49 protein-coding genes (1 of these 49 running past the window's edge) are annotated in these 57,671 nt (G+C 30.9%); 28 read left to right on the top strand and 21 right to left on the bottom strand.

The window, feature by feature from the left end; all coding sequences use genetic code 11:
* From ACE193_RS12875 to ACE193_RS12865, 3 genes are all read right to left on the bottom strand, one after another.
* On the bottom strand, positions 1–7 hold the 5' end (the start) of the coding sequence (locus ACE193_RS12875) for a cytochrome-c peroxidase (protein WP_375558639.1). 1,061 nt of this gene lie to the left of the window's left edge; the window shows 7 of its 1,068 coding nt (coding positions 1–7); its start codon is at positions 5–7; the stop codon falls past the left edge of the window.
* Between the two features lie 63 nt (positions 8–70).
* A complete protein-coding gene (locus ACE193_RS12870; RefSeq protein ID WP_375558638.1) occupies positions 71–922 on the bottom strand; it encodes an MbnP family protein in 852 nt (283 codons plus the stop codon).
* A gap of 318 nt (positions 923–1,240) precedes the next feature.
* A complete protein-coding gene (locus ACE193_RS12865; protein WP_375558637.1) occupies positions 1,241–1,654 on the bottom strand; it encodes a hypothetical protein in 414 nt (137 codons plus the stop codon).
* Between the two features lie 373 nt (positions 1,655–2,027).
* Here ACE193_RS12865 and ACE193_RS12860 point away from each other — a divergent pair, with 373 nt between their 5' ends.
* The 3 genes from ACE193_RS12860 to sppA all read left to right on the top strand — a co-directional run bounded on the left by ACE193_RS12860 (position 2,028) and on the right by sppA (position 7,061).
* Positions 2,028–4,667, top strand: a complete 2,640-nt coding sequence (locus ACE193_RS12860) for an AAA family ATPase (RefSeq protein ID WP_375558636.1) — start codon at positions 2,028–2,030, stop codon at positions 4,665–4,667.
* Between the two features lie 8 nt (positions 4,668–4,675).
* Entirely contained in the window at positions 4,676–4,918 is a 243-nt protein-coding gene (locus ACE193_RS12855) for a hypothetical protein (protein WP_375558635.1), read from the top strand.
* A 205-nt stretch (positions 4,919–5,123) separates the two neighbouring features.
* Positions 5,124–7,061: a signal peptide peptidase SppA gene (gene sppA / locus ACE193_RS12850; protein WP_375558634.1), complete on the top strand. Its 1,938-nt coding sequence runs from the start codon at positions 5,124–5,126 to the stop codon at positions 7,059–7,061.
* A 69-nt stretch (positions 7,062–7,130) separates the two neighbouring features.
* On the opposite strand, the gene ACE193_RS12845 is transcribed toward sppA, so the two are convergent.
* The 7 genes from ACE193_RS12845 to ACE193_RS12815 all read right to left on the bottom strand — a co-directional run bounded on the left by ACE193_RS12845 (position 7,131) and on the right by ACE193_RS12815 (position 12,484).
* A complete protein-coding gene (locus ACE193_RS12845; protein ID WP_375558633.1) occupies positions 7,131–7,910 on the bottom strand; it encodes a hypothetical protein in 780 nt (259 codons plus the stop codon).
* 15 nt (positions 7,911–7,925) lie between these two features.
* On the bottom strand, positions 7,926–8,717 hold the full coding sequence (locus tag ACE193_RS12840; protein WP_375558632.1) for a hypothetical protein: 792 nt from the start codon (positions 8,715–8,717) through the stop codon (positions 7,926–7,928).
* 15 nt (positions 8,718–8,732) lie between these two features.
* Complete coding sequence (locus tag ACE193_RS12835; protein ID WP_375558631.1) at positions 8,733–9,515, bottom strand: hypothetical protein; 783 nt, start codon at positions 9,513–9,515, stop codon at positions 8,733–8,735.
* A gap of 85 nt (positions 9,516–9,600) precedes the next feature.
* Positions 9,601–10,413 carry a heavy metal-associated domain-containing protein gene (locus ACE193_RS12830; RefSeq protein WP_375558630.1) on the bottom strand — a complete coding sequence of 271 codons (813 nt, stop codon included), beginning with the start codon at positions 10,411–10,413 and terminating at the stop codon, positions 9,601–9,603.
* Between the two features lie 102 nt (positions 10,414–10,515).
* The gene (locus ACE193_RS12825; protein WP_375558629.1) at positions 10,516–11,091 is read right to left on the bottom strand and encodes a helix-turn-helix domain-containing protein; all 576 of its coding nucleotides are present in this window, start codon (positions 11,089–11,091) and stop codon (positions 10,516–10,518) included.
* Between the two features lie 125 nt (positions 11,092–11,216).
* Entirely contained in the window at positions 11,217–11,678 is a 462-nt protein-coding gene (locus ACE193_RS12820; RefSeq protein ID WP_375558628.1) for a GyrI-like domain-containing protein, read from the bottom strand.
* Positions 11,679–11,749: 71 nt separating this feature from the next.
* Positions 11,750–12,484 carry a helix-turn-helix transcriptional regulator gene (locus tag ACE193_RS12815; RefSeq protein ID WP_375558627.1) on the bottom strand — a complete coding sequence of 245 codons (735 nt, stop codon included), beginning with the start codon at positions 12,482–12,484 and terminating at the stop codon, positions 11,750–11,752.
* A gap of 229 nt (positions 12,485–12,713) precedes the next feature.
* On the opposite strand from ACE193_RS12815, the gene ACE193_RS12810 reads away from it, so the two are divergent.
* Complete coding sequence (locus ACE193_RS12810; protein ID WP_375558626.1) at positions 12,714–13,523, top strand: exonuclease domain-containing protein; 810 nt, start codon at positions 12,714–12,716, stop codon at positions 13,521–13,523.
* A 124-nt stretch (positions 13,524–13,647) separates the two neighbouring features.
* Positions 13,648–14,454, top strand: coding sequence for a sulfite exporter TauE/SafE family protein (locus ACE193_RS12805; protein ID WP_375558625.1), 807 nt, complete (start codon positions 13,648–13,650; stop codon positions 14,452–14,454).
* Position 14,455: 1 nt separating this feature from the next.
* Here ACE193_RS12805 and ACE193_RS12800 read toward each other — a convergent pair whose 3' ends face one another.
* On the bottom strand, positions 14,456–15,457 hold the full coding sequence (locus ACE193_RS12800) for an endonuclease/exonuclease/phosphatase family protein (protein WP_375558624.1): 1,002 nt from the start codon (positions 15,455–15,457) through the stop codon (positions 14,456–14,458).
* 90 nt (positions 15,458–15,547) lie between these two features.
* Here ACE193_RS12800 and ACE193_RS12795 point away from each other — a divergent pair, with 90 nt between their 5' ends.
* Entirely contained in the window at positions 15,548–16,186 is a 639-nt protein-coding gene (locus tag ACE193_RS12795; RefSeq protein WP_375558623.1) for a CatB-related O-acetyltransferase, read from the top strand.
* Between the two features lie 99 nt (positions 16,187–16,285).
* Here ACE193_RS12795 and ACE193_RS12790 read toward each other — a convergent pair whose 3' ends face one another.
* Entirely contained in the window at positions 16,286–17,536 is a 1,251-nt protein-coding gene (locus ACE193_RS12790) for a tetratricopeptide repeat protein (RefSeq protein WP_375558622.1), read from the bottom strand.
* 1,019 nt (positions 17,537–18,555) lie between these two features.
* Here ACE193_RS12790 and rpmB point away from each other — a divergent pair.
* The 6 genes from rpmB to ACE193_RS12760 all read left to right on the top strand — a co-directional run bounded on the left by rpmB (position 18,556) and on the right by ACE193_RS12760 (position 22,498).
* A complete protein-coding gene (rpmB, locus tag ACE193_RS12785) occupies positions 18,556–18,822 on the top strand; it encodes a 50S ribosomal protein L28 (RefSeq protein ID WP_338793717.1) in 267 nt (88 codons plus the stop codon).
* A 199-nt stretch (positions 18,823–19,021) separates the two neighbouring features.
* Positions 19,022–19,204, top strand: a complete 183-nt coding sequence (gene rpmG / locus ACE193_RS12780; RefSeq protein ID WP_338760108.1) for a 50S ribosomal protein L33 — start codon at positions 19,022–19,024, stop codon at positions 19,202–19,204.
* 83 nt (positions 19,205–19,287) lie between these two features.
* Positions 19,288–19,446, top strand: coding sequence for a DUF4295 domain-containing protein (locus ACE193_RS12775; protein ID WP_338793718.1), 159 nt, complete (start codon positions 19,288–19,290; stop codon positions 19,444–19,446).
* 312 nt (positions 19,447–19,758) lie between these two features.
* Positions 19,759–20,718 (top strand): signal recognition particle-docking protein FtsY, encoded by a 960-nt coding sequence (gene ftsY / locus ACE193_RS12770; protein ID WP_375558621.1) that lies wholly within the window; start codon positions 19,759–19,761, stop codon positions 20,716–20,718.
* Positions 20,719–21,561: 843 nt separating this feature from the next.
* Positions 21,562–22,104 (top strand): transposase family protein, encoded by a 543-nt coding sequence (locus tag ACE193_RS12765; RefSeq protein ID WP_375558620.1) that lies wholly within the window; start codon positions 21,562–21,564, stop codon positions 22,102–22,104.
* The gene (locus ACE193_RS12760) at positions 22,058–22,498 is read left to right on the top strand and encodes a transposase family protein (protein WP_375558619.1); all 441 of its coding nucleotides are present in this window, start codon (positions 22,058–22,060) and stop codon (positions 22,496–22,498) included. Before ACE193_RS12765 ends, ACE193_RS12760 begins: the two co-directional genes overlap by 47 nt.
* A 173-nt stretch (positions 22,499–22,671) precedes the next feature.
* Here the strand turns inward: ACE193_RS12760 and ACE193_RS12755 are convergent, their stop codons facing one another.
* Both ACE193_RS12755 and ACE193_RS12750 read right to left on the bottom strand, forming a co-directional pair.
* Positions 22,672–23,466, bottom strand: coding sequence for a (Fe-S)-binding protein (locus ACE193_RS12755; RefSeq protein WP_375558618.1), 795 nt, complete (start codon positions 23,464–23,466; stop codon positions 22,672–22,674).
* 156 nt (positions 23,467–23,622) lie between these two features.
* Complete coding sequence (locus tag ACE193_RS12750; protein ID WP_375558617.1) at positions 23,623–25,029, bottom strand: 4Fe-4S dicluster domain-containing protein; 1,407 nt, start codon at positions 25,027–25,029, stop codon at positions 23,623–23,625.
* Positions 25,030–25,479: 450 nt separating this feature from the next.
* On the opposite strand from ACE193_RS12750, the gene accD reads away from it, so the two are divergent.
* The 5 genes from accD to ACE193_RS12725 all read left to right on the top strand — a co-directional run bounded on the left by accD (position 25,480) and on the right by ACE193_RS12725 (position 29,784).
* Complete coding sequence (accD, locus tag ACE193_RS12745) at positions 25,480–26,334, top strand: acetyl-CoA carboxylase, carboxyltransferase subunit beta (protein ID WP_375558616.1); 855 nt, start codon at positions 25,480–25,482, stop codon at positions 26,332–26,334.
* A gap of 153 nt (positions 26,335–26,487) precedes the next feature.
* Positions 26,488–27,381: a bifunctional 5,10-methylenetetrahydrofolate dehydrogenase/5,10-methenyltetrahydrofolate cyclohydrolase gene (locus ACE193_RS12740; protein ID WP_375558615.1), complete on the top strand. Its 894-nt coding sequence runs from the start codon at positions 26,488–26,490 to the stop codon at positions 27,379–27,381.
* Between the two features lie 82 nt (positions 27,382–27,463).
* A complete protein-coding gene (locus tag ACE193_RS12735) occupies positions 27,464–27,733 on the top strand; it encodes a DUF3098 domain-containing protein (protein ID WP_375558614.1) in 270 nt (89 codons plus the stop codon).
* Positions 27,734–28,963, top strand: a complete 1,230-nt coding sequence (locus ACE193_RS12730; protein ID WP_375558613.1) for a CapA family protein — start codon at positions 27,734–27,736, stop codon at positions 28,961–28,963. It begins immediately after the preceding gene.
* Between the two features lie 53 nt (positions 28,964–29,016).
* Complete coding sequence (locus ACE193_RS12725) at positions 29,017–29,784, top strand: tetratricopeptide repeat protein (protein WP_375558612.1); 768 nt, start codon at positions 29,017–29,019, stop codon at positions 29,782–29,784.
* Positions 29,785–29,825: 41 nt separating this feature from the next.
* Here the strand turns inward: ACE193_RS12725 and ACE193_RS12720 are convergent, their stop codons facing one another.
* Positions 29,826–31,013: an ISL3 family transposase gene (locus tag ACE193_RS12720; protein WP_375558606.1), complete on the bottom strand. Its 1,188-nt coding sequence runs from the start codon at positions 31,011–31,013 to the stop codon at positions 29,826–29,828.
* A 60-nt stretch (positions 31,014–31,073) separates the two neighbouring features.
* Between ACE193_RS12720 and ACE193_RS12715 the strand changes: the two genes are divergently transcribed.
* Positions 31,074–32,834, top strand: a complete 1,761-nt coding sequence (locus ACE193_RS12715; RefSeq protein ID WP_375558611.1) for a hypothetical protein — start codon at positions 31,074–31,076, stop codon at positions 32,832–32,834.
* Between the two features lie 80 nt (positions 32,835–32,914).
* Here ACE193_RS12715 and ACE193_RS12710 read toward each other — a convergent pair whose 3' ends face one another.
* Positions 32,915–33,388 carry a hypothetical protein gene (locus ACE193_RS12710; RefSeq protein ID WP_375558610.1) on the bottom strand — a complete coding sequence of 158 codons (474 nt, stop codon included), beginning with the start codon at positions 33,386–33,388 and terminating at the stop codon, positions 32,915–32,917.
* Between the two features lie 993 nt (positions 33,389–34,381).
* Positions 34,382–35,818 carry a Glu/Leu/Phe/Val dehydrogenase gene (locus ACE193_RS12705; RefSeq protein ID WP_375558609.1) on the bottom strand — a complete coding sequence of 479 codons (1,437 nt, stop codon included), beginning with the start codon at positions 35,816–35,818 and terminating at the stop codon, positions 34,382–34,384.
* Positions 35,819–36,085: 267 nt separating this feature from the next.
* On the opposite strand from ACE193_RS12705, the gene ACE193_RS12700 reads away from it, so the two are divergent.
* A complete protein-coding gene (locus tag ACE193_RS12700) occupies positions 36,086–36,508 on the top strand; it encodes a hypothetical protein (RefSeq protein ID WP_375558608.1) in 423 nt (140 codons plus the stop codon).
* A gap of 151 nt (positions 36,509–36,659) precedes the next feature.
* Here the strand turns inward: ACE193_RS12700 and ACE193_RS12695 are convergent, their stop codons facing one another.
* Together ACE193_RS12695 and ACE193_RS12690 are read right to left on the bottom strand one after the other, a co-directional pair.
* A complete protein-coding gene (locus ACE193_RS12695; RefSeq protein WP_375558607.1) occupies positions 36,660–37,010 on the bottom strand; it encodes a hypothetical protein in 351 nt (116 codons plus the stop codon).
* Positions 37,011–37,245: 235 nt separating this feature from the next.
* Positions 37,246–38,433, bottom strand: a complete 1,188-nt coding sequence (locus ACE193_RS12690; protein ID WP_375558606.1) for an ISL3 family transposase — start codon at positions 38,431–38,433, stop codon at positions 37,246–37,248.
* Positions 38,434–38,853: 420 nt separating this feature from the next.
* On the opposite strand from ACE193_RS12690, the gene ACE193_RS12685 reads away from it, so the two are divergent.
* From ACE193_RS12685 to ACE193_RS12665, 5 genes are all read left to right on the top strand, one after another.
* Complete coding sequence (locus ACE193_RS12685; protein WP_375558605.1) at positions 38,854–39,228, top strand: TraR/DksA family transcriptional regulator; 375 nt, start codon at positions 38,854–38,856, stop codon at positions 39,226–39,228.
* A 202-nt stretch (positions 39,229–39,430) separates the two neighbouring features.
* Complete coding sequence (gene prmA, locus ACE193_RS12680) at positions 39,431–40,342, top strand: 50S ribosomal protein L11 methyltransferase (protein WP_375558604.1); 912 nt, start codon at positions 39,431–39,433, stop codon at positions 40,340–40,342.
* Positions 40,343–40,502: 160 nt separating this feature from the next.
* Positions 40,503–40,997 carry a hypothetical protein gene (locus tag ACE193_RS12675; protein WP_375558603.1) on the top strand — a complete coding sequence of 165 codons (495 nt, stop codon included), beginning with the start codon at positions 40,503–40,505 and terminating at the stop codon, positions 40,995–40,997.
* 150 nt (positions 40,998–41,147) lie between these two features.
* Positions 41,148–42,284, top strand: coding sequence for a PDZ domain-containing protein (locus tag ACE193_RS12670; protein WP_375558602.1), 1,137 nt, complete (start codon positions 41,148–41,150; stop codon positions 42,282–42,284).
* Positions 42,285–42,532: 248 nt separating this feature from the next.
* On the top strand, positions 42,533–43,156 hold the full coding sequence (locus ACE193_RS12665) for an LON peptidase substrate-binding domain-containing protein (protein ID WP_375558601.1): 624 nt from the start codon (positions 42,533–42,535) through the stop codon (positions 43,154–43,156).
* Positions 43,157–43,190: 34 nt separating this feature from the next.
* Here the strand turns inward: ACE193_RS12665 and ACE193_RS12660 are convergent, their stop codons facing one another.
* Together ACE193_RS12660 and ACE193_RS12655 are read right to left on the bottom strand one after the other, a co-directional pair.
* Positions 43,191–43,802 (bottom strand): hypothetical protein, encoded by a 612-nt coding sequence (locus ACE193_RS12660; protein WP_375558600.1) that lies wholly within the window; start codon positions 43,800–43,802, stop codon positions 43,191–43,193.
* A gap of 933 nt (positions 43,803–44,735) precedes the next feature.
* Positions 44,736–47,264: a ribonucleoside-diphosphate reductase subunit alpha gene (locus ACE193_RS12655; RefSeq protein WP_375558599.1), complete on the bottom strand. Its 2,529-nt coding sequence runs from the start codon at positions 47,262–47,264 to the stop codon at positions 44,736–44,738.
* 738 nt (positions 47,265–48,002) lie between these two features.
* Between ACE193_RS12655 and ACE193_RS12650 the strand changes: the two genes are divergently transcribed.
* From ACE193_RS12650 to ACE193_RS12635, 4 genes are all read left to right on the top strand, one after another.
* A complete protein-coding gene (locus ACE193_RS12650) occupies positions 48,003–49,301 on the top strand; it encodes a sulfatase-like hydrolase/transferase (RefSeq protein ID WP_375558598.1) in 1,299 nt (432 codons plus the stop codon).
* Positions 49,302–50,021: 720 nt separating this feature from the next.
* Complete coding sequence (gene aceB / locus ACE193_RS12645) at positions 50,022–51,653, top strand: malate synthase A (protein ID WP_375558597.1); 1,632 nt, start codon at positions 50,022–50,024, stop codon at positions 51,651–51,653.
* A gap of 200 nt (positions 51,654–51,853) precedes the next feature.
* Positions 51,854–53,173, top strand: coding sequence for an isocitrate lyase (gene aceA, locus ACE193_RS12640; RefSeq protein ID WP_375558596.1), 1,320 nt, complete (start codon positions 51,854–51,856; stop codon positions 53,171–53,173).
* A 180-nt stretch (positions 53,174–53,353) separates the two neighbouring features.
* Positions 53,354–57,625: a sacsin N-terminal ATP-binding-like domain-containing protein gene (locus tag ACE193_RS12635; RefSeq protein WP_375558595.1), complete on the top strand. Its 4,272-nt coding sequence runs from the start codon at positions 53,354–53,356 to the stop codon at positions 57,623–57,625.
* Positions 57,626–57,671 lie beyond the last annotated feature (46 nt).

The following is a 57,671-nucleotide window of genomic DNA, read 5'->3' as shown; positions in this document are numbered from 1 at the left end:
TTTTCATAATTGGTTGATTTTTATAAAACCCTAAGGGTCTTCAAAGACCCTTAGGGTTTAAAATTAGAATTTACTCATGTTTTTCATTATGAACATGATGATATTCAAATGCTTTCATGTAGTTTTCAGAAACTTTCAATGAAAAAGGATTTCCCATAACAGTAGGATATTCTCTTAGGCTCACTTGTGTAGTTCCTTCAAGAACCTTTAAAATATCTACTACAAAATGAATGGATGGCATTGCTTCTTCTCTTGCTTGTGCAGCATCTCTTCCTAAAGAAAGTGTAACTGTTCTGACATTATTAAAAGTGGGTGTGTCATAACCTCCGAAACCTCCAATGTGATAACGGAATTTTCCAGTAGGATTAGTATCAGTAGGTTCAACAGCAGTTGATGTTCCTTCCATTTTGAAGAAAATATAACCCGAGTTCCAAGACCAATACATTTCTTGTCCTGCACCTTCTACACCAATATCCAAAACACCTGTACGCTCTGAAACTGGTTTGGTATTACGAAGACTATCTACTCCAATAGTAAAAGTAACTTCATTATAATTACCTTCAGGAACATTAGGAATTTGTACTTTTTGTGTTGTTTCATCATGTTCTTTTATCAAAAAATAGGATTCTTCTTGTGGAACTATAAATTCACTACCGTCTTCAGATTTCAAAACAATATTACTGATATAATACTGTAACATATCTACTTTGAAAGTTTCGCCTGCTGCATTTGTATAGTTTTCTCCTAAAGCAAAATCATCTTGACCTGCAATATTATCAAATTTGATTTCGACCATCCCTTTTTTATTTGGGTCAATTTCTGGCTCTTTGTCCTCATCTTTTTTACACGAAAATAAGGTAAGAGAAAATGCCATAAACAGGGCAAAATAAGCTGTTTTTGAAAAATTAAATTTAATATTCATTTTTGTTGTTTTTGTATATAAAATAATAAATAAAAGACAATAAATTAGAGGGCGATTTTGGAACAAAAATATTGTCAAAATCGAATGTAGTTTACTCTTAGAGTGAGAAAATAAAATTATGAAATAATAGAAATGAGATTACTGTATAATCAAACCGTCATTGAAACTTTGTCATCAATGAAGTTTATATTTTGATACAGATATTTGTAGGTCAAAGGCTTGCCTTTGACATTTCAGATTGTATATCTAAACATATACAATACAGTTAAAGGCAAGCCTTTAACCTACAAAAGTCATAAAATAACAATGCGTGAGATTTTAAACTACTGGAGGACGGAAGATTCCGTATAAATCAGATGTAGAAACAAAACGATGATAAAAACCATTTTGAACAGGGTTTTCAAAGTTAATTATCTGACTATCAAAAGAAAAAAGAGTGATTTTCTCTAAAAAAAGAAGGTCTAATGTGTATTTTATAGACGAAACAGGAGCATTATCTTGTTGATTTTCAGCTTCTGCAAGTTGCTTTTTGAGCTGACAAGAACCTGCACAGCGAAGTCCAAACTGTTCTGCAAATTTGTTTGCTCGTTTGAGCTGAGCTAATTTTTCTAATTTTTTATCTTCTTGTTTTTTATTCTCACACAGATTTTGAGCAATATACTCTCTGTTCATTTCGAAAGACAAAACAATCCAAAGTTTTTGGAAAGGTTGTATCAAGATAATGACTATCATGAGAGTGGAGAATATGGAAAGAATTTTTGTCAAGAAAATAGATTTGACTTTGTGAGTAAAATTTGAGCAAGGAGCAAAAACAGGCTCTTTTTATTTTCCACAAAGATAATACAAAAAGAATATAAAAACAAAAGAAAATTTTGATTAGATTTTTATCTATTTTCTAGTATTGATGAACGTGTAAAAGTTTGAGAGTAGATTATTGACTTCTTATTAAATTATTCACTATTTTAATTGCCTTTCCCTATATTTTTCGTATTTTAATTCTTCAAACGTTATTTTACATCTTAAAAGAAAACTATTTTCTATAAAAAGTAGTTTTCACAGACCTATTTAAAATTTCCCTACATAATTTCTCTACATTTCTACGATGATGTTTCGCAACAAAAAAAGTGAAGAAAAACTCTATAAATTTAAAGACCTCAAAATCTATTCTTCTCCTGAATGGCTCGCTAATGGAATGCGAAAATACCAAACCGTTTTTGAGAGTATCGAAACGAGTTATTTGTATGTAGAATTATCTTTTTACAATAAATTATTTGATGTAGAAGAATGGGAAGCTGAGATTTTATTGAAATGTTATCGTTTGAGTAGCCGAAAAGAACGAGAAATTGTCTGTGAAATAAATGTAAATCAAATTATTTTGCCTCAAAATAATATCGTAAATATTAGAGAAGGTTGGGGAAATGACGAAGTGGGAACATTTTGGACACGAGGAGATTACGTTTGGGAAGCCTATATCGATGGCGAAATTTTTGGAACAAAACCTTTTTATATAGAAAGTGGAGGTCCTGTAACTTCTCAAAACAACCCCTATTTTGAGATGCAAACCATAAAACTCTATGAAGGAACACAAGACGGAGTAGAAGAAGAAAATAGAGTCTATCACAAACAGTTTTCGGCAGCCGAAGCAAGATATATTTGGGTAGAGTTCAGCTTTGAGAATCTTCAAGAAGATGATTTTTATTGTGAACTAACTTTTAATATTTACAATGAAACTCGCCAACTCAAAGGACAAACTATCGAACTAAAAAAAATAGAACAGGATGAAGATTTTATAGAAATAATTTCAGGTTATGGTTCAGATGTAAAAGGTTCGTGGATGCGTGGGCATTATACATTGGAAGTTATCTTTATGGATAGACTTATTGCGATTGTTCCGTTTGAAGTAGGAAAGAAATTTGTAAATGGAAATACGGTCATTTATCCTCCCTCTTCATTTTTGACAGGAAGAGCATATTCAAATCCAGCCAAAGAAAGTGAAGAAGACGAGGAAGAAACTTATCAGCAAGTTGTAGAAAGATTAAATAATTTAATCGGACTTCAAGACCTCAAAAAACGTATTCACGATTATACTTCTTATCTTCAATTTACTCAAATCCGTCAAGAAAAAGGATTAAAGGAAGACAAAAACCTAAATTTACATTTAGTTTTTAAAGGAAACCCTGGAACTGGAAAAACTACGATAGCACAAATGATGGGCAAAATTTATCATCATTTAGGCTTACTTTCGACAGGAGAATTACACGAAGTAGGAAGAGCCGAACTTATTGGACAATATATCGGACAGACTGCCCCAAAGGTAAAAGATATTATCGATAAAGCTAGAGGAGGTGTTTTGTTTATTGATGAAGCCTATTCGCTTGTTCGCTCTGGTGAAGACAGTAAAGATTATGGACAAGAAGTAATTGAGATTTTGGTAAAAGAAATTTCGGATGGAAAGGGCGATATTGCTATTGTTTTGGCAGGTTATACGCAGCCCATGGAAATGCTTTTAGAATCAAACCCTGGATTAAAATCTCGTTTTCCTGTTCAATTTGAGTTTCCAGATTATACACCTCATGAGCTTTTAGAGATTGCTACATTGACTGAAAAAGAAAGTGATTTGCAATTTACTCCTGAAGCCTTGCATATTTTGAGTAAAAAAATTACAGAAGAATACCGTAAAAGAGATACTACTTTTGGAAATGCTCGTTTTGTAAAAACGACAATTAGAGAAGCAAAAATGAATTTGGGAGTTCGCATTATGAAAATCGAAAATCCTAAAGATTTATCCAAAACAGAACTTTCAACTGTTCATGTAGCTGATGTGGCGCATCTTACAGCAGGAAAAACAGTTACTCCTCTTTTGCTCTCTATTGATGAGGAAGAGTTACAGCGTTCGATGGCAGAACTTCATGCTCTTGTTGGATTGTCCGAAGTAAAAAAACGCATTGATGAGTTGATTGCACTCGTTCGTTTTTATCAACAAACAGGTCGTAATGTTTTGAATCAGTTTTCGCTACACATGCTTTTTAAAGGAAACCCAGGGACTGGAAAAACTACTGTTGCTCGTATTCTCTCAACAATTTATAGAGCCTTGGGAATTTTGGAACGTGGACATTTGGTAGAATGTGATAGACAAAGTTTGGTAGCTGGTTTTGTAGGACAAACAGCTATCAAAACACAAGAAAAAATAAATAGTGCCATTGGTGGAATTTTATTTATTGATGAAGCATATTCCTTGACTTCAGATTTGAAAACACAAAATGATTTTGGAAAAGAAGCCTTAGAAACTATTTTGAAACAAATGGAAGACAAACGAGGTGAGTTTATTGTCATTGCAGCAGGTTATACCCAAAATATGGAACAATTTGTAGAAATGAATCCTGGATTAAAATCTCGTTTTGATAGAACAATTATTTTTAAAGACTTGACAGTAGAAGAGCTTTTAGAAGTTGCGACGATATATTTTGAGAAAGAAAAACTGACTTTGACAGAAGAAACAAAGGAATATCTCAACAATCAAGTTGCCGTTTTACATGCACAAAGAGATAAATATTTTGGAAATGCTCGTACAATTCGAACTATTGCACAGGAAGCTGTTAGACAACAACATTTGCGTATGGCATCACTTTCAGAAGCCGAAAGAACAGAAGAAATAATGCAGACTTTAGAAAAAGAAGACTTAGAAAAAGTCAATTTTAGCTATGAAGATTTGACTGGAAAACGTAAAATGGGTTTTAGAATATAATACAAAATATGGATACTGACAAAGTAAAAGCTCCCTTTACAAATTGGCAAGTAGAAAGAATAAATAGATTTCAAGAATCTAATGCTTTTCATTCTTATACTTGCATGGGCGCATATTGTGATAGAAGTAAAGTAGCTTATGGAGGAAGGTTAATTGCTACAAATGAAGGCTTTGTTTGTCCTTGTGGAAAATATACACAAGGTGAATGTAATCCTTTTATGATTGATTATGAAGATGATATGTTGGAATAATATAAGATTTAAGAATTCCATTTATAAAGTAAAATACTGCTTTTTCTAAACATATTCTGTAATCTGCAAATTTCAGCAATTTAGATTTTTTGTAATAAAAGTTTGTTATCAGATACTAACCTGTAAAACAGAATAATTTATCCAAAATTCAGAATAAATCTATTCTTTATAAATCAATCAAAATAACGCTAACAAAAATAATTTTATGAGTGAGCCAAAAGACCCACTAGAAAATTCAAACTCTGAAAATACTAACTCTTCCCAACAACAAAGAACTAGACAGTCCCAAAGAAGACAAGTTATACAAAATAGTCCTTCTTTTGGACAAAAACTACTCGGTTTTATCAAAATTATTTTTGCTACATCTTTTGGTGTAGGACTTTTCTTTTCTGTAATGGGATTATTACTTCTTATTATAGGAGCTAGTTCTAGTTCAGAAGTAGAAATTGCTGAAAAAAGTGTTTTGAAAATTTCTTTAGGACAAACGATTGCAGAATATAGCAAAGACGACCCTTTTGCTGATTTGATGGCAGAATTACAAGGAAGTTCTACTCCACTAAGTTTGGTTAATATAAAAGCTGCTCTCAAAAAAGCCAAAACAGATGATAATATCAAAGGAATTTATTTAGATGTAACAGATGTTCCTGTTGGTTTTGCGATGTTGGAAGAGATTCATGCTGCACTTTTAGACTTCAAAACTTCTGATAAATTTATCTATGCGTACAGTAAATATTATGGTGAAAAAGGATATTATTTAGCTACAACGGCTGACCAAATTTATCTTTATCCACAAGGTGCTTTAGAAATGAATGGTTTTTTCTCTCAAATTCCATTCTTCAAAAAAATGCTTGAAAAACTAGATATTGAGCCAAGAATCTATAAAGTAGGAACATTCAAATCTGCTGTTGAGCCATTTATTTTGGAAGAAATGAGTGAAGCAAACCGTGAACAAACAAGTGTTTATTTAAATTCTTTGTATGATACTTATTTGAATCATGTAGCTGCCACAAATACAAAAAGTGGACGAAAAGTCACAGCAGCAGAACTACGAGAAATTAGTGATAAAATGTTAATCAGAGAAGCTGGAGATGCTATTACCTACAAACTTGTCAATGATACACTTTATTACGACCAAGTAGAAAGCAAAATAAAGACTGCTTTGGGAATAGAAGAAAGTAGTGATGAGAGTACTGACGAGAACACAACAACTAGCAAAAAGAAAATTTCTTTTGTTTCACTTCCTAAATATATCAAAACACTAAAAACTGAACGTGAAGGTAGTTCAGACAAGAGAATTGCTATTATTGTAGGAGAAGGAAATATTGTTGATGGACAAGGAGAAACAGGACAAATTGGAGGAGATGCTATCGCAGCAGCTATCCGAAAAGCTCGTAAAGACAAGCGAGTAAAAGCGATTGTTTTGCGTATCAATTCGGGTGGTGGAAGTGCGCTGGCTTCGGATATTATGTGGCGTGAAGTAATGCTTGCCAAACAAGAAAAACCAATTATTGCTTCTATGTCGGATGTAGCTGCTTCGGGTGGTTATTATATGGCAATGGCATGTGATACGATTGTGGCACATCCAAATACAATCACAGGTTCGATAGGAATTTTTGGAATGCTTTTCGGAATAGATAAATTTGCAGAAAACAAAATCGGAGTTACATTTGATGGAGTAAAAACAGCAGAGTTTGCAGATATGGGTTATCCTACTCGTCAGCCTTCAGCAGCAGAAGATTCTATTATTCAAAATTCTGTAAATCGTGGATATATTGATTTTACTTCAAAAGCTGCACAAGGACGAAAAATGCCAGTAGAAAAACTAAGAGAGTATGCAGAAGGGCGAGTTTGGACAGGTATTGATGCAAAAGAGCGTGGGTTGGTGGATGTTTTGGGAGATTTGGATGATGCTATTGCTATTGCAGCAAACAGTGCAGGGTTAGGAGATGATTATCAAGTGCGTTATTATCCTGAGCCTGAAACACTTATTAATCAAATCTTGAATCAAGGAAATCAAGCCAAACAAAAAGCTATTCAAGAAGAAATGGGCGAGTTTTATAAATTCTATAAATATTATAATGAATTAAAACTGATGCAAGGAATGCAAGCTCGTTTGATTTTGGATGCTCAAAATATTGAGTAATCATCAATAAATTATTTTATCAACAAAAATCCAATTCAGATACATTTGAATTGGATTTTTTGTTGTTTTTTACTTCACATTCATCACCTTCAAACTATAAGGTAATTGTTCCAAAAACTCACTCCACTTTGGTATTTCCTCTATTGGTAAAAGTGTATAATAGGTTGTTCCTTTACGCCAAGGCGTTTCTATTCTTATTGATAATGCACATTGATTGTTTGAATCACTATTAGAAACATATTCTACATAATAATTTAACTGTGCTATTTGATCAAATTTAATAGTTTCTTTTTGTGTTTTTTTCTTAATCGTAATTCCTTGTGCTTTCATATCAAAAGCGATATGTGTGGCTCTATTTGGATTAATTTCTCGTTTTAAGAATGTCTTAGAAGTTTTTTTATTGAGAAAATAAGTTATTGAACCTATAGATGCAATGACAAAAAACAGACCTACGAGAGGATGTGTCATCTTACCAATAAATATAGTAAGCACAGTTAATACAGTCATAAAAGCTAATACAAGACCTAATATGATGGCATTTTCAGAAAGAGAATGAATAGTATTATCTACATCTTGATTTCCTTTCTTAAACAAAAAAGGCAAATATTCCAACGGTTTGGCTTTCAAAAACATATTCTTAGGCTTCGGAATTTCGGCAAGTGTTTCGGTTTGATTGCAGTGCGTTTGTCCCAAATATTCCCAACTTTCAATAAAAAAAGCAGATTTGCAAGCAGAACAAATTACGATAGTATGTCCCTCTTCAATTTCTTCTCCTGTGATAGGGTCTATTCTTCCTTGTTTCAAAAACTCTGAATGTAATTCAGTTTCTAAATGATGTGTATTTGTCATTCTAAAAATTAGTAGTTATAATTGATTTTCTTCTCTCAAAACCTGTAATACCTTTAAATTATAAGGTAGTTCTTCTAAAAACTCACTCCATTTAGAAAGCTCATCTGTTTTTAGAAGTGTATAATAAATCTTTCCTTTATTTTCAGATGTAATTATTCGTATTGATAATGCACATTGATTGTAATTGCTCGCATCTGCATCAGAAATATATTCTACAAAATAACGTAGTTCTTGTATTTCATCAAATTTAAAAGTATTTATCTTATCTTTTTTCTTTACCGTAATTCCTTGTGCTTTTGTATTTAGCGTAATTTGGGTTGCTTTTTTAGGATTTATTTTTCGTTCTATAAGCCGTTTTGAGGTTTTATTACTAAAATAACTTAATGTACCACTCACTATACCCAACGCAAAGATAAAAGCACAAATAGGATGTACGAAAATAAACACCATAGGCAAGACGCTAACAACAAGAAGCATTATAATACCAATAATGCTATTTTCAACTAAACTATGAATCGTATTATCTATATCTTGATTTCCTTTCTTAAACAAAAAAGGTAAGTATTCCAATGGTTTGGCTTTCAAAAACATGTTTTTAGGCTTCGGAATTTCTGAAAGAGTTTCGGTTTGATTGCAATGCGTTTGTCCCAAATATTCCCAACTTTCAATAAAAAAAGCAGATTTGCACGCAGAACAAATTACGATAGTATGTCCTTCTTCAATTTCTTCTCCTGTAATTGGATCTATTCTACCTTGTTTGAGAAATTCTGAATGTAGCTCTTTGTCTAAATGATGTGTATTTGTCATTCTAAAAATTAGTAGTTATAATTGACTTTCTTCTCTCAAAACCTGTAATACCTTTAAATTATAAGGTAGTTCTTCTAAAAAATTACTCCAATCAGATACATCACTATGATTAATATTTGCATAATAATTTAATTTCTTCTTCGATAAGTTGGCAATCATAATCTCTAAAGTGAGAATGCAAAGAGGATAAACATAGTCTATAGAATATTCTAGCTGTTCAATTTTACTAAATGGAAGGTTTTGTTTTTCGTTTCCTCTTTTTATTTGTAGAGACTGATTTTTGTGGTCAATACCTATATAATTAGTTTCTTTTGGATGAGGAGTACTAATTTTATCCTTCTCTTTCTTATTTATATGATTAGAAATAAAAACGATTAGAAAAATCATAAATACAACAGCTAAAAATTCAGATATATAGCTGCCGATAAGAACAGTGATAAGTCCTATTCCTGCCATAGTTAATAAAACCATTGCGAAATAAGTCCACATTTGTAATGTTCCTTCTTTTCCTGTTTTGGCAAAATAAAGCCCTTTTCTAAACAAAAAAGGTAAATAATCTAACGGTTTGGCTTCTAAAACTAAAGTTTTAGACTTTGGAATTTCTGAAAGAGTTTCGGCTTGATTGCAATGCGTTTGTCCCAAATATTCCCAACTTTCAATAAAAAAAGCAGATTTGCAAGCAGAACAAATTACGATAGTATGTCCCTCTTCAATTTCCTCCCCTGTGATAGGATCTATTCTACCTTGTTTGAGAAATTCTGAATGTAATTCAGTTTCTAAATGATGTGTATTTGTCATATAAATAGTATATACGACAAATACAGAAATGAAGTTTATAGAAACTAAGTAAATGTATATTTGTACTCTGTGTTTGGAATATATTCTAAACCACAAAAAGCATAACCAAAGCCATTGCTACCATTGATAAATCTTCAATAATGGTAACAGTACTCATCGGCAAATTAAAAACATCTCCCAAACAAGCACACTTGATTTTCTTTTTGTCCAAATTACTTTTGATTACACCAATACTACTAATTCCCAAAACTATAACCGTAATTAGATTGACATAAAAAGGAAAAACATTTATCAGATAAGCAACTCCCAAACCTAGCTCTACAAAGGGATAAACTCTTCCCCAACCTTTCCATCTAGCAGCTACAATGTCATACATTTGGTAAGAATTGGCAAAACCTTCTAAATTAAGGAGTTTGAAAAAGGCAAAGACAATAAAGAATCCAGCCATAAAATGACGCATCAAAAGCATCATAGAAAAATTTTGAAAAAAATCAGTAAATGGATATTGAACCAAAATACTCACTCCCAAAATAAAACCAACAATCAAAAAAAGAGGTTTGTAAGTAGAAAATGATTTTGTTGGCAAATCTATTTCTTCACTAACAACAGTATTAGAACTTCCTTTTATTTCTTCAAAAATTATCTCATCAGCATTATTTTTTTCTGTAATGGTATAATTTCCTATTTCAGATAATTTTTCTTGTAAAACTTGGGTGGAAATAGGAGTATCAAAATAAAGTGTTCCATCAGCATTTTCGACACTAATTTCAGCTTTCTCTATTTGTGAAAATGCTTCTAAAGCCTTTTTTACTTTGGCTTCACAACTTTTGCAGGTCATTCCTTGAATGCTATATTCTTTTGTGTTTTCCTTGATTTGGGTTTGTTCTAGTGTTTTCATAGTATTTGTTTTTTGTATTTATTCTGTCTTTTACTAAACGATACCAAACCCTTTCCGTTTTTCAGAATTTTGACAAAAAATTATACTATTTTGACTGTTTTTTTATAAAGTATCTAGTGTTTTACGTTTGTTTAAAGCCTTTTTTTGATATTGAGAAGGAGTTTGCCCTATTACCTTTTTGAATTGTGTAGAAAAATGAGAAGTGCTTTTATAATGCAGATGATTTGCTATTTCGTTAATTCTGTATTTTTTGAGAGAAATAAGTTCTTTTGCTTTCTCTATTTTTTGTAGTGCAATATATTTTTCGATAGTAATACTTTCAGACACAGAAAAAAGACGACTTAGATAAGAATATTCGTGATGTAGTTTTTCAGAAAGGTATTCAGAGAAGTTAATTTCTAAAGCTTTATCTGAATAATGAATTTGATTGATGATAGTGGTTTTGATAGAATTAATAAGACTTTTTTTATCGGACTCTATCATTTGTAATCCTATTTTTTGTAATTCTTGATTTAGTTTTTCTTTTATTTTGAACGAAATTTCTTGGTTTTCTTTTAAATAAATTTTTCCTAACTCTACTTTCTCAAATTCAATATTCAACTCTTGACATAGGTTTTTCACTGCCAAAACACAGCGTGGACAAACCATATTTTCTATATTTAATATGAATGGATTCATTTTGTTATTCTTTCGTGTTTTATTGGACTGACCTAAGTGATGAGACAAAGGTCAGTCTCAAGAGAACCGACATAAAGTCTTATTTAAACCTAAACACAAAAAAGACAAAGTAGTTTTTTATAAAATCAATTTTCAACAGCAATAAAAATATCTACTTCTGCATTAGCTGGATTCATAGCTTTTTCTCCATAGATTTCAAAATCACTTGTAAATTTTCTATCCAAATCTTTATTCCAAATTTCCAACCATTTATTATAAACAGTTCCTTCTTGAAGATTTCCCTTTGCAATAAATTTTTGGTAATCTGTTGTTGCTATTTTTTTACTTATCATGCCATCAGGTATTTTTTCCAAACTCTTGACTTTACAGCCCAAAATAGTAGTATAAGGTTTTGTATGGTCAGATTCATATTCGGTATAAATACAATAAACATCATTTGATATTTTATTTGGAATTTTTTCTGTGATAGATTCTGACATAAACTTCTCCCAAAGTGCAGGAATATCTTTTGCTGCTTGCTCATTCTCATTGGTTGTACAAACAGAAATTCCTATAACGTCGAATGCTTCAATTTTTTGCGTATTCATTTTGATTAAATTAAAAGGTAATTGATTTTTAAATTGATTGAATACAAATTTAAGGTGAGCAAGTGACAGCCCTATGTCAAGGCTTCATTAGAGTTTTTCAAAGAATCAAAATATTTTTTTCTACATTCTTCAAAATACTCTTGAAGTGTCATGTTATGAGGTTCAAATTTTTCATTCAAAACTTCTAATTGTTGAATTTTATCTAATCTAAAAGCTCTAAATTCGTTTCTCAATCTACAAAAAGCAATCAACAACCAGTTTTCTTGTGTGCTATACATTGCAAAAGGTTCTATTTGTCGTAGTGTTATTTTATTTTTTTCTAATGTAGAATATTCAATTTTACAAAGTGTATTATTTGTTATGGCGAGTTGTAGTGCTGATAAATAATTACTTGTCTTGTCATTTTGAAGATTATATCGAAACTGAATTCTATCAGAAAGTAAATTTACTTTGTCTTTTGTATGATTTTTCAAGACTGATTTTACCTTGTTTATGGCTTCTGTATATTCTTTTATGAAAGAAGAATCTTTATTTTTCAAAATCAATTTTTCTGCCGTAATGAGTGCATTTGCTTCACTTTCTGTAAACATAACAGGAGGAATTGTATAACCATCTACTAACGAATAACCTTTTCCTTCTTCTGTAAAAATAGGAACTCCAGCGTGTTCTAAGGCTTTTATATCTCTATAAATGGTTCTTTTGCTGACCGAAAATTTCTCTGATAGTTCAGACGCATTCAAAATTCTTTTGGTTTGCAAATGAAGTAAAATTGCTGTTAATCTGGAAAGTCGTTTTGTATCTTGCATAATTTATTTTATTCGAATTATCCATAAATTCCTTTTAAAATTATTAAATTTCAAAAGACTTGTTAATATTTTCTTACTTTTGTTCAAAAGAACATATTCACAAAAAACAGAGCATTTTTTCAAACTATTGTCAGAATCATTTTTGATTTCCAAAAAATAACTAATAAAGTTTTTGTAAATGTTTTATGTGTTGTCTAATTACTTCAAAATCTAGCCTTATTCTTTAATTATGAATCTCAACCTCAAAAATCCGTTAGCTTTCTTTGACTTAGAAGCAACAGGAATCGACACCATAAAAGACCGTATTGTAGAAATTTCTATTGTAAAATTGATGCCCAATGGCGAAAAAGAAGTTCATACACACAAAATAAATCCAACTGTTCCAATTCCAGAAATTACTACAAAAATACATGGAATTAGTGATGAAGATGTAAAAGATGCACCTACTTTCAAACAAATGGCAAAGACATTTGCAAGTATTTTGAAAGGCTGTGATTTGGCTGGTTTTAATATTATGCGTTTTGATGTTCCGATGCTTGTCGAAGAGTTTTTGAGAGCAGGAGTAGATTTTGATATTTCGAATCGTAAACTTGTTGATTTGCAAAGAATCTATCACATGATGGAACCTCGCACACTTTCGGCAGCCTATAAATTTTATTGTGATAAAGAATTAGAAGGAGCGCATAGTGCAGAAGTAGATACAATGGCATGTGTTGGGATTTTGGAAGAGCAGGTCAAAAGATACGAAAATCAAGAACACAAAGACAGTCTAGGAAATGTTACTGTTCCTGTCAAAAATGATATGGAAGCCTTGCACCAACTAAGTTTTTCGAATCGTATTGATTTGGCTGGTCGAATGGTTTATAATGATAAAAATGAAGCTGTTTTTGCTTTTGGGAAACACAAAGACAAGAAAATTGAAGATGTTTTGACAAAAGAATCTTCATATTACGATTGGATTATGAAAAATGACTTTCCATTGAATACAAAACAAGAACTCACAAGAATAAAATTAAAAATGAGTCTGTTGAATAAGTAGAAATTAGGAGATAGGAATTAGGGAATAGAAAATGAGAAAATCAACAACATAACTACTCACTGTTACCAATTATTATTTACTAATTACTGGTAACTGTTTTACTGGTAATTGATAACTGTAAAAAATGGAATATACAATTTGGGTCTATTTGGTCTTATTAGCTGCTGGATTTTTAGCAGGAATTATCAATACTTTAGCAGGAAACGGCTCAATCTTGACGATTACGGCACTTTCTGTGGCTGCTGGTTTGCCTGTCGGAATGGCAAATGGTACAAATAGAGTAGGTGTTACCTTTCAAGTTTTGGTTGGTCTTCGTACTTTTTTGAAGAGTGGAAAAACAGATTTTAAAGGTGTTTGGAAGATTGCCATTCCTACGGTTATTGGTTCTGCTCTTGGTGCTTATGCAGCCGTAGAAGTAGGTAAATCAAATGAAATTTGGCTTAGTCGTGTTATTGGTGGTGTGATGGTTTTTATGCTTTTTTTGGTCTTGAATAATCCTAAAAAATGGGTAGAAGAAAACAAAAACACCAAAGAATTGGCTTTGCCTTGGCTCATGATTATTTTCTTAGCTATTGGTTTTTATGGTGGTTTTATTCAAGCTGGTGTGGGTGTGATTATGCTTGTAGTCTTGATGTCAGTAACAAATTATACGCTTACAAATGCCAATGCTGTCAAACTTTTACTAACACTTCTTCTCACTATTCCTGCTTTTACTATCTTTATTTGGAATGGACAAATAGAATGGATTGCTGGTCTTACGCTTTCTGTTGCTCAGATGATTGGTGCAATGTGGGCAGCTAAGTTTGCCGTCGGACACCCAAAGGCAAATTATTGGATACGAAGTATTTTGATAGGAATTATTATAATTGCTATCGTTCGCTTTTTGGGAATTTATGATTTTGTAATGGATAAATTAGTAGCTATCATGTAATTTACCTAAAAACCACCAAAACGGCTTTATGGTCAGAGCCTTCAATAGGAAGTGTTTGTCTATGTAAAATTTCAATACCTTCAGAATGCCAAACGTGGTCTAATTGTGTTTGCATCAAAAATGGAAAAGAACTATTCCACGTCGGTTGAAAGCCAAAGTTTTCTTGAGAATCTTTTAGACTTGATTGTTTTAGAAATTTTTTATAGTCGGAAGAGAAAGGAGAGCAGTTGAGATCGCCTACAAAAATTACTTTTGAATTTAATTTAGAAAGAATTTCACTTATTTGGTCTAGTTTATTATTTCTATTTCGATAAGCATTAATACTAATAGGAGGCATTGGATGACTTATAAAAAAGGTATAATTATTTTTAGTCGTGATTTGTATTTCAATAGGCAGGTTTTTAGTTGTTTCTAATATGCTCTCCACTTGTTTTTCTAAATTTTTGACTTCAAAAATATGAGTAGATAACCTAATTTTTGATGTGTCTTGATATTTTTCTTTTGAATAAATTCCCATTCCAAAATTATCCTCTCTCACTTCTGTAAATTTATAAGGGTAATCTGTTTTTATTTTTTTTAATTCGTCTTCCCATTTTTGATTTAATTCTATTATTACAACAAAATCAGCATCTGTATTTTTGATTAATTCTCTTACTTTTTCATAATTTGTATTTGAACTAAGCACATTGATCAAAAGTAAACTATTTACAGTCGTATCATTTTCTATTTCTTTCTTTACCTTTTTAGAATATTCCACAACTGTAGGACTTCCAAAAAATAGATATTCATAGGTTTGAGAATTTGTCCAAAATGAATAAGAGCTAAATAAGTTGATAAATAATGACGCAAAAATGCTTATTAAAACTTTGAAATCAACTTTTTTCCGATTAAAAAGAATGATATAAATAATCAAGAAAATAATACTAAAAACCACCCAAAATATTCTAAAATGCGAAAACAAATCCCCTATCCAAATTGAAACAAGGCTAAAAAAATTAGCCATAAAGAATAGAAAAGGAATAAAAGACAAGATTCTTTTTTCAAACATTTCAGGTTATTATTTTAAAATTACAAATCAACTCTACTTTATCAAATGAACCCAAATATACCAAATAAAAATGCTGTTTTTCCTTTAGAAGGCTACGAAAGACTTTGCTTTTTGAAAAACATTATCAAAAATCCAAATATTATTGTGGGTGATTATACCTATTATGATGATTTTGAAGATGTCAATAATTTTGAGAAAAATGTAAAATATTTATTCGATTTTAGTGGCGATAAGCTCATTATTGGTAAGTTTTGTATGATTGCCTCTGATACAAAGTTTATTATGAATGGTGCAAATCATCTCACAAAAGCAATTACTTCGTATCCTTTCGCTATTTTTGGAAAAGACTGGGCTGGTGCAATGGAAGGCAAAACCTATCCCTATAAAGGAGATTTAGAAATTCAGAATGATGTGTGGATTGGCTACAATGCAACACTAATGGCAGGAATAAAAGTAGGTAATGGTGCAATTATAGCAGCCAATTCAACCGTAACTAGCGATGTAGAACCGTACAGTATTGTAGGTGGAAATCCTGCAAAAGTTATCCGAAAACGATTTTCAGAAATTCAAATTGAGGCGTTATTAAAGATAAAATGGTGGAACTGGGATATCGAAAAAATTACCCAAAATGTAGGATTATTGACAGATGAAAATATTGATAAATTCATTGCTCTTCATTCCTAGATACAAAAAATTAACCGTCGTTGAGGCTTCGCCGTCAACGAGATTTGATTAGATGCCCTTGTTGGTATTTTAGTGAAGCGACACCAACAACATCATAACTTACTTTTCATTCAATCTTTTTTCAATTTGTTCTAGTGTTGCTTTATCTATTTTTTGACCTGTTTTAGTTATAATTTCTTTGTATTTTTTATAGGCATTTTGGCTGTCTTGTAGGCGTTCCAGATTATAATAAGCATTTCCAAGTTGTAGATAAGCAAGAGCAGAAGTGGGTGTAATTTGAGTTAGTTTTTTATTTATTTCTACTGCATCAAGATACTTTTTAGATTGAAGAAGAAGACTTCCATACTTTTCCAAAATCTGAATATATTCTTTTTGAGAAAGTTCGAAGTTATTATTTTTGAAAAGTTCTTGTAATTGTTGTGGTGTTTCGATATTCAATAAAAACTCTGTTCCCCAAAACTCAAAAACACTTTCCAAAATGAGTGTTGCAGAATCATATTTCTTTTCTTTTTCTAGTCTTTCCAAAACAGAATACGTTTTTTTGAATAACTGAATAGTTTCGGTTTCTACCTGCATATAATTATGAGGGTATGCAACTTGTTCATAAAAACCTACAGCTTCGATGATATTTCCTTGTTCTACTGCTTTTTGTGCTTTTGAGATAGATTCTACCGACAAATCACTTGCTGTTTGGTCTTCCAAAGTAAGGCTGTTTGCCACTAAATCAAAATTAAATATTCCACAAATAATAGTTGCTTTATAGCTTTGTTCCGAACAAATAAAAATTCTCCCATCTCTATAATAGGATTCTGTTTTTTTGTGAGGATTAAACTTGAAATCAGTAGGAAGCTTGGCTATTTTTTCTAGTTTTCCGTCACTATTGAGACCATATAAATACTGTTCTTCATCTTCTGTGGCTGCTCCTATGTATAAATTTTTGGTGTTTTGGGGTAATAAATTTTGAGGAAAAGAATCTACTTTCATATACAAATAGGTACTCAAATCTTTTGGAGAGTCTTTTTTGAAGGTTTCAAAATTATTTATTCCTCTATTTCCTTCTTGGCTTTGATTGTTTTTTTGAAGACTTTGAGCTTTTTCTATCATTTTACTCATTGACTCTGAAAGCTCTTGAGCTTGTGCTTCGCTTACCTCCAAGTTATTAAGAACAGTTTCGACAGAATCATTATAAGCAGCAAATGAAACACTATCACTCTCTTTTTGTGTACTTGTTGTATTAGAATTATTAGGTTTTGATGTCGTCAAAATTGTATCAGACGGCATTGTTGTGGTCATACCTTCTGTATATTTTGTTTCATCTGTACTACAAGCTGCACAACAAATGATTAGCAAAATTGCAACTATTGTTTTACAAAAAAGCAGTTTCATTATACTCTTCATTATATCCTTCATTGTATTACTAATTATGCTATGTATCAAAATCTAGTGGATTAGAAATTTACTTTCTGTATTTTTTTTAGATTGATTTGTAGTTGATTTATAACTATTACTAAACAATTTTCGAGCAATTTTGTGTAAAAACTCATTTTTATAACTTTAAATCTCTCCAAATTCTATTAGCAAGCATTTTTTTACGATGAAAATATTGAATAATTTAGTGCTTTGATTAGAATCTGTTCATGAAGATTGAGTAGTTTGTTCTAATATTTTTTTAATTTTAGAAGAGTTGATAGAAAAATCAATATACAAAAAAGCACCTAAAAAAATCAATAATTGATTCTCTAAGTGGTTAATCACACTTGATTTAGGTGTTTTGTAAGGAAAAGACGTATCTTTTCCTGTTCAATAGGAATTATATGAAATAAATGAATAACTATTTTTAGAAAAGGCATGCTTTTTCCTACAAATTTCAGAATTTTATTTTTTTATACAAAAACCTTCGTTTTTAGATGTGATTAACCTAGCATATATACTCATTTTCATAGAGACTCTAAAAAACACTTATCTTTGTATAAATTTTATACAGATTGCAAAATCTGCAAGAATTTTTCTTTTTAATAATTGCAATTCACAAAAAAAGGATTTACCTTTGCAATTCTATTCAAAAGAGTAAAGAACTGAAAATGAGCCTTCTCAGCAAATTAAATTCAGATAAATAAATCTGTAATTCAATATTCTTAATTATTATTATAGATAAGAGTTTGAGTAATTGCTAGATAAATAACTTTTTAGATACGATGCAACTTCTTAAAAGCTGTTTTTCTACTATTAATTTGCATTCATTTTCTATAAAAACTCTCTCTCTTTTATTAACAAAAATACAACTCGTATTTCATTTATATTTACAACTTAGAAAAACAAAAACCATATTAATATAAATATTTTTTGTTTTACTATAAATTTTATTCATTATGGCACGAGTGTGTGACATCACTGGCAAAAAAACGCAAACAGGAAACAATGTTTCTCATGCGAACAACAAAACTAAACGTTGTTTTTATCCAAACTTGCAGAAAAAACGTTTTTATATCGCTGAAGAAGATCGTTTCGTTACTTTGAAAGTTTCTACTTCTGCAATCCGTACTATCAGTAAAAACGGAATCCTTCCTACAATGCGTAAAGCAGTAGCAAAAGGACATTTGCACAAAAGTTTTTTAAAGCCTGCTCAAGAAGCATAGGCTCAACAATTTGATTTGCTTATTTTTTTAATATTTTATTAAAAAAAAACAAAATTGTAAAAATTAAGGGTAAATAGTCCTAATTTTTAAGCAAAATTTGTTTTAAGCATCTTAATTTAGAATATAACTTTACATCTCTACTTTTGAAATTTCATCTAATTTTTATTTTGAAAACTTCAGAAGTTAATTTATTATTATCATGGCTAAGAAAGGCAACCGAGTACAAGTGATTTTGGAATGTATGGAACACAAAACGTCTGGCGTTCCTGGTACTTCTCGTTATATCACTACAAAAAATCGTAAAAACGTAACTGAGCGTTTGGAGTTGAAAAAATACAACCCAATCCTTAAAAAACATACGATGCACAGAGAGATTAAGTAATTTTTATTATCTTATCTTTCATTAATTTTAATCATATTAGATAGTCAAGCTATTTAGTATTCACTCATTTAAGTTTAACTATTATGGCTAAGAAAGTAGTAGCAACCCTGAAAAAAGAAGGTACTCAAAAATACGCTAAAGTAATCCGTACTATTCGTTCGGAAAAAACTGGAGCTTATACATTCAAGGAAGAAATCGTTCCTGAACAAATGGTACAAGAAGTATTAAACCGTAAAAGCTAAATGTTATTCTTTATAATTTAATAATTATAAAATAGCTTTTCAGTTTATCAATACTTCAATAGTCCCTACAATGGTATTTCTCAAAGCAAAAGACTAAAAAGTCCCGTTACAGAAATGTTTTTTAGGGGCTTTTTTTCATTTTCTTTACTTTACTAAAGTTTTGTTAAAATACTTTTCTATTCTTATCACTTTCTAAGCCAAGAGTATGGAAAGTCTGAATACAAATCTGTATTTTTGTATTTCAATACTAAATCAAAACTTTTAGTATTTTGGTTTTAACTCACTTCTTCTCCACCTATTTCGAACAACAGTATGTCTATTTTCAAGAAATTTTTTACCAAAGAACAAAAACAAACTCTAGACAAAGGTCTTGAAAAATCAAAATCTAACTTTTTTGATAAAATTGGAAAAGCCATTGCAGGCAAATCAAAAGTCGATGACGATGTTTTGGACGAACTTGAAAATATTTTAGTTGCTTCTGACGTAGGTGTTGAAACGACTATCAAAATTATCAATCGTATCGAAAAGCGTGTTGCTGAAGATAAATATACTACTACAGGTGAGCTAGATAAAATTTTGAGAGAAGAAATAGCTGCTCTTTTAGCAGAAAATAATTCTTCTGATGTAGAAAATTATGACCTTCCAAGTAATATAAAACCTTATGTTTTGTTAGTTGTGGGAGTAAATGGAGTAGGAAAAACCACCACTATCGGAAAACTGGCTGCCAAATATAAAGCATCTGGCAAAAAAGTATTACTAGGTGCTGCTGATACATTTCGTGCTGCTGCTGTTGATCAGCTTATCGAATGGGGACGTAGAATAGATGTTCCTGTTATTTCAAAAGGAATGAATGTCCATCCTGCGACTGTCGCTTATGAAACTGTAGAAGAGGGAATTAGACAAGGTGTAGATATTGTAATCATTGATACGGCTGGACGTTTACATACAAAGGTAAATTTGATGAACGAATTAGGAAAAGTTCACAAAGTAATTGATAAACATATTCCAGATGCACCACACGAAGTTATGTTAGTTTTGGATGGAAGTACAGGACAAAATGCCTTTCTACAAGCACAGGAGTTTACCAAAGCTACTAAAGTAACTTCACTTGCCATCACAAAATTGGATGGAACAGCAAAGGGAGGTGTAGTAATCGGAATTTCTGACCAATTCAAAATTCCTGTAAAATATATTGGTGTAGGTGAAAAAGTAGAAGATTTGCAGATTTTTAATAAAAAAGAATTTGTAGAGTCATTCTTTACAAGAAGTTAAGGAATAAATTTCTCATAAGAACTTGACAGTCAAAAATAAGCATTGAAAGACCTTGTAAAGATTTTTTTTAAATGATTTATCTAACTTTTTTCAAAAAAATGAATAAAAAAACCTTTTCTAAATAGAAAAGGTATTTTTTGTCCACTTACTTACTTTACTTACTACTTAAACTGTTCAGAAAATCAAATGACTTGGTCATCTTTGAAAAGAAAGTATAAAAATTATCAGTTGCTAAAAATTTGTTCTTTATTTCAGAACACTAACTAACGACTTTCTTTCTAGATTTTCTTAGGATTTTAGTTTGCTATGATTTTAGTATGAAATCAAAACAAACACTCACAAAAAATAAGATTTTGATAAAAATAGTGTAGCTACTAAAAGAAACTACAAACAAAAATCTTGATGAGTAAATATTTAAAATGTCTTTTTTACATCTTTTTGTAAAACTTATTTACTATAATTCAATCTGTTTGCCAACTCAGATTAATTATACTATTTTTTTAATAACTTTTCTAAAAAACTATCAAAACTACCTTATTTGATAATCTAAGGTTGTTTTTAGGTGAAAATTATTTTTTTATTTTTTATTTTAATTCTATTTTTATGGTTACTTTCTTTTCAAAATGAAAGGGTTGTTTTTTCATTGTGAAAATTATGTAGAATCAATCTAATTAATTAATTCTTTGACCGTTTTTAATACTTATCTCATGTCTGTGAAATTGATTTAGAAATAGCTCTTTTATAGCAAAATCAAATTATACCTAAAAATTATGTTGGTACTTTAACTTAATAGACTTTAAAACGTAAATTTTATTATATTAGCGGTCATTTTATCCTTACTTTATGATTGATTTACCTAACTTACGTAAAAAAGAAAAGCCTTTTATGGCTCTTACTAGCTTGACTATCAAAGAGTTTGATGAGTTATTAGCTACTTTTTCTCCACTTTGGGAAAAACATTATATGTATTATGACCTCAAAGGAAAGGCTAGAAATAAGCCCACCTTCCGAGAACACGCAAAAATACAACTAAAAGGTAGTGAAATGAAACTTTTTTTTATCCTTTACTACTTGAAAAACAACCCTTTACAGGAATCTTTAGCTCTTACTTTTGATGTTTCTCAAGGAAAAGTTAATCAATGGATTAACAGCCTTCTTCCCATTTTAAAAGAAAGTTTAAGAAAAATTAATGTATTGCCTGCAAGAAATGAATCGGAATGGACAATAAAACTTGCAGATCGTGTTGAAGAAGCAGGTAAAGCCTTAGAGTTATGGGTAGATGGAAGCGAACGTGAAATTCCTCGTCCCTCCGATTACAAAGCTCAAAAAGAAGTATATAGTGGAAAAAAAAAAGCACACTATAAAAAATACTTTAGTTACAGATAAACATCAAGAGGTAGTTTTTTTAGGAGATACAGAAACAGGAAAAGTACACGATAAACGTTTATTAGAAGAAGATGATATTACCTTTCCTGAGGGAACTATTCTTCATCAAGATACTGGTTATCAAGGTCATAGACCTAAAGGTGTCCTTATTGAGCAACCCAAAAAAAAGCCTAGAGGAAAAGAATTATCGGAGCAGGACAAGGCTGAAAATAGTAAAAAGTCTAGTCGTAGAGTACGTGCAGAACACAGCATAGCAGGAGTAAAAAGACTTAGAATTGTCTTAGATGAAATCCGATTGTGGGGAGAAGAGGTAAGAGACCAAGTCATGGAAATTGCGTGTGGTATTCATAATTTAAGGGTAAAGACAAGAATAACCTATCAAAAATTATCGTAATAAAGTCTAATAAATAAAGTCAGTTTCGTAGAACAACCAATAATTTGAATAGAAATGTATTCACAAAAATTTTATTTTTAGACATAGAATAGAAAAAAACAATGTAGATAAAAAAAGTACTCTTTATTTTGAAAATAAAGAGTACTTCGTCTTTTAATTAAAAAATACTAAAATTACAAATCCTGCGCTCCCACAATAAATTCAGAAAGGTCTAAAACCTTGATTTCTTTTTCTTTATTAAAGTGTTTGATTCCATCTCCCATCATTGTCATGCAAAAAGGACAACCCACAGCTACATAATCTGGACGAGCTGCGACAGCTTCTTCTGCACGTTCGATATTGACTTCTTTTTTGCCCTTTTCAGCATCTTTAAACATTTGCGCTCCACCTGCACCACAACAAAGCCCTTTAGACTTACAACGCTTCATTTCTACAAGTTCGGCATCTAGTTTTTCCAAAACTTCACGAGGAGCTTCATAAATATCATTAGCACGACCCAAATAACAAGAATCGTGATACGTAATTCGTTTTCCTTTAAACTCTCCTCCTCCAAATTTTACTTTACCTTCGTTGATTAGCTTTTGAAGATACTGAGAATGATGAATAACATCATAGTTTCCACCCAATTCTGGGTATTCATTTTTCAAAGTATTGAAACAATGAGGACAAGCCGTAACAATGTTTTTGATATTGTAATTATTCAACACTTCAATATTCATGGCTGCTTGCATCTGAAATGTAAACTCATCACCAGCACGACGAGCAGGGTCGCCAGTACAGCTTTCCTCCGTTCCTAAAACAGCAAAATTGATATTGGCTTTATTCAGAATACGAATCATTGCACGAGTAACAGCTTTATAACGGTCGTCATACGAACCTGCACAGCCTACCCAAAATAATATTTCTGGAGATTTTCCTTCAGCAGTCATTTCTGCCATTGTAGGAATTTTTAATGTTTCTTCGCTCATATATTTTTATGTTTTTTTAGACCCTAAGGGTTTTAAAAACCCTTAGGGTCTTGATTAAATCTTTATTTTTAGAAACTATTGTCAAAGTCAGATTACTGACTATTGACAAAGTTTTAATTTTACTAGAAATTGCATTAACTGATTACTGGTAACTACTTACTGGTTACTGTTTTTCAATTCATCAGCCCATTTAAAACGCTCTGTTGGCGCAAACGCCCAAGGCGCACCATTATTTCCTACATTTGTAAGCATTGCTTTCCACGCATCAGGAACATCAGCTTCTTCCATGGCTACATAACGACGCATTTCTAAAATTGGCTCTAATGGATTAATATTTACAGGACAAGCATCTACACACGCATTACACGAAGTACATGCCATCAGTTCTTCTTTGCTTACATAATCGCCATACAACATTTTGTCATCTGGTTTGTAATACTCGCCCATTTCATCCATACGTTGTCCAATTTCATCAGCACGCTGACGAACATTCATGACAATCTTACGAGGAGATAATTTTTTACCTGTCATATTTGCAGGACAAACATCTGTACAACGTCCACATTGTGTACATGTATAAGCATCTAAAATATTTCTCCATGTCAAATCAGTAACATCTTTTGCTCCGAATGAAGGAATTTCGTCTTCCATACCTGCATCTGCTGCTGGTTCTTCCATTCCCATTGTAATTTTGACTTCTTTAGTAATAGAAGGCATATTATTCATTTCTCCAGCAGGTTTCAAACGAGTAAAGTAAACATTTGGGAAAGCAAGGAAAATATGAAGGTGCTTTGAGTAAGTTACATAAACAGCAAAACCCATAATTCCGATAATATGAAACCACCAAGCAGCACGTTCTAACAAGACAAGTTGAGTTGTTGTAAGTCCATCATAAAGTGGAATAAGTACTTGACTTACCAAGAAACGTAGAGGCGTATCAAAAACTTTATAATGTGCAGTGTCTCCCAAAGGGAAGCCTTCTTTTGCTAAATTATACGCTTGTTCTTGTAGGATTGAATCTGTTGCATTCATTGTAAATAGAAAAAACATCAATACAATCTCAAAAATAAGAATAAGATTAGCATCAAGATGCGCCCAGCCTTTCATTTCAGGTTTATCAAAACGCTCTACTTTAATTATGTTTCTACGAATCAAGAAAATAACACAAGTTACCAAAACACCTAATGCCATTAGCTCAAAAAAGCCAACTAAAATTTGATAAATGGTCGCTCCAAATAAAGGAGAAAAAATACGGTGATGCCCTGTAATGCCATCAATGACAATTTCTAAGATTTCGATATTAATCAAAAGAAAACCTGCATAAATGACAAAGTGCATCAATCCTATAGTTGGACGTGCAAACATTTTTTTCTGTCCGAAGGCAATCAAAATCATCAAACGTAAACGTTCGGCAGGATTATGTTCCCCTTTCCAAGACTTACCTAATTCGATATTGCGTCGAATATATTTATAACGACTGAAAATTATGCCTGCTGTAACCAAAAGGGCTGCAACGAAGAACATAATTTGAAAAATGGAAGTAAAAATTTCGAGTTGTTGCATAAAAAAAGGGCTATATAATGAATATCTAATTTAATGTGTAGTTATTGTCTTAATTTCTTGTTCTAATTTTTGTTTAAAAACTGAATTCTAAACACTAGAATAAATCTGACAGCTTTCCTAAGAAATGAAATATAAAGAATTGTAAAGACAATAAATAGAGCGAAACAACAAATTTAGTCGGTTTGCATAACAAATTTGCAAAGAAAGTCCTGATTTTGATAATTTAAAGATAGAATTGATGGGATTTTAAGGTAATTTAGAATGATTCTATTTTTCTGTAATCTTCAAAGCTCCATAAAAAAACATTTAGTTTGGTGTAAAAAATCAATACAAAAAATGATTTTACTGACTATAAAGATATTCTATTTTTGAAAGATTTATTTTTAGGTAGAATTGTTTAACTTTGTCTTTCGATTCCCTGTAATCATTCAACTAAAAAATTACCCTACTATGTCTTGGTTTCATCGAAAAAGCAAAAATATTACTACGCCTACAAACGAAAAGCGTGATTCTCCAAATATGTGGTTCAAAACACCAAGTGGAACAATTATTCTCAAAAAGGAATTGAGAGAAAATAATTGGGTTTGTCCAGATGACAATTATCACTTAACTATCACTCCAACACAATATTTTGAGATTTTATTTGATGAGGGTAATTACACAGAGATAAATACAAATCTTACTCCTCTAAACCCTCTAAGTTTCAAGGATACCAAAACGTATGAACAACGTATCAATGAAGCCAATGCAAAATCAGGCGTAAATGAAGCGGCCCAAAGTGCGTATGGCAAAATGAATGGAATTGATTTTATGGTAACAGCCATGAATTTTAAATACATTGGAGGCTCTATGGGTGCAGTCGTAGGAGAAAAAATTGCTCGTGCTGCTGATTATTGCCTTGAAAACCGAATTCCTTTACTTGTCATTTCACAATCAGGTGGTGCACGTATGATGGAGGCAGGTTTTTCACTTATGCAAATGGCAAAAACTTCAGCTAAATTAGCTCTACTTTCAGAAGCCAAAATTCCTTATATTTCTCTTCTTACCAATCCAACAACAGGAGGAGTAACAGCAAGTTTTGCTATGTTAGGAGATTTTAATATTGCTGAACCCAATTCACTTATTGGTTTTGCTGGTCCTAGAGTAATTCGTGAAACTATCGGAAAAGACCTTCCTAAAGGGTTTCAAACAGCAGAATTTGTACAAGAACATGGATTTTTAGATTTCATTGTTGATAGAAGAGAATTAAAATCTAAATTGACTTCACTCTTAAAAATGATTTGGATAAACCCTTCCAAAAATTAACTAAAATAAGGTGAGACAAACTATTTTTTTTAAATAAAAAAAATAGTAGTTGTTGGTGTTCTTATCCAAAGACAAAATACCTATCATACTTTTTGCACTACACCCATATTTAACACTTAATTCTTATCTAAGAAGAAATTCCTACCCAACTATATGCAATTAATAGACGGAAAAAATACAGCCGAACTTCTCAAAAAAGAACTTGCTATTGAAGTAGCAGCACGCAAAGAAAAAGGATTCAAAACACCTCATCTTGCAGCTATTTTAGTAGGCGAAGACGGAGCTAGTCAGACTTATGTAGCTAATAAAGTTAAATCATGCGAACAAATTGGTTTTGCTTCTACTCTCAAAAATCTTCCTGCTACCATTACAGAAGAGGAATTATTGAAAATTGTAGAAGATTTTAATCAAAATGATGATATTGATGGTTTTATTGTTCAACTTCCTCTACCTAATCATATTGATGCTGATAAAATAACATTAGCTATTTTACCAGAAAAAGATGTCGATGGTTTTCATCCTTCTAATATTGGTAAAATGGTTTTGGGTTTGCCTTGTTATTTGCCTGCAACACCTTTCGGAATCGTAAAACTGTTAGAACAATATAATATAGAAACTTCTGGAAAACATGCTGTTGTTATTGGTAGAAGTAATATTGTAGGTTCGCCAATGAGTATTTTGTTAGCTCGTAACGAAAAAATAGGAAACTGTACCGTTACACTGACACATAGCAGAACCAAAAATTTAAAAGAAATTTCACTACAAGCAGATATTATCATTGCAGCCATCGGAAAACCTGAATTTGTAACAGCAGATATGGTAAAAGAAGGTGCAATCGTTATTGATGTAGGAACTACACGAGTTCCAGATGCAAGCAAAAAATCGGGTTTTGCACTCAAAGGAGATGTAAAATTTGATGAAGTAGCTCCTAAATGTTCGTTTATTACACCTGTTCCAGGAGGAGTAGGACCAATGACCGTAACAGCTCTTTTATTTAATACGCTTCAAGCATCTAAACAAAGTCAGAATTCAAAAATTAGAATTTAGAAGTAAATTACAATTCAATTATTATTTCTCATTCTGGCTTTCAATTCTAATTTCTAAAATCTCAATTCTAAATTTATATAAAATGGAATACCAAAAACCTGACCCTAACAAAAAACCTGTTCAAAAGACAGAAAAGATAGAAATTGTACAAAATCCTGCTTTTGCCTTCGAAAAAATCAATTATATCATGATGATTGCTGGTGTAATTATTATTACTCTCGGTTTTACAATTATGGCAATGGAAGATGCTCAACACGGCTTCGGATTTTTGGGACTTACACTAGGTCCTATTGTTACTTTTGCTGGTTTTATGTTCGAAATTTTTGCTATTCTTTATAAAAAGAAAAAGTAAATGTATCATTTATTGCTTGTTGGTGTCGCTGTGCTAAAACACCAACAAGGGCAGAAGATTTTTAAAACACAGAGTTCACAGAGAAATGAAGTTTTTTTTTTCAAATACATTTTACAAAAATACTTCGTAATTTTATTTTTAGGTTTATTTCTCTGTTTTTCTTGTCAAAATTCTAATACAGAAAATCCTCATTCTGATAAAAAAGAAATTAACTCCAAACCTATCAAATTGCTTTTTGGTGGAGATATTTTATTAGACAGAGGAGTGAGAGTGGAAATAGAAAAAAAGGGAGTTGTTGCACTCTTCGATAATTTGAAGCCTATTTTTGATGAATATCAGTCTAATAATGATTCTGAAAATAATTTTATTCTAGCCAATTTAGAATGTCCACTTACTAATGAAAGTTCGCCTATCCCAAAGCGTTTTAGTTTTCGTGCGCCGAGTTCTTATGCTGATTCTCTCAAAAAAGTAGGTTTTACACATCTGTTTTTAGCTAATAATCACACCAACGACCACCACAGAAAAGGACTTTCAAATACTTTTAATGCTTTAAAAAAAGCTGGAATTATAGGAATTGGATATGGAGAAACACATTCTGAAAGTTGTGAGCCTATTTTTATAGAAAAAGGAAGTAATAAAGAAAAAACTAAAATTGCTATTTTTTCTGTCGTCAGAGTTCCTTTAGAAAATTGGTACAGAATGGAAGAAAAGCCTTCTATTTGTCAGTTGGGAACACAAGAATTAGTAGAAAAAGTAAAACAATTAAAGCAAAAAGAACCTCAAACTATCATCATAATTTCACTGCATTGGGGAACAGAATATAAATTTTCACCTAGAGCAGAACAACGAAAAGAAGCACATTTGCTCACTCTAGCAGGTGCAGATGCCATTATCGGACATCATCCACACGTAACTCAAAGCATAGAATTTGTAAACGAAAAACCTGTATTTTATAGTTTGGGTAATTTTGTTTTTGACCAAGAAGGAGAATTTAGAGATAGATGTATTTTATTAGAATTTGAAATTCAAAGTAAAAAGATAAATCGTATTTTAGTTTATCCATTAGAAATAAAAAACTGTGTTCCTCAATTTTTCTCAGATTCAGAAAAAGATTCTGTTGAAAAAGCTATCTTTGAAAATCAATTACAAAATCTATCTAAAAGTGTTCGTTTTGAATATATAAAAAAAGATTCATCACATCTTAGCAGTCTTTTGATTCAAAAAAAATAGACTTTTGGGATTTTATAAGCTATAATTTATCTAATTTCATAAATAGTATCATAATGAGAAATTTATTCGTTTTATTATTAGTTTTTTCTTTTCAAAATTGTTTTGCTCAAATCAAATCCTCTGAACAAGCTAGAGAAATACAAAAGCAAGTAGATAGTTTGGTAAAAATCAAAGAATATGATAAAATAATTACGCTCTATGAAAGTCTCTTGACAAAAGTAGATATTATAGATACAGGTATCTATTATGAAATTGCTTTCATTTATTATACTAAAAATGATTTTGAGAAAACGCTAATTAATTTGGATAAATCATTAAGTTTATCAAAGAAAACCATACGTAAAAAATTATTATCTGATATTCACTTTCTTTATTCTCGTACATATTCAAAGCAAGGAAACCATAAGAAAGCAATAAAAGAATTAAAAAAAAGTCTAAAGTATAATGATAAGCTTCTTGAAGCTCAAGCTACACTCACCTATGAGTACCTGCGAGTAAAAAAATACAAAAAAGCGATTAAAGAAGCTGAAAAAACGATTAAACTAGATACTAAAGAGCCTTATGCATACAATAATGCAGGACTTGCTTTGATTAAATTGAAAAAATATGAAGAAGGACGAAAAATGATTATGACTTCTTTAGAATTAGACCCAACTAATCCGTATGCTTACAAACATTTAGCTTACTATTATATTGCTATCAAGGATTTAGATAAAGCCTGCAAAGCCTTAAACAAAGCTGATGAGTTGGGCTATAAAGACTTTGGTAATGAAGCTGACCAAAATGAAGTAGAAGAACTAATTAAAAAACATTGTAAATAGAATTTTATAAAAAAATAATGGCTCTTCCGACTTTTTAGCGATTATATGAATTTGACTATCATTCTCAATCTAAAATTTTGAAAGTTTCTAAACCCATACCCACTCCTTTTGAGGGTCTTAATTTTATTATTAATTCCCTCTACTATTCCGTTAGAATATCTATCTTTGAAGAAATTAATAATATCATTTTTCCAAGAATTAAACGTATTTATAAATCTATTTAGAGCCTTATGATTTATTTTTTGAGCTTCTTCTATCCATTGGTCTAGTAGTTTTTTAGCTTCTTGTTTACTCAAATCAGTATTAAATATATTTTGTAATTCCACTTTCATAAAATACACCTGTCTAAGCGTTGAGCTAAACCTAAACGCTTTAAGTAAAACTCGTCTTTCTTTATAAGTAAGGTCTTTCCATGCCTTGTATAAAAGCCATTTTATTTGCTTGAAATGAACGTTTTTATCATCTTTTCGTCGTAATTCTTTACGAATGCTATCTAGCACTTTATTACAATGCTGAAAAAAATGAAAGCGATCTATTACTACATCAGCGTTAGGAAATACTTCTTTTGCTGTATTTGAAAATCCCTCCCACATATCACAAGAAAATACTTCTATACTAGTACAAAAAACTTCGCCTTTGGATAAAAAATAGGCTTTTAAATACTCTTTATTACGGTATTCTAAAATATCCCAAACTTGACCTGTATCTAAATCTACTAAAACAACAGCATATTCCTTTTTTCCTTTTTTGTAAGCAAATTCATCAATACCTAAACGTCGAGGAAAATAATCTAGGTGTTTTTTTATCTCACGTTTACTATAGGTTTTAAAAATACCATCTAAAACATCCCAAAGTATGTTTTCTCGGATAGCTACTTCTTTGAAACTGCTATCTTTCAAACATAAATAAAGATATTTTTCCAAACGATGAGTTTGATTTTTTTGCTTAGAAACAAAACTAAAAACTTCTTGAAAGTAACGAGTACAATCTTGACAATGAAATTGACGAGAAGTTAAGTGTAAATAAACCTCTTTGTCTAAAATATTTCGGTCACGAACAATACGTTCTGAAGTAGAAGTCACTTTATTGCACTTTTTCAAGCAATTAGGACAAATAGAATCGGCTAAATTACTTTCTCCATAAATAGTTAAGCGAAGTGGAGAAGATTCTATTTTCGTTACTGAAAAATCTGAAAAACCTAATAAAATTGCTATTGTGTTAGTATCCATAGAAAGGCTAAATTAAGAAATTATCGCTAAATTGTCGGAAGAACCAAAATAATTAATCTAATGAAGATTTACCTTCCCCTTTTTCTGATTGTACTATTGAGTTTTTTATTTATTACTCAAAACAGTTTTGCCCAAACCAATACTTCTAGTTTTGTTCCTTATCAAAGTGATTATTATCATATTTTGAAACGCTATGAAATAAAAAGAGGTAAATTTTTTAAGCCATTTCATAGCTCTACACTTCCACTTTCTCGTTACAATATTGCGCTTTTCGCAGATTCTTTGGCATTGGATAGTACAAAGAATTATTCTCAATCTGATAAATTCAACATCAATTATTTACTGACAGATAATTATGAATTTACCAAAAAAGACAGTGTAAAACAGAAAGGAATTTTGAAATATTTTTATAAAAGAAAACCTGACTTTCTTTCTTTTCTGAATGATAATTATGACATGAAATTGGAAAAAGGAGCATTAGATTTTGTCATTCGTGCAAACCCAATACTACATCTAGGAGTAGGACAAGATAATACTAGAGATGAACTACTAACTTTGAATACCAGAGGTGCAGAAATTCATGGGGTTGTTGCTCGTCGCATAGGTTTTTATGCTTCTGTAACCGAAACGCAGGCTGTTTTTCCTCGTTATGTTCAGAATGTAATTGATTCACTTAGCCCTAATCGTGCCTTAGAAAATTTTGTAGTACCGAATGAAGCCTTTGCAAAACCATTTAAAGAAAATGGTGTAGATTTTTTGAGAGCAACAGGATATATTACTTTTAATGTAGCAAAAGTAGTTGATGTACAATTTGGACAGGATAAAAATTTTATTGGAAATGGGTATCGTTCACTTGTTTTGTCAGATTTTGCAGCTCCTCATTTATTCTTGAAACTTCAAACCAAATTTTGGAAAATCAATTATACCAATCTTTATACACAAATGGTGGCTGATGTACAGCGTGCAAATACTTTATACCCAAAAAAATATGTTATCTATCATCATTTGAGTATTGATTTTTCTAAGAAATTTAATTTAGGTGTATTTGAGAGTGTTGCGTATGGACGTAAAGACCAAGGAAAAAATGATACTTTTGATTTGACGTATCTCAACCCTTTTATTTTTTATCGTGCTGTTGAGCAAGGAATTGGTAGTGTGGATAATGCACTTGTGGGAGCAGATTTTAAATGGCTTGTTTTGAAGGATTTTCAATTATATGGACAATTTGTTCTTGATGAATTGAAAATAGGCGAGCTGATAGATAATAATGGTTGGTGGGGAAATAAATATGGCATTCAGTTGGGTTTGAATTATATTGATTTTGCTAGTATTAAAAACTTAGATTTGCAATTAGAAACAAATATTGTTCGTCCTTATACTTATACACACTCTTCTGATGAGCAGCTTTCTAATTTTGTGCATTACAGACAGCCACTTGCTCATCCATTGGGAGCTAATTTTATGGAGTTTTTAGGCATTTTGCGTTATCAACCTATACCGAGGCTCAATATTACAGGAAAATTGATTTATGCACAAACAGGAGAAGATTCGAATGGTAGCAACTGGGGAAGTAATCTTCTTATCTCAAATGTAGATGTAGATGATACGAATGAATACGGAAATACAATCGGACAAGGCATAGAAACAAGTATTCTATTCGGTCGTTTTACAGCAACTTATCAACTTTATCACAATCTTTTTTTAGATGCTGATGTCATTCAGAGAAACAAAACTTCTGCGCTTGTAGCAAGGGATTTGAGTTCGACTGTTTTTTCAGTGGGTTTGCGTCTGAATATTGGACAGCGTTTGTATGAGTTTTGATTTTTGTAAACTCTAACTTTATAATTTTGAAAAAGCTAATCCATTTTTATATGGATTAGCTTTTTTTATTTCAAGTTTTATTAAAACTGAACTTCGTAAAAAGGTTGATTTTTTTCTTCTGGTTTCCTAGTAAAAATAATTGTAGGTTCTTCAGATTTCAAATCTATTATTTTATTGTAAGAGCAACAAGCAGTAAAATTTCTTTTAGCTTTTTTAGTTTTTAGCGAAAAACTCCCTAGAGAAACTCCTTTCAACCAAAGTTTATACGTATCATTTTCGTCATAGAGTATTGATACAACTAAATAAGGGGAAAGAGAATCATACCAAGCATTTTCATTGACTCTTGCACCTATTATTTGATTATCAAATTCGTCAGTTAAGTATGTATTTCCCTCAAGTGTATCATATTTATCTACTAGATTTTCTCCTGTTAATTTGTCTATTGGTCTTAGATAAAATGTTTCTACTGGTTCGTAGCATTGATCTTGACAAGCACAACAACTCGTACACAAAAACAAAATCAAAATATTAAGAAGCATTTTATAGGAAAGCATAGGAAAATAAATTTAAGGTTCGATAACATTTTAGTATTCTCTTCACGAAATTCGAATACAAGGTGCTGCAATCTGATCAAAATAAAAAATCAAATTCTTTCAAAATCCATTTCAAAATTTTTTTTTCTTTTCAAAATCAAAACTTATTCACACATTAAATAATAAGCAATTCTCTTTTTAAAAACCCCCTACTATTACTATTATAGTGTTGATAAGTGGATAAGTCTAGTTATCAACACGTTATCCACAGAAAAATAGAGTTTATCCACAGTTTTTGGAAAGTTATTAACTTATTAAACTATTGATTATCAATTAGTTACATTGCTTATCCACAGTATCAACATTTGATAGGCACTTTTTATTCACATTGTGGATAAGCTGTTGATAACCATAAACTTACTGTTGGTAACGTTATCAACACCTGTTAGTAAGTGATGTTACCAATGAGTTACACACAATCGATAGGCGAGTTATACACAGTTATTCACACAAATTGTGTATAAGTGTGGAAAAAGTGGATAACTAATAGAATTAGACAAAAAAGGAATTGAAATCTGTTGATAAAGAATAAGTTATCCACAATTAATTGTGGATATGTGGATAACTCTGCAAATAAGATTAGATTTCAAAAATTGCAAGTGAAAAAAACTAAAATTTTATATCATAATGTTAATAACTTTTGTTAAAATGTGGATAAGTCTAAAAAATATCGAATAACATTTGGATTTCTTGTGTGAATAACGTGTTAAGTCAAAATTTCTAAATCATGAAGCAGTAGAAAAATAGAAAATAAGGCTAACAATGTGGATAACTTTGCTCAAAATGTGGATAAGTCTGAAAAATGTGAATAAAATTTGGTTTTTGGAGGTAAAACCAAACAAAAAACCATTCCCTCCTAAGAAGAAATGGTTTTGTATAAATTCTGTAAAAAATAAGTCTGTACTTTGAATTGCAAAGTTTATTTTGTTTTCTACTTTTATTAGTTGAGTTAAATCAAGGAAAAATTCCAGATTCCATATAAGCGATTGCAATTTTGTCAATCGAAGTAATAAAGGCTGCATTACGCAAACTCTTTACATCTTTGTAGGTTTTAAAAGTTTCTCTCACTTGGTGGTACGAAGTAATCATTGTTTCCTCTAATGCAGAGTTTACCAAATCACGCTCATCAGCACCACGCATAATCATTTTACGAAGGTCGTCACCTACTCCTTTTCCTGTTGCAGCTTCAATGGCTTGAACGATACGAGTATTTTCCATTTGGTCATAACGCTTAGTTATTTTACCAAAAGAAACACGAGAAAGGTTTTTGAGCCATTCCAAATAAGAAACTGTAACACCACCAGCATTTAGATAAAAATCGGGTAAAATCATTTTACCTTTACCCAACAAAATAGCTTCTGCTTCTCTAGTAATAGGACCATTTGCACCTTCTCCAATTACCTTTGCTTTTATTCTTGGTGCATTTTCTTCTGTGATTTGGTTTTCTAATGCAGCAGGAATCAAAACATCACATTCAAACTCCATAAGTTGATTACTTGGCTTGACTTCTTGCGCCTTTGGATAACCCATAAGTGAACCTGTTTCTTTACGATGACGGAACAAATCTGCTACATCAAAACCATCTTTGTTATAAACTCCACCTTCGTATTCAGCAATTCCGACTACGATTGCACCTTCTTGTTGTGCATAAAGTGCAGCATGATAACCAACATTACCAAAACCTTGTACGATAACTGTTTTTCCTGCCAACCCTGGTTCTAAGCCTAAGTCTTTCATATCCTCAGCAATACTCATCGCTTCACGAATACCATAAATTACTCCTAGACCTGTTGCTTCAGTACGCCCACGGATTCCGTGCATAGAAAGAGGCTTACCAGTAACACAACCAAGAGCATTAATACCTGGGCGAAGAAGTGCATATGTATCTGCAATCCAAGCCATTTCTCTTGCGCCTGTTCCGTAATCTGGTGCAGGAACGTCAATAGAAGGTCCTATCATTTCTTTTTTTACAAGCTCTGTTGTATAACGACGTGTAATTGTTTCTAATTGACGAGCAGTATATTTTTTTGGATTAATTTTTACTCCTCCTTTAGCTCCACCAAAAGGAACATTTACGAGCGCACACTTAAAAGACATAAGTGTTGCTAGTGCTTTTACTTCGTCTGCATTTACAGCTTCGGCAAAACGAATTCCTCCTTTTACAGGAAGCTTGTGATGAGAATGCTGAACTCTCCACGCCTTTATTACTTGATAATCTCCATTATCTAAGTGAAGAGGAAAACTCATCTCATAAACACTATTTGGAACAATGATTTGTTCTAATAACCCTTTTGGGTGTTTTGTTAGTGCAGCAGCATTATTTAAAGAGCCAAGGACATCATTATAGAATTTTGCGCCTTGTTCTAAATGGTCTTTATCTTTATCTGTCATGTCGAACGTGTGGGTTAGGTGTGTTTAAATTTTAATTTATGTATTTTGGCTTAAAGTTACTTGATTTTTTTATTCCAAAAAATACAAATCTTATTCTTTAGAAACAATTTTTTTCGATTAAAAGCAAATTATTCTCTATTGAGCTTTTAGCCTTTGTTTCTTCTTTCTGTATAGAATAAGAAACTTTAAATTACGATATTTGACACCTAAATTATTTATCACAAATTTTTTAGGTTTAAAAAAAAATTCACAAAAATATTAGCAGAAATGCATATCACAAAATTACTTTTACTTTTTTCTACTTTATTTGTTTTTTTATTTTCGTGTCAGACCACTTCTGAAAATACGATTGAAATTTTTACTAAAAAATTTGAAGGAGATTGGAAATTAGCTCGTTTGACAGGCAAACGTGGTGTAGCTGATTCTATTGTAGCAAAATTTCCTGTTACTTTAAATGTGGAAGATACAACTTTTTTATTCCGACAAGCCACACAGTATGGAGGAACAACATACCGAAACTGGATTTTTGAAGATTCTATTTTGCTTTTGCCTTATCGTTCTCACTTAATGGGAGAAGATACTTTGAATTTTAAAGTTTTGAGTATAAATGAAAAAACACTTATTTTGCAGCGAAATGACAGTATTCGTATAGGTGCTGGATTTGATACACTTTATTTTGAGAGGTATTAGATTTATTTTGAATTTTGATTAGAAAAATAAAAACTTTTGATAATATTTTAAATAAAGTCTTAATTCAATATTACAACACATAAAAAAGCCTTACTCAAAACCGAAAAAAATCGGATTGAATAAGACTTTAATTATTTATAGAATTAAAAATTTAGATTGCAATAAATTCTGTAAAAAGAAAATACAAGGCAGCTATAAAAATAGCGATTAAAAGACCTGCAAAAATGTAGAAGCTAGTATAGTTGTATTTCTGTTTTGTTGGCTTTGGCTTGTTATGCTTACGGATTTCTTTTTCCAAAGCAAAAATTTTCTCTCTGTGATGGCTTTGATGATTTCTGATTTCCAAAATACGGAATTGTATCCCTTCTAATTCCTTTTCAAAGTCAAAGAAGTGTTTTTCATGCTTTGCTTTTTGTAAGTAAAGATTTTCAAGAACTTCTTTTGTGGTTTTGAATTTAGGTTGATGTTGGAGTTTTTGGTTTTTTGTAAATAAAGCAGTCATAATAATAGTAGTTAAGATTGATAGGATTAAATTAAAAAGTTAATCTATTCTGATATTAATTTTAAATAAATTAACTACCTCTTAACCCCACCACTTACTTATTAATTCCATAATTATCAATTATTTATATATTATCATCTTATTTGTATTAATTCTGAATACAAAAAAAACTTGATTGAAATGGAACTTTTTTTGTTGTCAGAAAAATATTTTGGCTCTTCCGACTTTTTAGCGATTATATGAATTTGACTATCATTCTCAATCTAAAATTTTGAAAGTTTCTAAACCCATACCCACTCCTTTTGAGGGTCTTAATTTTATTATTAATTCCCTCTACTATTCCGTTAGAATATCTATCTTTGAAGAAATTAATAATATCATTTTTCCAAGAATTAAACGTATTTATAAATCTATTTAGAGCCTTATGATTTATTTTTTGAGCTTCTTCTATCCATTGGTCTAGTAGTTTTTTAGCTTCTTGTTTACTCAAATCAGTATTAAATATATTTTGTAATTCCACTTTCATAAAATACACCTGTCTAAGCGTTGAGCTAAACCTAAACGCTTTAAGTAAAACTCGTCTTTCTTTATAAGTAAGGTCTTTCCATGCCTTGTATAAAAGCCATTTTATTTGCTTGAAATGAACGTTTTTATCATCTTTTCGTCGTAATTCTTTACGAATGCTATCTAGCACTTTATTACAATGCTGAAAAAAATGAAAGCGATCTATTACTACATCAGCGTTAGGAAATACTTCTTTTGCTGTATTTGAAAATCCCTCCCACATATCACAAGAAAATACTTCTATACTAGTACAAAAAACTTCGCCTTTGGATAAAAAATAGGCTTTTAAATACTCTTTATTACGGTATTCTAAAATATCCCAAACTTGACCTGTATCTAAATCTACTAAAACAACAGCATATTCCTTTTTTCCTTTTTTGTAAGCAAATTCATCAATACCTAAACGTCGAGGAAAATAATCTAGGTGTTTTTTTATCTCACGTTTACTATAGGTTTTAAAAATACCATCTAAAACATCCCAAAGTATGTTTTCTCGGATAGCTACTTCTTTGAAACTGCTATCTTTCAAACATAAATAAAGATATTTTTCCAAACGATGAGTTTGATTTTTTTGCTTAGAAACAAAACTAAAAACTTCTTGAAAGTAACGAGTACAATCTTGACAATGAAATTGACGAGAAGTTAAGTGTAAATAAACCTCTTTGTCTAAAATATTTCGGTCACGAACAATACGTTCTGAAGTAGAAGTCACTTTATTGCACTTTTTCAAGCAATTAGGACAAATAGAATCGGCTAAATTACTTTCTCCATAAATAGTTAAGCGAAGTGGAGAAGATTCTATTTTCGTTACTGAAAAATCTGAAAAACCTAATAAAATTGCTATTGTGTTAGTATCCATAGAAAGGCTAAATTAAGAAATTATCGCTAAATTGTCGGAAGAACCAATATTTTTATTTGGAATGAACTATAATATTTTCAAAACACAACTTTCTGTTAATTTTTTCGTAAAAAAAGTATGATTAGTTACACAATAACCAATAATTCAATAAGAAATAATTAACCCTGTTAAACACTTAATAAATTGATTATTAGACATTTGCATCAAAATTTGACTTTTGATTGTTTTTAAATGATTAGATTATTCATTATTCCATTATTTTAAAATAATAGTCTGTTAATTAGTATGATACCCAAATTTAATATGCTTTTTTAAATAAATAGCATCATTTTATTAGATTGATTGAAATAAATCTATTACCTTTGTGTCCGTAAAATATTACATGCAAAATCTATACACCACTAAAACACCTCACTTATTATGGAAAATAACCAAGCATTACGTTACTCTTCTGATGAACTCAAAGAATTTGAAGCTATTCTAAATTCTAAACTTGCTAAATCAAGAGAAGAACTAGATTATTTAAAAAAGTCTATTATGAGAGAAGATGCAGCCGAAAACAGAACGAGCGCAGGAAATTTAGAAGATGGGGCAAGCTCAATGGAAAAAGAACAACTCAATCAATTAGCTGCAAGAGCGCAAAAATTCATAGCTGACCTAGAGCGTGCACTTTTCAGAATCAAAAATGGAACGTATGGAGTTTGTAAAGATACAGGCAAACTTATTTCAAAAGAACGTTTGCGTGCTGTTCCTCATACTCAGCAATCTATGGAAGCAAAAATGAATAGAGTTTAGTAGCAATTACAGATTTTAGATTAAAAATTACGAACTGAAAACCAATTTAATCAAAAAATAATCCGTTCTTTGTACTATAAAATATACTCAAATACCGTTATGGATAACTTATTTTATCGATAACGGTATTTGTTTTTTGTAATAATTTTCCACGCCTTTGTTGGTGTTTTAGCGTAGCGACACCAACACAAAAAATAAAACTATGTTTGTTGTTGTTCGTATAAAAACGCTAGAAAATCTAGCCGAAATTGTTTATTATGAGCTTGCTCCTCTAGGTTTTGATGCTATTATGGAAGAAGAAAGTGTTTATGTAGAAAATGCTACCTCTGACTCTACTCCTAATCATTCTAAGGAAACCATTTGGATTACTTCAGTTGAAGAAGAAAGTTATGATGAAAAGGCTGTCAAAGAAATTCTAGATAATTATCAATCTCAAAACTTGCTTACTTATTCTATTGAGAAAGAAGAAAAACAAAATTGGAACAAGAAGTGGGAAGAAAATTTTCAGCCAATTCGATTAGAATATAATGACGGAAATAAAATAGAAAAAAAGTGTGTTATTAGAGCTGATTTTCATGCAGCCGAACCTGATTATGAACATGAAATTATTGTTACACCAAAAATGTCTTTTGGAACAGGACATCACCAAACAACACGTTTGATGTTGGGGCATCAATTTGAAATGAACCATAAAGATAAAACTGTTTTAGATGCAGGCTCTGGAACAGGTATTTTGGCAATTATGGCAGCAAAGTTAGGTGCAAAAGAAGTTTTTGCCTGTGATGTAGAAGATTGGTCAGTAGAAAACTCATTAGAAAACGCAGAAAGAAATAATTTAAAAATTGATTCCAAACACGGAACAGCAAACGTATTTAAAGGAACAAAATTTGATATTTTACTTGCTAATATTAATAAAAATGTGCTTTTGGAAGAAATGCCTTTGTATGATGAATTATTAAAAGAAACAGGTACATTAGTTTTGAGTGGTTTTCATCATATAGATATTAAAGACATTCAAAAACGAGCAGTAGAGTTTGGTTGGCTTATCGAAAAACAAACTGAAGAAACGCCTTGGTGTAGTCTAAAATTGTTTAAGAACTTTTCTAAACTTTAGAAAATAGATGACTAAAAATCAAAAAAAATGTTTTTAATTTATGAAATTATTTTACTTTTTTTTATGATTATATAAATGACTTTATTTTTTTCTTGAAAATGGCTTAAAGTATGTAAGTATTTTTATTCAATTATTTATGTACTTATCAAAAACTATTATTATGCAAAAATTCATTTCAACATCAATTATTGGTTCTTTCTTACTTCTATTGTTTTTTAGTTTCTCTACTAACACAGCCACAGCACAAACTACACTCTACAACTGGGATAGTTATGGTGTTCAGTTTTCTATTCCTAACACACATGAAATTAAACAAAGTAGTGGTACTGCTTTTGAATCAGGTGATAATCTTACGTGGTTAGAAATGTATCCTTTCAAGGATTATTCTGCAACATCTAAAGGTATGGTTCAAGAGATTATGAATCAAAAAGGGTATCGTGCCATATCAGAGGGTACATATGAAAGTGGTGGATATGATGGTTATTGGGTTCGTTGTTCGACGGCAAAACATCCTACTTGGCTTTTTTGGGTGATTGGTTTTATAGATCCTGAAAGTGATACAAATTTTTATGCTATTATTTGGTGGAAAAAAGATAATCAAAGAGCCTATGACTTAGCTTATAATATGTCTTATAGCTTCAAGAGAATGAAATAAATTTTAGGTTGTTTCAAAAAAGTCCTTTTATTCTATATAGAGTAAAAGGACTTTTTTTGTTTTTTGTGATTAGAATACAAATTAGAAGTAGTATTTTTGCTTGATAAATTCATTGTGCTTTTGTATTTTTTGATAGATATAATTTTTAATATGCGTTTTACAATTTGCTTTTTCTGTTTTTTAGTGATTCATTCTTTTTCTTGTTTTGCTCAATCTGATTCTAAAACTTTAAATAGAAGTGCTTTTGTGGGGGCAGAATTAGGTACGCTTACAAATCCTATTCGTGTAGCTTACAAAATGAAAGTTGAAAAAGGAATTATTATCTATAAAATTTTTCCTAATTCAGCAGCCGATAAAGCAAATTTAGAAGAAAAAGATGTCATTATTGCTGTTGATTCTACTCATTTGGATAACCTAAAAGAATTTCAAGATTTTATCAAAACTAAAAAAGGAAATGATACCCTAAATTTATTTTTTGTAAGAAATGACACAGTCAGAAATACGTCTTTGATTTTGGATTTTTTACCACGAGAGAATAATTTTTATTTCGAAACAATGTATGACCAAATAGAGATTAATGATTCAACACGCCTTCGAACTATCTTTACTTTTCCTAGAAATAGCATACAAGAAAATTCAGAAAGTAATGAAATAACTCAATTTCCATTAGTGATTATACTAAATTCAGCTTCAAATGAATCGATTGAGCGAGAATTATATACCAAAACAAAAAAAGCAAAAAGTGAATATCAATTTTATGATTGGGTAGAACATCTTACTAAAAATGGGTTTGCTACTTTACGAATAGAAAAAAAAGGAGTAGGAGATAGTAATGGAAATCTAAATGAATGGACTTATGAAAACGAACAAAAAAGTATTTATTCAGCGTTAGAAAAAATCAAAAAACAGGGTTCTATCAATCAGCAAAAAGTTTTTTTAGTCGCTTTGGGTTCTTCTTCTTTCGTGGCTTTAGAGAATTTTATTCAAAAAAATAAATCAGATTCTCTTATTGATGTAAATAATTTAAAAGAAAGTGTAGAAATTGATTTTGAAAGAGTTTTTATAGAAAAATTGCCTGCTGACTTACAAAAAACCAAAAATCAGAATACAGATAGTTTACTTTTATTTTTTCCACAACTTACTTTTTTTGATAAAAAATACCCTCAAAATGCTATCTTGAATTTGAAAGAATATAATCAGATAATGGATGATAAAAAAATATTTTGGATAGAATCTAAAGATGATATTTTGAGAGTAATTGCAAGACTAAAAAAACAAATAGAATAAGCTAAAAAGTACAAAAAGTCTATTGATTGAGAATTTATACTTTTTTTCAAAACAATAAACCATAAAAAGCACTTAGATAGTAACAATTATTTTTTTGAATTACTGCCTATACTCTGGTTAGAGTAACTACTGAATTTATTATTGATTGAATGAATAAAAATGATTGAATAAAAAATTGCTTAAACACCCCTAAAATAGCTATAAAATAATACAGATAAAAGTTTTATATTCACTAGATAGAAAAAATAATGCTACCTCTATTTCCTCTTAATTTAATTGTTTTTCCAAACGAACCTCTCAATTTACACGTTTTCGAACCTCGTTATAGACAGCTCATTTTGGATTGCCTAGAAAACAAACAAACCTTTGGAATTCCTCCTTTCTTGAATGAAAAATTGCAAGATTATGGAGCTGAGGTAGAATTGATAGAAATTGCACGCCGACATCCAGATGGAAGAATGGACATCAAAACTAAGTGCGTAGGTGCTTTTAAAGTTGTTTCTTATTCTAATCCTGCACCAAATAAACTTTATGCAGCAGGAGAAATCGAACGAATTATACATACTGATAATTCTACTTTTTTGGATAAAGAAAAGGTAATTACTCAAGTTACCGAGCTTTGGCAACTCGTAAGAGCAAAAACAGATTTGCCTACTGAAACAGAATTTTTATCTTTCAAAATTGCTCACAAAATTGGACTTTCATTAGAGCAAGAGTATGAGTTACTTGGAATGACAGATGAAACTGAGCGTTTGATGCTCATAACGACACACTTAGACCATATCATTCCAATTATCAGAGAAGTAGAACGGACAAAAGATAGAATAAAAATGAACGGACATTTTAAGAACTTTGATGAACTGAATTTTTAATTTTTTCAAATACTAAATTGCACTTTCTTGTAGTTTAGGATTTTTTAGCTTCATATTCTGTTATCTTTTTTATTAGTCGTTGTTCGTTTTTTCTATTTCCACTTAGAGAAAAAATAGAACCCTTTTCATAGTACTCAAAAACACTATTTACTAAAACTTGATTGTTTTCTCTATCCAATAAAATTATTATATTTTCACCAAAACTTGCTTTCCAAAATGAAGCATCAGTAACTCCTCCTCCTCCAAAATTATCAAGACTTACTCTCCAGTCTAGCTCTCTTCCTGTTTCTTTAATAATTCTGTGTAGAGTTTCAATAGACATGTCTGTTTGTACAGTTTTGAATTGCAACATATTATACTTTTTATAAACAGCAAATAAAAACAGACCAGTAAAAAATAGAGAAAAATAATCAAGGAAGATAAAGTTCAAATTAAATTCCTTTAAAACAATCATTTTTTTTACTCCATGATATAAATTCATAATAGGAAATAACAAAGGAAGGGCATAATGATTAAAACAATCAAACCAGTCTAATCTTATTCTTTTAGTCTTTATCATTTTGAATAGTTCTTTTTCATGAATATTCAAATTTTGCTTTTTATTTATCCTTTTTTTCTCTAATTTTTTTCGTTGTCTTTTGTCCATAATTCTAAAAATTTTAACCTGACCCATTTAAACACACTCTAATAGAAAATATGTAATTACAATAGGTTGCTGTGATGGAGGATTTGATATTTATTATAAGGAAATATTCAAAGAATATCAAGCTGTTTTGGATACTTCTGAAATAGGGTTTAAATGGATAGAAGTTGGAGAGGTAAAAGTAAAAATTAAGAATAATGCAAAAAATGACACGCTATTATTTTTTATGGTAATCACTCTGAAATGATTCTAACTGGACAAGCTCTTATTGGTAATGAAAAGTCAGAGTGGAGAACCATTCAGAGGATATTATACAACAACTAATTTTAGTTATAGCAAGATATAATCCTTATTTAGCATATAAGAATGACATAGGGATAGTTGATGTATGCTTATTCACAGAAGATTATATATTATTTTTCGGCAAAATATAAGGGTATTTGATAAGGAAAAAATCATCATTCATTATGACCATAAAACTAAAAAAGTGAGGTTAGAATGAAAAAAACAGAAACCTTCTGTTATTGCTACTATTTTGTAGCAGGAGAAATATTAGTAATTAGAGAGCTTATAAATCTTTCAATTTTATCAGAAAAAACAGAGATGAAGGAGTATTCATTCATAATGATATGAAAAATATGAAAAAAACAAAACCACCTAGAAAATTTAGTTTTTTTAGGTGGTTTTAGATATAATTTATTTGCCGTTATTGGTGTCCCCACTATAGCAGTAAGGCTATTGAGAAATTTTGATTTTTACTCTGTTAGGAGTTGTATGTTGGTAGTAAAGTGTTTTTTGTGTTGAACATCTTAGAATACTACCAATATGTAGTTTCTAACGGAACACCTGAAGTGTAACGAAAGCAGCGAAGCTAAAAAATCAAATAAATTTTTAATCTTACGGCTATGGTGTACCCACCGACGATATCATTAAAAGTTAACTTCCACACGTCAAGCAATCTTCGTCGTCTAGTGAACATGCTGCTCCTCCTAGTCCATCTTTTAATTGTTCTTCTTGTGCTTGTCCATTTTGGCGTTTGTGGATTCTAGCAAGTGCAAGATTTGATTGTTCTTCCATATCTCCAGCTCCAGCCATTTCTAGTATCTCTTCGTTGCTTTGAGCAATTACTTTTTCAGCCTTTGCTTTTGTTGCTACATTTCCTTTGCTTATTTCTAAAGCATCTTTATCAACTGTAAACTTAATAGCATCAGCAGCAGCTTTTGTACGAAGATAATACATACCTGTTTTCAAACCTCGTTTCCAAGCATGGAAGTGCATAGAAGTAAGTTTTCCAAAAGTAGGATTCTGAATATGAACATTCAAACTCTGACTCTGACAAATATATGCGCCTCTATCAGCCGACATATCAATAATTGTACGCTGACTAATTTCCCAAACTGTCTTATAAATATCTTTCAATTCTTGAGGAATACGCTTGATATTCTGAACCGAACCATTTGCAGAAATAAGTTCATTTTTCATTTCATCATCCCACATATCAATGGCAATCAAATCTTTCAAAAGATGTTTGTTTACTACCACAAACTCCCCAGAAAGAACACGACGAACATAAATATTAGATGTATAAGGCTCAAAACATTCGTTATTTCCCAAAATCTGAGAAGTCGAAGCTGTTGGCATTGGTGCAAGTAAAAGTGAGTTTCTAGCTCCATGTTTTACTACTTCGCCACGCAACTCTTCCCAGTTCCAACGTCCAGAATGATAATCTTCATCTACATTCCACAAATCAAACTGGAATTGACCTTTTGATAATGGACTACCTTCAAATGTTTCATAAGCACCTTCTGTAACTGCTAAATCTTTAGAAGCAGTCATGGCAGCAAAATACATTGTTTCGAAAATTTCTTTATTGAGAGCAGCAGCTTCTTCAGATTCGAAAGGCATACGAAGCATAATAAATGCATCAGCCAAACCTTGTACGCCCAATCCGATTGGACGATGGCGCATATTTGAATTACGAGCCTCTTCGATTGGATAATAATTTCTGTCAATAATTCTATTCAAATTGACAGTTGCTTGATAGGTTACATCATAAAGAAGTTCGTGATTGAATTCTAAATTACCATCATTGTTTTCTATAACAAATTTTGGAAGTGCAATACTCGCCAAATTACAAACTGCCACTTCATCAGGTGCAGTATATTCCATTATTTCAGTACAAAGGTTTGACGATTTTATTGTACCTAAATTTTGTTGATTCGACTTGCTGTTTGCGTGGTCTTTATAAAGCATATACGGAGTTCCCGTTTCGATTTGTGCTTCTAAGATAGCAAACCAAAGTTCTTGCGCTCTAATTGTTTTTCTTGCTTTTCCTTCTAATTCATATTTTGTATAAAGCTCTTCAAACTCTTTTCCAAAACAATCTGACAAACCTCTAGCTTCATTCGGACAAAATAATGACCATTCGCCATCATCTTGAACACGCTTCATAAATAAATCTGAAATCCACAACGCATAAAATAAATCTCTTGCTCTTGCTTCTTCTTTACCATGATTTTTCTTCAAGTCTAAAAACTCAAAAACATCAGCATGCCAAGGTTCTAAATAAACAGCAAAAGCTCCTTTGCGTTTGTTTCCTCCTTGATCAATATAACGAGCTGTATCATTAAATACTTTAAGCATCGGAACAATTCCGTTTGAGTAGCCATTTGTACCACGAATATATGAGCCTGTTGCACGAACATTATGAACACTTACGCCAATTCCACCAGCCGATTGAGAAATTTTTGCACATTGTTTTAATGTATCATAAATTCCATCCACACTATCATCTTGAACTTCTAACAAGAAACAAGAAGACATTTGAGGTTTTGGAGTTCCCGAATTAAAAAGTGTCGGAGTGGCATGTGTAAACCAACGTTCGGACATTAAGTGATAGGTTTTGATAGCTGCATCAATATCAGCACCATGAATACCCACCGAAACACGCATAATCATTTGCTGAGGACGCTCTGTTACTTTTCCATCAAGACGCAAAAGATACGAACGTTCTAAGGTTTTGAAACCAAAATAATCATATTCGTAATCTCTACTATAATCAATAGCTTGATTCAAAACGTGAGCATATTTACGAACTACTTGTACCACCTCATCAGAAATAAGTCCTGCACTTTCCTGTGTTTTTGGGTTTACATAATTATAAAGCTCTTCAATCGTCTCTGAAAAAGCGTCTTTTGTTTCTTTATGAAGGTTTGAAATGGCAATTCGTGAAGCCAAAATTGCATAATCTGGATGAACTGTTGCCATTGTAGCTGCTGTTTCTGCTGCTAGTTCGTCTAGTTCGATAGTCGTTACGTTGTCATAAAGTCCTGCCAAAACTTTATAAGTAATTTCTTGAGGTTTGATATAACGAGTATCCAAATTATCACAAAGTCTTTCTATTCTGGCTGTGATTTTTTGCATAATCACTTCTTCTTTCCTGCCGTCTCGCTTGATTACGTACATATATATTGAGTATTTGAATAAATTAATTTTTGATGTAGTGCGTATCTTTTTCTAACTGATTCAAAAGCAGTTACAAATAAATAAAAATACGGTATCAGATTTTGGAACAAAAATAAGCATCTTATTTCAGAACTGAATTATTTAGATTCAATCTAAGCAAAGAAACTTTGTTAGTAACGTAAAGTAACTATTTTTGTTGGTGAGGATTTTTGGATAGTTGCTATAAATGCAACGAACAAAAAATCAATTCTATTGAAAATTTACTAATAAAAATAGCCTTATGTTACGAATTTCTGATAAATATTAATTTACGATTTTCTAGTTGCAAAGACAAAAAGTATCTAAAAATTTAATATAGAAATTTGTGGATAACTTTCTTCTACAAAAAAAGTCTTATTCAAAACCGAAAAAAATAGATTGAATCAAGAACAGTCAATCCACGAGTAAACCTACTCTTAATATACATGAATTGATTTTATACTGATGTTACGCAATCAAAAAACGAAACCCATAACTTTAGTTATGGGGAAATAAAACATGTTGTTTTCTGCTATTCTGCGCCTGTTTTCCCACGATTTTAATCGTGGGTTTCGTTTATTTATGCAAGAAATTTGCAAAAAAAAATTATCGTTGCGTAACATCAGTTTTATAGTAACAACTAACTAAACCATTAATATTTTTTTAGGTCTAAGTAGGTAGTTAATTATCACAACTTCAATAAACTAATTATTTATTCCTATGAAATTTACCTCTTTTATTTCCCTATCTGTTTTTGTATTGATTTTTCTTTTTAGCTCTTGCAAAAAAGAAGAAGGTATAACCAATCCCACCATGTCTAACTCTCCCAATATTCTTTTTATCATTGCTGATGATATGGGAAAAGATGCTACAAATGGATTTTCAGAAGGAAATATCAAGCCTATTACTCCTACCCTTGACAACATAAAAAATACAGGACTTAGTTTTACTAATTTTTGGACTGCTCCCACTTGTTCACCCACTCGTTCAGCAACGATTACAGGAAAATATGGATATAGAACAGGTGTAAAATGGGCAGGTGATGTGCTTTCAAATTCAGAAACTGTTTTACAGAAATATATTAATGAACAAACAAATAATAAATATGCTACGGCAGTTATTGGAAAGTGGCATTTAGCAGGCGCAAATAATACATTTAATCCAGAAAATTTTGGAATAGATTATTATGCAGGAATGATTACTGGAACAGCACAGAGTTATTATAATTGGAGTTTTTCGGAAAATGGAGCATCTAGTATAGAGACACAATATATCACTGAAAAATTCACAGATTTAGCGATTGATTGGGTAGGTAAGCAAGACAAACCTTGGTTTTTGTGGCTTGCTTATACTGCTCCTCACACACCTTTTCATGCTCCACCAACAGAAATGCACTCGCAGGGAAATTTACCAGAATATACTGAAGGTTTAGATGAACTTCCATATTACATGGCAGCCATTGAAGCAATGGATTTTCAGATTGCACGATTATTAAATACGATGAGTCAAGAAGAAAGAGATAACACAATCATTATTTTTATAGGAGATAACGGAACACCAAACCAAGTAGCTCAAACTCCTTATTCTTCAAGAACTGTAAAAGGAACTTTATATCAAGGAGGAATAAATTGTCCTTTGTTTGTGTCAGGAAATGGTATTTCAAGAACAGGAACAGACGAAAATTTGATAAATACAACGGATTTATTTGCCACTATTGCAGAATTGGCAGGTTTGACTATTTCTGAAATAAATGATAGCAAAAGTTTTAAACCTTTGTTTATCTCTTCTTCTACTCATAGGGAATATATTTATTCAGAAATGAATAGTGATAGAGATAATATTTGGACAATACGCAATCAAAAATATAAAATTATTGCAAATGCTTTTGGAAGCCAAGAAATGTATAATTTGCAAACTGATCCTTACGAAAACACTAACTTGCTTAATTCTCCTTTATCAGATGAAGAAAATACAGCAAAAAATGCTTTAGAAGCAAAATTAAGTGAAATTAGAAATTAAGTAAAGTCTGTAAGACATTTCAACTTAGTTTCTAGGAAATCAATTTATCAGATACTCAAAGCAAATAATACTTACAAAAAATTACAGGGTTTTCTTATAAAAAAAGAGAAATGCTGTTGTTGGTGGGACACCAACAACCACAATGTGATAACAGAGGTTTAAGGTATAGAAACAGAACTAAATAGTTTTTATAAGAAAACCCTACAAAAAATTAGGTGTTATTTGTTTTTATCCAAATTATTGACGTTATTTGAACAAAATACCAATAAATACGCTGCACGCATAATAATTTAGAAAAATAGAAACATTTATTGACTTGTTAGTAATCTATTCTTAACAAAGTTAATCCTTTTCTAAATTACCTTTACTATAAATAAAAATCGCTTACTTTTTCATAAGTTAAAATGTGATTTAGGGTTTTTAGTGTTCTAGTTTTAATTTTTGTTGAATCTGAATTATTAATTCTGATTTTATTGCTAATTAATCACTAATCAACCGTTTTGTGATACAGGTTTCGAATTCAAAACATATAAAGAAAAACGTTATCTACTTAGACGCAACTTCTTTTATTAAATTAGTCTATAAGCTACTTTGTCGTTTGGTTTCCAAACTACACTACTTTTTTGTCGCTTTACTTCTAGCAAACCATATTACATTTATCAAGTATTTTTATTTTACAGAAATAAATACATTTCATTCAAAATATCAACTCATTCAATTATGTCTAATACAAAATCTCAGCTCCAAGCAAACTTGGAAGTGAAAGGAAACATTACGCCTGAATTTGAGCAACTATTAACGCCCGAAGCATTTGTTTTTCTAGCCGAGTTACACAAAAAATTTGACACTCGTCGCCACGAATTATTAGAGAAAAGAAATAAAAGACAAGCTGAAATAGACAAGGGAAATATGCCTACTTTTTTAGAGGAAACAAAGCATATTAGAGAAGATAAAAACTGGAAAGTTGCACCAATTCCTCAAGATTTGCAAGACCGTAGAGTAGAAATTACAGGACCAGTAGAGCGAAAAATGATGATAAATGCACTAAACTCTGGTGCAAATATTTTTATGGCAGATTTTGAAGATTCAAATTCGCCTACATGGGGAAATGCTGTTCAAGGTCAGATAAATTGCTACGATGCTATTCGCAAAACGATTACGTTTCACGATGCAAAAAAGAATAAAAATTATGAATTGAATGATGAAACTGCTGTTTTATTAGTTCGTCCTCGTGGTTGGCATTTGAACGAAAAGAATTTATTGATTGATGGAAAACCTATTTCGGGTGGACTTTTTGATTTTGGACTTTATATGTTCCACAATGCAAAAGAACTTGTCAAGCGTGGTTCAGGACCTTATTTTTATCTTCCAAAAATAGAATCTCATTTAGAAGCTCGTCTATGGAATGAAGCCTTTGTTTTTGCTCAAAATTATCTTGCTATTCCTCAAGGAACAATCAAAGCAACTGTTCTTTTAGAAACAATTATGGCATCTTTTGAGATTGAAGAAATTCTCTATGAACTCAAAGACCACATGGCAGGAATCAATGCAGGTCGTTGGGATTATATTTTTTCTGCAATCAAAAAATTCAGAAATGTAGTCAAAAATCCTTTGCCAGACCGTGGACAAATTACAATGACTGTTCCATTTATGAAGGCTTACACAGAGCTTTTGGTAAGAGGTTGTCATACACGAGGCGCACATGCGATTGGTGGAATGTCTGCTTTTATTCCTACTCGTAGCGATGAAGAAATCAACAAACAAGCCTTTGAAAAAGTGCGAAAAGACAAAGAACGTGAAGCCAATGATGGTTTTGATGGTTCTTGGGTAGCACATCCAGATTTGGTAAAAGTAGCAAAAGACGTTTTTGATGCTAAATTTGGCGACAAACCAAACCAGAAAGACCGTTTGAGAGAAGATGTAGATGTAGAAAAAATGCTAAAAGAACTTACCAATTTTGACATTGAAGGAGGAACAATTACTGATGCAGGTGTACGAATGAATTTTAATGTTGGTATTCGTTATATAGCTTCTTGGTTAAATGGCGTGGGTGCAGCAGCTATTTTTAATCTAATGGAAGATGCAGCAACAGCCGAAATTTCAAGAACGCAGCTTTGGCAGTGGCTCAATAATCCGAATGCAAAACTAGCAGACGGTACAGAAATTACAGAACAATATTTGAGAAAATGTATGGAAGAAGAATATCAATCCATAAAAGACGAAGCTGCAACCTACAAAGGTTTTGACTTCGAAAACTCAAAGTTTCCAAAAGCAAAAGAACTTATGGAAGGTTTAGTCTTTACAAAAGAATACAAAGACTTTTTGACAACAGAAGCATACCATTTGATATAAGTTTTAGACCCTAAGGGTTTTCAAAAACCCTTAGGGTCTAGTTAAAAACAAACGACAAAACCAAAATCCTTAACTGGACACACAATAAATCGACAAGCACAAACACACGCCTTTTATATAATTAATAAAAAATAAATTCAAAAGTTGTGATTTACTGATTACTGGTAATTGATAACTGAAAAACTGATAACTGAAATATTATGTCTAAGCAAAATGGAACTTCAAACAAATACGCTCACAGAAGCGTGTCAGAATTAGAAAACGAATGGAAAACATCACAACGTTGGAAAGGAATTACTAGAGATTATACAGGAGAAGATGTAGCCAAATTACGTGGTTCGGTAAAAGTAGAACACACATTAGGACGTATGGGTTCGGAGCGTTTGTGGGATTTGATGCACAGTGAAGCGTATGTAAATTCTTTGGGTGCAATTTCTGGAAACCAAGCCGTACAACAAGTAAAAGCTGGTTTGAAAGCAATTTATATGAGTGGTTGGCAAGTGGCAGCAGACGGAAACAATGCTGGACAAATGTATCCAGACCAAAGTTTGTATCCTGCTGATAGCGTTCCAAAAATGGTTACTCGTGTAAACAATGCGCTTATGCGTGCAGACCAAATCGAAAATGCAGAAAGTGCAAATTCTGTACATTGGTTAGCTCCAATCGTTGCTGATGCAGAAGCTGGTTTTGGTGGTGTTTTGAATGCTTTTGAATTGATGAAAGGAATGATTGAAGCAGGTGCAGCAGGTGTACACTTCGAAGACCAATTATCGTCTGCCAAAAAATGTGGACACATGGGAGGAAAAGTATTAGTTCCTACTAAAGAAGCAGTTCAAAAATTGAAAGCTGCTCGTTTGGCTGCCGATGTTTTGGACGTTCCTACTGTTTTGATTGCTCGTACAGATGCAAACGGTTCGTTTTTGATTACAAGTGATATTGACGAAGTAGATGCTCCATTTATTTCTGACGAACCTCGTACAGCAGAAGGATTTTTTGTTTTGAAAGGTGGAATTGAAGCTGCCGTAGCTCGTGGTTTGGCATATGCTCCTTATGCTGATGTAGTTTGGTGTGAAACAGGTAAGCCTGATGTAGAGGAAGCTCGTTATTTTGCTGAAAAAATTCACGAAAAATTCCCTGGTAAATTATTGGCTTACAACTGTTCGCCTTCTTTCAACTGGACAGCTAACCTAGATAAAGATACAATCGCAAACTTCCAACAGCAATTAGGAGAAATGGGTTACAAATACCAATTCGTAACACTTGCAGGTTTCCACAGCTTAAACATGGGAATGTTCGAACTTGCATTGAAATATAAAACTGAAGGAATGGCTGCTTATTCTCGTCTTCAAGACAAAGAGTTTGATTACGAAGCAAAAGGTTATACTGGAACTAAACACCAACGTTTTGTAGGTGCTGGTTATTTTGACCAAGTAGCTCAAGCAATCGTAGGCGAAGGTTTATCAACTGCTGCCTTGAAAGGTTCGACAGAAGAAGAGCAATTCAATGAAGCTAAAGTATAAGTAATAACTATTTTTTAGAATTTCTGAAAACGAACTATCTCTTTTTTTGAGGTGGTTCGTTTTTTTTTATGTGATAAATTAATTGTACAAAAAATATAATGTTATGCAATATGTAAGTTTTTTTTATATCTTGTAAACAGTATTAATAATTATCTATTTTTTGCAAAAAACTACTTACTAATGTCTAACAAAAAAGAAATAATAAAGCACTTACATAATGTTACTTTAGGTGGACATCCTATTCCTGCTAGAAACCAGTCAGAAGCGTTAAAAAAATTTGAAATAGAATTATATACTAGGAAGGAAAGATTAGTGTTTGAGTTAATACAAAATGCTGATGACTTTCCAAGTGAAAAACTAGGAGTAGTGGATTTAAAATTTACTTTTTTAAATGAAAATATTTTAGTTACCCACAATGGTAAAGAGTTCCAAGATATAGATGTTAAAGCCATTTCTAGTATTGGAAATAGTGCTAAGTCAGAAGACGAATCTGCAACAGGATATAAAGGAATTGGCTTTAAATCTGTTTTTACTCACTCAAAAAAAGTGTTTATAAGTTCTGGAGGTTATCTTTTTAGATATGACAAAAGTTATGAGAAATATTTAAAGTTTGAAGAGTTATATCCCTCACTTGATGTTCAAGATGAGTTTAAAGGAGAGTTCGAAAAACATGCAACTCCTGATATGATACCTTGGGAGTTAATGCCTATTTGGACAGAACAAAATGAGTTTCCTAATGAAGTTAAAAATATACCCAACTTATTTGATTTTCCTGTAGCATTTGTATTGTCATTTGGAAAAGAAAATGTAGAGGAATTTAAGCCTAAAATAGCAAAATTATTTCAAGAGCCTCGTTTTCTGCTATTTTTAAGAAACATCAATTCAATTAGAATAGATGGTTTGGAGGAGAACATTGTTGTAGTAAGAGAAAAAGAAAAATCTTTTTGTCATCTCAAAGTAAATGAAAAGAATAGCGAAACTTTTTTAACTCTTGAAAAACCTATCAAAATAGAAATCGGAAAAGAAGATATAGAAAATCTTAAGAAAGTAGATGATATTCCTCCTAAATTATTAGATGTTGCATCTTTTAGTCTGAACTTTGCTATCGGTTTTGAAAAGGACAAACTTATTCCTGTTGAGAATAGTGTAATATTCACTTATTTACCAACCGAAGACAAAACTTATAAATTTCCTTTTTTAGTAAATAGTGATTTTGTAACCTCTAGTAATAGAGAAGTTATTTTACCTGATAATAAATGGAACAAATTTGTATTTGAACATATTGGTTACGAATTGTTCAACTGGATTAAATCAATAGTAGAATCAAATGAAGATTACAGATTTAGTTTTACTGTGGTAATCCCAGAGAAATTTAAAATTGAAAATAATGACACAGATAGTATAGAATATCATTTTAATAAAGGTTTTGATAAAGCTATTCAAGAAATAGCATTTTTGCCTACATCGGACGGAAATTTTTGTAGGTTTTCAGAGGGCATTATAGATTTAATAGGATTTTCTGACATTATTGGACATGATATTTTTCTTTCAATTATTGATTCAAAAAAGAAACTTATAGACAATAGAGTGGAAAATAAAGGTCGTATTTTGTTTAATGATATAGATACATTTTGGCTTGATGACTTGAAAAAAATATTTGTGAATGAAAAGTTTAAAGAAATTTTAAATCCTACACTACTTTTAAAAATTCTAAAATTCATTTCAGGCAATAAATATTTACAAGATAAATTTATAGAGGTTACTTTATTACTTGCTGACAATGATAATAAAGATTTATTATTAACTTCAAATATCTATTTTCAAACAAATGAAGAAAATAGAAAGCTACTTACTTTCAAAGATGTCAATTTTCTACACCCTGTTATAAATGATTTTGCAGAAATTAATTTAGAATTTAAAGAATGGTTGAAAAACTTAGGAGTTAGAGAGTTTCAAGGAGAAATATTCATTCGTGATGAGGTAATTGATAAACAAAATTTGGTAAATCAATCTCTAAATAAACATTTTAATAACAAAAATTTTTGGACTTTTGTTTTTCTTTATCATAAGAATTTGTCAGAAATAGAATTAAAAAAACTACAGAATTTTTATTTAATTGATGAATCAAAAAACAAACATGGTATTGCGTCATCTTTTTATCTATCAGACTATTTCAGCAAGAAAGGAGAACCTTCTATTGAAGATATTTTTGAGGAACTAGAATTAGAAGGTTTATTTGTGCGTAAAGGTTACTATCAAGATAATCAACCTGCTTCTTGGCATACTTTCTTTTCAAAAATAGGTGTGAAAAAGTCAGAAGGCATTACTATTTTTAAAGATAAAATAATTCCTTTTATTCAAAATGAAAAAATGACTGAAGAGAATTATCTAAAAATAACCAAGTTTGTTTTTGAAGTTTTTCACTCTAATAAAAATATTTTTACTGGAATAAATTTATCTAATTTTAAAGTTTTAACAACTGATAACGAGTTAAAAAATATATATTCATGCATTCTTAGTGATGAATATACTATCGATAAACGTTTGAATAGTGTTTTAACAGAATATCAGTTAAGTAATCAAATAAACAATATTTATTTAAAAGAAATTAGTAACAATAAACAAAAATGGAAAGAGTTTTTTCTTTTTCTGAATAAAGGTATAGAGCTTAGCTCTATTGATATAATGAAAAAGAAAATAGAGATAATAGCTAAAGACTCTTCAAAAGTAACAACAGAAAATGTTTTAGATGTATGGAAGACAATATTCGAATTTAAAGACGAATTGCTAAAAACGCACAAGGAGCAACTCAAAAAAGTTCCTGTTCTATCAGATAATAATTTATTAATAGATTGCTGTTCAGGATTTTATTTTCCAAATAAATACAATCCTAGGACAAATTTAGAAGAGTTACTAAAAGGTTATTATTCTCGCTTTATTAGTTCAAAGTATATTTCTATCTCTGATAAAGATTTGAAACCTTTTTTCAAAGAACTAGGAGTAGATGAAGTATTAAGAGGTTTTACAAATATGAGTTTATATAATCCTCACTCTGGTAATTTGAGAAAGTATCAATTTTGTGCAAATTTTTGGAATTATTTTATAGATAATTTTAATTTAATTGATTTACAGAAAAGTCAAATATTCTTAAATGGAAAAATTCCATTACCTTGTTTAGATGGTACAGTTAAAGATAATACAGAGGTTTACTCTTTTGAATTAAAGGATTTACTCAAAGATAAGTCTATAACATGTAGTATAAAATTTACGAATAAAATAGAAGAAACTTTAGGCATACGAAAAGTAGTGTCTTTATCTAAATGTTTGGAGATTTTAAACATTATTGCTATAGAATCAAATTCAACAGATAAACGTCTATCTCAAATTTATAATCATTTACTGCAAAATTTTATCAATAAAACCTTTATTAATACGGAAGAGATTGAAAAATTCAAACAAAATGGAAAATTACTAACGAATTCAGATTCTTTCGAAAATGTTACCAATTTATATTTTCAAGATAGTTCTACGTATCATCTTCCATTAGATAATAACAGTAAGATTGTACAAAGAATCTCAAATAGAGAAAAGTGGGAAAAGTTTGAAAATGTACTCTCCAAATTAGGAGTGCAAAGAATTACAGAAGAAGACTTTGTTATTGATACAAATAATTCTAAAAGTCTAGCTCAAGAATTACATAAAATACTAGAATTAAGTATAGCTAAAATTGCTGCTAAAATAGAAATTACCAATCAAAAATCATTAGAAAGTAAAATGAATAACAAGTTAGAAAAATTGAAAATTTACTTTGTCAATAAATTATTTCTTGATTGTAAAAAGCTAAACTATAGAATAGAAATTCCTAATTATTACGATAAATCCAACGTAATTTACTATGCTGGAGAGTGGGATAGTATTTCAAACGCAAAAATTATTGACTATTTATTTCAATTTTTTAGTATTTCAGAAAAGCATATAAGTAAAGATGAGTTTATAAATATTTTACTATCTCAACGTCTAGTACAAGAATCTACAATAGAAGTTGTACAAAAAGAGGGAATACAAGAAATTTATGAAAGAAGTAGTAATTATCAATCTGGAAAATATGTAAATAAAACAGTAGCTCGGTATGGAGAAGAGTTTGTAAATAAAGAACTAAATAAATACTTTAAAAATAGAGTAAAATGGTTAAATGAAAACGGAGAAGCAGGAAATCCTTATGACTTCATTATTTATACAGATGAAACAAAAAGTCAAATGCTTTTTTATGTTGATGCTAAATCTACATCAACAGGAGAAGACTTTAGTAATAGTATTCCATTTTTTATAATGCAAAGTGAGTGGAATTTAATCAAACGTGGAAATTCTAAATATGTGGTAGCACGAGTTTTTAATGCTACTTCTTCAAATCCTTCTGTAGAGTATGTAGATTTAAAAACAGAAAAATTTTAGTGAAAAACAGAAAATAAAAGTAGTTGTGTGATACCTAATTCAAAAA

Source organism: Bernardetia aquimarina (assembly GCF_042180575.1).
GTDB lineage: Bacteria > Bacteroidota > Bacteroidia > Cytophagales > Bernardetiaceae > Bernardetia.
This window is presented reverse-complemented; position numbering and strand designations above follow the sequence as displayed.

Bases quoted from the DNA above. Each gene is read 5' to 3' on its own strand.
- ACE193_RS12870 (WP_375558638.1), bottom strand. From the start codon at position 922: ATGAATATTAAATTTAATTTTTCAAAAACAGCTTATTTTGCCCTGTTT.
- ACE193_RS12810 (WP_375558626.1), top strand. From the start codon at position 12,714: ATGAATCTCAACCTCAAAAATCCGTTAGCTTTCTTTGACTTAGAAGCA.
- ACE193_RS12860 (WP_375558636.1), top strand. From the start codon at position 2,028: ATGTTTCGCAACAAAAAAAGTGAAGAAAAACTCTATAAATTTAAAGAC.
- aceA (WP_375558596.1), top strand. From the start codon at position 51,854: ATGTCTAAGCAAAATGGAACTTCAAACAAATACGCTCACAGAAGCGTG.
- prmA (WP_375558604.1), top strand. From the start codon at position 39,431: ATGTTTGTTGTTGTTCGTATAAAAACGCTAGAAAATCTAGCCGAAATT.
- ACE193_RS12715 (WP_375558611.1), top strand. From the start codon at position 31,074: ATGAAGATTTACCTTCCCCTTTTTCTGATTGTACTATTGAGTTTTTTA.
- ACE193_RS12765 (WP_375558620.1), top strand. From the start codon at position 21,562: ATGATTGATTTACCTAACTTACGTAAAAAAGAAAAGCCTTTTATGGCT.
- sppA (WP_375558634.1), top strand. From the start codon at position 5,124: ATGAGTGAGCCAAAAGACCCACTAGAAAATTCAAACTCTGAAAATACT.
- ACE193_RS12675 (WP_375558603.1), top strand. From the start codon at position 40,503: ATGCAAAAATTCATTTCAACATCAATTATTGGTTCTTTCTTACTTCTA.
- ACE193_RS12665 (WP_375558601.1), top strand. From the start codon at position 42,533: ATGCTACCTCTATTTCCTCTTAATTTAATTGTTTTTCCAAACGAACCT.
- ACE193_RS12755 (WP_375558618.1), bottom strand. From the start codon at position 23,466: ATGAGCGAAGAAACATTAAAAATTCCTACAATGGCAGAAATGACTGCT.
- ACE193_RS12815 (WP_375558627.1), bottom strand. From the start codon at position 12,484: ATGCAAGATACAAAACGACTTTCCAGATTAACAGCAATTTTACTTCAT.
- ACE193_RS12800 (WP_375558624.1), bottom strand. From the start codon at position 15,457: ATGGCTAATTTTTTTAGCCTTGTTTCAATTTGGATAGGGGATTTGTTT.
- ACE193_RS12725 (WP_375558612.1), top strand. From the start codon at position 29,017: ATGAGAAATTTATTCGTTTTATTATTAGTTTTTTCTTTTCAAAATTGT.
- ACE193_RS12660 (WP_375558600.1), bottom strand. From the start codon at position 43,802: ATGGACAAAAGACAACGAAAAAAATTAGAGAAAAAAAGGATAAATAAA.
- ACE193_RS12655 (WP_375558599.1), bottom strand. From the start codon at position 47,264: ATGTACGTAATCAAGCGAGACGGCAGGAAAGAAGAAGTGATTATGCAA.
- ftsY (WP_375558621.1), top strand. From the start codon at position 19,759: ATGTCTATTTTCAAGAAATTTTTTACCAAAGAACAAAAACAAACTCTA.
- ACE193_RS12820 (WP_375558628.1), bottom strand. From the start codon at position 11,678: ATGAATACGCAAAAAATTGAAGCATTCGACGTTATAGGAATTTCTGTT.
- rpmB (WP_338793717.1), top strand. From the start codon at position 18,556: ATGGCACGAGTGTGTGACATCACTGGCAAAAAAACGCAAACAGGAAAC.
- ACE193_RS12750 (WP_375558617.1), bottom strand. From the start codon at position 25,029: ATGCAACAACTCGAAATTTTTACTTCCATTTTTCAAATTATGTTCTTC.
- ACE193_RS12830 (WP_375558630.1), bottom strand. From the start codon at position 10,413: ATGAAAACACTAGAACAAACCCAAATCAAGGAAAACACAAAAGAATAT.
- ACE193_RS12705 (WP_375558609.1), bottom strand. From the start codon at position 35,818: ATGACAGATAAAGATAAAGACCATTTAGAACAAGGCGCAAAATTCTAT.
- aceB (WP_375558597.1), top strand. From the start codon at position 50,022: ATGTCTAATACAAAATCTCAGCTCCAAGCAAACTTGGAAGTGAAAGGA.
- ACE193_RS12855 (WP_375558635.1), top strand. From the start codon at position 4,676: ATGGATACTGACAAAGTAAAAGCTCCCTTTACAAATTGGCAAGTAGAA.
- accD (WP_375558616.1), top strand. From the start codon at position 25,480: ATGTCTTGGTTTCATCGAAAAAGCAAAAATATTACTACGCCTACAAAC.
- ACE193_RS12670 (WP_375558602.1), top strand. From the start codon at position 41,148: ATGCGTTTTACAATTTGCTTTTTCTGTTTTTTAGTGATTCATTCTTTT.
- ACE193_RS12775 (WP_338793718.1), top strand. From the start codon at position 19,288: ATGGCTAAGAAAGTAGTAGCAACCCTGAAAAAAGAAGGTACTCAAAAA.
- ACE193_RS12730 (WP_375558613.1), top strand. From the start codon at position 27,734: ATGTATCATTTATTGCTTGTTGGTGTCGCTGTGCTAAAACACCAACAA.
- ACE193_RS12685 (WP_375558605.1), top strand. From the start codon at position 38,854: ATGGAAAATAACCAAGCATTACGTTACTCTTCTGATGAACTCAAAGAA.
- rpmG (WP_338760108.1), top strand. From the start codon at position 19,022: ATGGCTAAGAAAGGCAACCGAGTACAAGTGATTTTGGAATGTATGGAA.
- ACE193_RS12700 (WP_375558608.1), top strand. From the start codon at position 36,086: ATGCATATCACAAAATTACTTTTACTTTTTTCTACTTTATTTGTTTTT.
- ACE193_RS12695 (WP_375558607.1), bottom strand. From the start codon at position 37,010: ATGACTGCTTTATTTACAAAAAACCAAAAACTCCAACATCAACCTAAA.
- ACE193_RS12720 (WP_375558606.1), bottom strand. From the start codon at position 31,013: ATGGATACTAACACAATAGCAATTTTATTAGGTTTTTCAGATTTTTCA.
- ACE193_RS12865 (WP_375558637.1), bottom strand. From the start codon at position 1,654: ATGATAGTCATTATCTTGATACAACCTTTCCAAAAACTTTGGATTGTT.
- ACE193_RS12805 (WP_375558625.1), top strand. From the start codon at position 13,648: ATGGAATATACAATTTGGGTCTATTTGGTCTTATTAGCTGCTGGATTT.
- ACE193_RS12650 (WP_375558598.1), top strand. From the start codon at position 48,003: ATGAAATTTACCTCTTTTATTTCCCTATCTGTTTTTGTATTGATTTTT.
- ACE193_RS12845 (WP_375558633.1), bottom strand. From the start codon at position 7,910: ATGACAAATACACATCATTTAGAAACTGAATTACATTCAGAGTTTTTG.
- ACE193_RS12840 (WP_375558632.1), bottom strand. From the start codon at position 8,717: ATGACAAATACACATCATTTAGACAAAGAGCTACATTCAGAATTTCTC.
- ACE193_RS12825 (WP_375558629.1), bottom strand. From the start codon at position 11,091: ATGAATCCATTCATATTAAATATAGAAAATATGGTTTGTCCACGCTGT.
- ACE193_RS12710 (WP_375558610.1), bottom strand. From the start codon at position 33,388: ATGCTTTCCTATAAAATGCTTCTTAATATTTTGATTTTGTTTTTGTGT.
- ACE193_RS12740 (WP_375558615.1), top strand. From the start codon at position 26,488: ATGCAATTAATAGACGGAAAAAATACAGCCGAACTTCTCAAAAAAGAA.
- ACE193_RS12835 (WP_375558631.1), bottom strand. From the start codon at position 9,515: ATGACAAATACACATCATTTAGAAACTGAATTACATTCAGAATTTCTC.
- ACE193_RS12795 (WP_375558623.1), top strand. From the start codon at position 15,548: ATGAACCCAAATATACCAAATAAAAATGCTGTTTTTCCTTTAGAAGGC.
- ACE193_RS12735 (WP_375558614.1), top strand. From the start codon at position 27,464: ATGGAATACCAAAAACCTGACCCTAACAAAAAACCTGTTCAAAAGACA.
- ACE193_RS12690 (WP_375558606.1), bottom strand. From the start codon at position 38,433: ATGGATACTAACACAATAGCAATTTTATTAGGTTTTTCAGATTTTTCA.
- ACE193_RS12635 (WP_375558595.1), top strand. From the start codon at position 53,354: ATGTCTAACAAAAAAGAAATAATAAAGCACTTACATAATGTTACTTTA.